The sequence below is a fragment of the Anaerotignum lactatifermentans DSM 14214 genome, from assembly GCF_900142265.1.
GTDB lineage: Bacteria > Bacillota > Clostridia > Lachnospirales > Anaerotignaceae > Anaerotignum > Anaerotignum lactatifermentans.
In genome coordinates this window covers 1-42,744 of sequence record NZ_FRAH01000028.1, presented here as the reverse complement: position 1 = coordinate 42,744, position 42,744 = coordinate 1, and the positions used below count along the sequence as shown (strand labels likewise).

At 38.6% G+C, this 42,744-nt stretch carries 31 protein-coding genes and 1 pseudogene; 31 read left to right on the top strand and 1 reads right to left on the bottom strand.

From position 1 onward, the window contains the following. From BUB35_RS09055 to BUB35_RS08905, 31 genes are all read left to right on the top strand, one after another. The coding region (locus tag BUB35_RS09055; RefSeq protein ID WP_072851050.1) for a transposase at positions 1-215 on the top strand (215 nt) is incomplete at its 5' end. A 425-nt stretch (positions 216-640) separates the two neighbouring features. After that, a complete protein-coding gene (locus BUB35_RS09050; protein WP_072851047.1) occupies positions 641-1,453 on the top strand; it encodes a LytTR family DNA-binding domain-containing protein in 813 nt (270 codons plus the stop codon). A 238-nt stretch (positions 1,454-1,691) separates the two neighbouring features. Continuing rightward, the gene (locus tag BUB35_RS19590; RefSeq protein ID WP_072851045.1) at positions 1,692-3,542 is read left to right on the top strand and encodes an ATP-binding protein; all 1,851 of its coding nucleotides are present in this window, start codon (positions 1,692-1,694) and stop codon (positions 3,540-3,542) included. Between the two features lie 25 nt (positions 3,543-3,567). After that, positions 3,568-4,182 carry a hypothetical protein gene (locus BUB35_RS09040; protein WP_072851043.1) on the top strand — a complete coding sequence of 205 codons (615 nt, stop codon included), beginning with the start codon at positions 3,568-3,570 and terminating at the stop codon, positions 4,180-4,182. Positions 4,183-4,343: 161 nt separating this feature from the next. Continuing rightward, the gene (locus BUB35_RS09035) at positions 4,344-6,074 is read left to right on the top strand and encodes a phage tail sheath family protein (protein ID WP_072851041.1); all 1,731 of its coding nucleotides are present in this window, start codon (positions 4,344-4,346) and stop codon (positions 6,072-6,074) included. A 33-nt stretch (positions 6,075-6,107) separates the two neighbouring features. Next, positions 6,108-6,536, top strand: a complete 429-nt coding sequence (locus tag BUB35_RS09030; RefSeq protein ID WP_072851039.1) for a phage tail protein — start codon at positions 6,108-6,110, stop codon at positions 6,534-6,536. A gap of 84 nt (positions 6,537-6,620) precedes the next feature. After that, positions 6,621-6,992: a hypothetical protein gene (locus BUB35_RS09025; RefSeq protein WP_072851037.1), complete on the top strand. Its 372-nt coding sequence runs from the start codon at positions 6,621-6,623 to the stop codon at positions 6,990-6,992. Continuing rightward, positions 6,989-7,168 (top strand): DUF6760 family protein, encoded by a 180-nt coding sequence (locus BUB35_RS19935; protein ID WP_072851036.1) that lies wholly within the window; start codon positions 6,989-6,991, stop codon positions 7,166-7,168. Before BUB35_RS09025 ends, BUB35_RS19935 begins: the two co-directional genes overlap by 4 nt. Positions 7,169-7,185: 17 nt before the next feature. After that, positions 7,186-7,599, top strand: a complete 414-nt coding sequence (locus BUB35_RS09015) for a phage tail protein (protein ID WP_072851034.1) — start codon at positions 7,186-7,188, stop codon at positions 7,597-7,599. A gap of 30 nt (positions 7,600-7,629) precedes the next feature. After that, positions 7,630-12,318 (top strand): hypothetical protein, encoded by a 4,689-nt coding sequence (locus BUB35_RS09010; RefSeq protein WP_072851032.1) that lies wholly within the window; start codon positions 7,630-7,632, stop codon positions 12,316-12,318. An 18-nt stretch (positions 12,319-12,336) separates the two neighbouring features. Next, positions 12,337-13,032 (top strand): CIS tube protein, encoded by a 696-nt coding sequence (locus BUB35_RS09005; protein WP_072851030.1) that lies wholly within the window; start codon positions 12,337-12,339, stop codon positions 13,030-13,032. 21 nt (positions 13,033-13,053) lie between these two features. Beyond that, positions 13,054-14,019, top strand: a complete 966-nt coding sequence (locus BUB35_RS09000; RefSeq protein WP_072851028.1) for a hypothetical protein — start codon at positions 13,054-13,056, stop codon at positions 14,017-14,019. Between the two features lie 112 nt (positions 14,020-14,131). After that, positions 14,132-14,896 (top strand): phage baseplate assembly protein V, encoded by a 765-nt coding sequence (locus BUB35_RS08995; protein WP_072851026.1) that lies wholly within the window; start codon positions 14,132-14,134, stop codon positions 14,894-14,896. Positions 14,897-14,906: 10 nt separating this feature from the next. Then, a complete protein-coding gene (locus BUB35_RS08990) occupies positions 14,907-15,329 on the top strand; it encodes a GPW/gp25 family protein (protein ID WP_072851024.1) in 423 nt (140 codons plus the stop codon). 21 nt (positions 15,330-15,350) lie between these two features. Beyond that, positions 15,351-18,347: a baseplate J/gp47 family protein gene (locus tag BUB35_RS08985; RefSeq protein ID WP_072851022.1), complete on the top strand. Its 2,997-nt coding sequence runs from the start codon at positions 15,351-15,353 to the stop codon at positions 18,345-18,347. A gap of 12 nt (positions 18,348-18,359) precedes the next feature. Beyond that, positions 18,360-20,351 (top strand): baseplate J/gp47 family protein, encoded by a 1,992-nt coding sequence (locus BUB35_RS08980; protein WP_072851020.1) that lies wholly within the window; start codon positions 18,360-18,362, stop codon positions 20,349-20,351. Positions 20,352-20,367: 16 nt separating this feature from the next. Beyond that, complete coding sequence (locus tag BUB35_RS08975) at positions 20,368-21,483, top strand: phage tail protein (RefSeq protein WP_072851018.1); 1,116 nt, start codon at positions 20,368-20,370, stop codon at positions 21,481-21,483. An 18-nt stretch (positions 21,484-21,501) separates the two neighbouring features. Further along, on the top strand, positions 21,502-23,232 hold the full coding sequence (locus BUB35_RS08970) for a hypothetical protein (protein WP_072851016.1): 1,731 nt from the start codon (positions 21,502-21,504) through the stop codon (positions 23,230-23,232). Positions 23,233-23,238: 6 nt separating this feature from the next. After that, positions 23,239-24,201: a hypothetical protein gene (locus BUB35_RS08965; RefSeq protein ID WP_072851014.1), complete on the top strand. Its 963-nt coding sequence runs from the start codon at positions 23,239-23,241 to the stop codon at positions 24,199-24,201. 78 nt (positions 24,202-24,279) lie between these two features. After that, a complete protein-coding gene (locus BUB35_RS08960; RefSeq protein WP_072851012.1) occupies positions 24,280-25,854 on the top strand; it encodes an MORN repeat-containing protein in 1,575 nt (524 codons plus the stop codon). Between the two features lie 27 nt (positions 25,855-25,881). Then, positions 25,882-26,457 carry a Pvc16 family protein gene (locus tag BUB35_RS08955; protein ID WP_072851010.1) on the top strand — a complete coding sequence of 192 codons (576 nt, stop codon included), beginning with the start codon at positions 25,882-25,884 and terminating at the stop codon, positions 26,455-26,457. Between the two features lie 4 nt (positions 26,458-26,461). Continuing rightward, the gene (locus BUB35_RS08950; RefSeq protein WP_072851008.1) at positions 26,462-27,151 is read left to right on the top strand and encodes a hypothetical protein; all 690 of its coding nucleotides are present in this window, start codon (positions 26,462-26,464) and stop codon (positions 27,149-27,151) included. A gap of 25 nt (positions 27,152-27,176) precedes the next feature. Further along, the gene (locus tag BUB35_RS08945) at positions 27,177-27,563 is read left to right on the top strand and encodes a DUF4280 domain-containing protein (protein WP_072851006.1); all 387 of its coding nucleotides are present in this window, start codon (positions 27,177-27,179) and stop codon (positions 27,561-27,563) included. A gap of 59 nt (positions 27,564-27,622) precedes the next feature. Then, positions 27,623-30,319, top strand: a complete 2,697-nt coding sequence (locus tag BUB35_RS08940; protein WP_072851004.1) for a HAMP domain-containing protein — start codon at positions 27,623-27,625, stop codon at positions 30,317-30,319. 15 nt (positions 30,320-30,334) lie between these two features. Further along, complete coding sequence (locus BUB35_RS08935; RefSeq protein WP_072851002.1) at positions 30,335-32,878, top strand: adenylate/guanylate cyclase domain-containing protein; 2,544 nt, start codon at positions 30,335-30,337, stop codon at positions 32,876-32,878. Beyond that, positions 32,871-34,955 carry an ATP-binding protein gene (locus BUB35_RS08930; protein WP_072851000.1) on the top strand — a complete coding sequence of 695 codons (2,085 nt, stop codon included), beginning with the start codon at positions 32,871-32,873 and terminating at the stop codon, positions 34,953-34,955. Before BUB35_RS08935 ends, BUB35_RS08930 begins: the two co-directional genes overlap by 8 nt. Before the next feature lie 18 nt (positions 34,956-34,973). Then, positions 34,974-39,680 carry a hypothetical protein gene (locus BUB35_RS08925; protein ID WP_072850998.1) on the top strand — a complete coding sequence of 1,569 codons (4,707 nt, stop codon included), beginning with the start codon at positions 34,974-34,976 and terminating at the stop codon, positions 39,678-39,680. Between the two features lie 24 nt (positions 39,681-39,704). Beyond that, on the top strand, positions 39,705-40,124 hold the full coding sequence (locus BUB35_RS08920; protein WP_072850996.1) for a type III secretion system chaperone family protein: 420 nt from the start codon (positions 39,705-39,707) through the stop codon (positions 40,122-40,124). Between the two features lie 142 nt (positions 40,125-40,266). Beyond that, a complete protein-coding gene (locus BUB35_RS08915) occupies positions 40,267-40,644 on the top strand; it encodes a BlaI/MecI/CopY family transcriptional regulator (RefSeq protein ID WP_159432880.1) in 378 nt (125 codons plus the stop codon). Then, on the top strand, positions 40,625-41,704 hold the full coding sequence (locus tag BUB35_RS08910; protein WP_072850992.1) for a M56 family metallopeptidase: 1,080 nt from the start codon (positions 40,625-40,627) through the stop codon (positions 41,702-41,704). Before BUB35_RS08915 ends, BUB35_RS08910 begins: the two co-directional genes overlap by 20 nt. Before the next feature lie 183 nt (positions 41,705-41,887). Beyond that, positions 41,888-42,355, top strand: coding sequence for a hypothetical protein (locus tag BUB35_RS08905; protein ID WP_072850989.1), 468 nt, complete (start codon positions 41,888-41,890; stop codon positions 42,353-42,355). 254 nt (positions 42,356-42,609) lie between these two features. Here the strand turns inward: BUB35_RS08905 and BUB35_RS20100 are convergent. Continuing rightward, positions 42,610-42,744, bottom strand: a pseudogene (locus tag BUB35_RS20100) (IS256 family transposase); the annotation flags it as partial.

Below are 42,744 nucleotides of genomic sequence, written 5' to 3'. Positions count from 1 at the left end.
AAGGAAAAAGTGCAATGATGATATTCAATCGTCATGCAAATCTGAAGTATAAATTTGGAAATAGGAATTTCTGGGCAACAGGATATTATGTAAGTACAGTCGGTTTAAATACAGCAACGATTCAAAAATATATCAGAGAACAGGAAAAACAAGATCAAATTGAAGATAAGTTGAATACAAAAGAGTATGAAGACCCTTTTAAGGGTAGCAGATAATCATACCACCAAGGCTTGAACGAAGTGAAAGCCAGCGTCATTTAGGCGCTGGCTCTTAATAAGCCCTTATAGGGCTAGTGCAAACCACGTCTTTTAGGCGTGGTTATGATTGCGCAAAATTGTAATGGTATATTTTTATTACAGAATTGATTTAACATTTTTATAACTTTACTTTCATAGTTTCCCAATATTATACTGATAACAGAAATCAATTTATGCATCAAAACATAGAAAGATGTCTGTATATGTCTGATTTTATATTGACATGAAAGCTTTATGTGGAGCAAGTGAATATCTTGTTATAAATATTGCTCGAGTTTTTTGCTTTCCCTAATAGTTTATTCTAAAAAAAACAGACTTTTATGCCTTTGCTATGCACTTTTCCCCATGCTATACTGATAAAAAATTTGTAGAGGAGAGAAAGAATGAATAAACAGCTGCTGCAGGAAATCATGGAATTGTCACAGGAATGTCTGGCTAGATTTTGGCAAATGGATCCAGAATTTGTAATAGAATATTTTGATAAAAATATTATCTGGATCGGTTCTGCCAAAAGCCAATATGCCGATACCTATGAAGATGCAGTAAATGATTTTCGGGAAATTGCAAAAGAATTAAAACCTTGTCATTTATCCCATCAGGAGTTCACAGTGGCGCAAAATGCTGGCAACGCATGTACCATTGTAGGTCGTTACATTACGACAACAGATGACAGTGTCGGTTATTTTCTCCAAGCGCAGCAACGATGTACATTTGTATGGGAAATAAAACAAGGTGAACCTAAAATCAAGCATTGTCATATATCCAATCCCATGGGAGAACTGAAATTAGCAGAAGGCGAAAAATTCGTTAATGCTCTAGGCGAAATGTCAAAAAAGTATTGGATTTCCAGAATCCAGTCTATACATAGCAGAAATAAAATTATCGTAACAGATCATAAGGATATTACACACTTTTTATCTCCTGCAGAAATTTTATATGTAAATGCTGTTGGAAGAAACTGTATGATTTATACAACCGATGGTAGCGAAATCTATAACAGAGGCAGCATTGCAGAATTTATTGAAAAAGCAGGAGATAGCTTCAGTTTTGTACATCGCAGCTATATTGTCAACAATATGCATATATCTTCTATACATCCATATGAAATCGTTTTATATGATGGAAGTCAGATTCCTGTGCCGAAAAAAAGATATGCTGAAATCAAAAATAAATTGATTGCATTTTATAAAAAATAGAACGATAGCGGCATACAGATTTTGACTTTTCATTACAGCGTGGCTACCATTCGTTACAAACCTATTGCGAAAAAAAATATTTTATGTATAATCAATAATGAAAAAAGATGTAATTTGTAGAAAAATTCAAAACTTTGTCGTTGATGGCGTTACTATTCTATAGAAACCCTTCTGAATATTCAGAAATTTCTTTCAAAAGTAGATGTAACAAGCGTTTTAAGCATTGCGAGGTTGAAAGATGTTTATCAAAGAAACTGGATATATCGAATTGATATGCTATGCAAAATATGCGGGTGTTGACCTTGATCCAGAAATATATCCGCAAATCCAGTATTCTGATGAGCAGATTCAGCAGATTATCAAGGAAAACTGGAATACAAAAGATGCAGAATATGACCGATTGATGAAAATAGGAAAATATTTTCAGTTGTATCCTTCGGAAATTTACGTTATTTTTCTCTCGGTGTTGCCTTTTTGGGACAGCCGTTTCGGAAATATTTTTTCTTTATTTGGCGGTATAGATGGACGGGCTACACTTGTACTGGCAAGAGATATGTGGGAGAAAAACCACAAACAACAAGCGATATGTCGTGAAAATGTTATGAATCGCTTTTTTCTGGAAGATGATATTGTGCTTCAACCAAAACCACATGTACTTTCCTATTTATGTGGTATTTTTCCAAAAAATGAAGATGTATCTATTTCAGACAAAGAAATTATTTCTCCTAGAGTAAATCATATTTTTCAACAAACCAGACATTTAAAAGAACCGCTTTTGTTTTACGGGCAAAAAGGAATGGGGAAAAAAACTTGTTTTTTGCAGCTAGCAAAATATAGGGGGCTTATGCCCATTTTTTTGGTTTCGGACAAAAACGCGGAACATCCGTTGTTTTTTGCAGTGGCTGAGCAGAGGGCAGTCGGGATTTGTGATATAGATTTGCTACCAATTGCGCAGAAATATTTGACATTTCTTCCTTTTTACATCTGGATATGTGAAGAACGTCCCAAAGAACTGAATGCGAGTCCTGTATTTTTTGCGCCATTATCTATGGAAGAAAGGTACGAATTTTGGACACATGCTGCCGAAAACTTTATCATCGAAGAAGATATTTCTTTTCGGGTTCTAGCAAACCAGTATGAACTAACTCCAGGTGAAATTTTAAAATGCTTATCTCTTGCAGAAAAAATGAGAAATGTCAGCGGCAAAAGTGTCATTGGTCGGGAGTTATTATATGATGCGGTTCATGATGTTTTATCTCATCAATTTGACAGTCGCGCCGAAAGAGTAGATTGCAAATATAATTGGGAGGACTTGGTGCTCCCTCTGCGTCAAAAAAGCAAAATTATGGAATGCTGTAATCAAGTGTCCCTTCGTCATGTTGTTTTGGAAAAGTGGAATATTCGTAAAAACAATATGCATGATGGTATTACTGTTTTATTTTATGGTCCGCCAGGAACAGGCAAAACCATGGCAGCACAGGTAATTGCTGCGCGTCTGGGAATGGAACTTTATAAAGCAGAACTTTCCACTGTTGTCAGCAAATATATAGGTGAAACAGAAAAAAATCTCAAACAGATATTTGAGGATGCGAAAAAGAGTCAAGCTATTTTGTTCTTTGACGAGGCAGATGCACTTTTTGGAAAAAGAACAGAAGTCAAAGATTCTCATGATAAATACAGTAATATGGAAGCCGCTTTTTTGTTGCAGGAAATGGAGCGATATAACGGTGTCGTCATTTTAGCCACAAATTTCGTAGAAAATATAGATGAGGCATTCAAACGCAGGATGAAATTTATCATTGAATTTCCATTTCCGTCGATGCAAGAACGAAAAGAAATTTGGCAAAAAGCCATTCCAAATGAAATGCCGTTGGATCATGACATAGACATAGATTTTTTGGCAGAAAAATTTGAATTAACAGGCAGCGGCATCAAAAATGCTGTTTATAGCGCTGCTTTTCTGGCAGCTTCCCATGAAAAACCGGTTGGGATGAAAGAGTTGATATTGGCTGTCAAAGGGGAGTATGAAAAAACAGGAAAGATATTTTCCGATACTGAAGCTGGTATCTATGCTGGATATCTTCATTAAAACATAGACAGGAAGGCTGATTTGCGTGGAAATGGAATTTTGGAAAACATCTGCTTCTTCACTGCGAGAAAAAGCGATTCCACAAAGTTCTGAAAAACAAGCATCACAGAAAAACAGAAAGATACTACAAAATAAAAAAGATTCCTTTCAAGCTATACGACAGTTAGAAAATGCTTATGGAAAATATGTTTTTGGTGCCAATGATAACAGATGTGTTATTAAAGTCAGCAGAAAAAGCGAGTATCAAGAAAATACATTTGATCAAAGCAGAGAAGCGTTGAATGAAAATCGATTATTTGAGAAAAAAACCAGTGGCGCCAGACTTTTCTCAGACAGTCATAAAAAAGAGGAAAGTGCTGTCATTTACGAAGAAACTGTTGGCAATATATCAGCAGAGCGGATGTTCAAAAATTTAAAATCTGCTGTGCAAAAGGAAAACAGACAAACACTGAAAGAAATGATGCCAGAAAAGGCAGAAGTCGAGAAAAAAGTATTTCAGAATATAAAAGCTTCTATTGAAGCCTTGAAAGAAGAAAAAAACACCTCAGAAACCGTGCCTTTTTTGCGGCGGATCATGAATCCTTTTGTGCCGGAAGATGTGGTGCCTGAAGATGATGACCAAGACAATACATACTCTTAATAAGAGAATACAATTTTTGTTCTGAAAAGGAAAACCACTTCTTTTAAACACAAGGGCAAGGGGTTTTCTCTTATTAGCGGTATTGTAAGAATACAACTATCAAAAATGAATGATGGAAAGGAGGAACCAATTTTTGCATACTTGCAGGAATTGGAAATGAGATGGCTGAATATTTATCACCCGGTGTATATGTTGAAGAATTTGAGTCCGGTTCCAAACCTATGGAGGGCGTAAGCACCAGCACTGCCGGTTTCATTGGTCTGGCAGAAAGAGGTCCTGTAGAAGGCGTACCTCAGCTGGTTACTAATCCAGCAGATTTCCACAGAATGTATGGTGGTTATCTTTCCGAAAATGAATTTGGAGAATATCGTTATCTGGCTTATGCTGTAGAACAGTTCTTCCTGAACGGCGGTTCCAGATGTTTCGTATGCAGAGTAGCTCCTCAGGATGCTGCTTGCGCAACTGCATTCGCACCTTCTAAAGAAAAACCCATTGTACAGCTGACAGCAAAAAACCCCGGTATGTGGGGCAACCATATCCGCGTTGTGATTACACCTTCTAGCAAAGCAAAAACCCAGATTTTGGAAGAAATTGAAACAAACGAAGGTAAAAAATACCTTGTAAAAAATGGTGCTGGCTTCTATGCTGGTGACATTGTTATGTTCACAGACGGAACAGAAACTGTTTACAACAAAGTTGTAAGCAGCCGTGACAACGTGATTTCCTTTGAAACAGAATTTACAGCAGATGTAGTGGACAAGTCTTTGGTTCCTACAAAAGTGATTTCTACCTGCGAATTTGCTATGGAAGTCAGCTACAATGAAATCGTAGAATTCTACGATCAGATGTCCTTCAACGTACAGGCACCTAACTATGTAGATAAGAAAATGGCAAAATCCGATCTGGTGGAAGTACACTACCTGGAAAACAACACAGAAATAGTAGCACCTTTTGAACAGCTTGTTGGCGAAGATGCTTCCGTAGGTTCTGTTGCTTTCGCAGGCGGCAGCAACGGCAGTGTTGCATCCATCAGTGCAGCAGACTTTATCGGTGAAGACAGAGGTGCCGGCAGACGTACAGGTATTCAGGCATTCTTGGATAACGATGTTGTTTCCCTGATGGCAATTCCCGGCGTAACAGATCCCAATGTACAGCTGATGCTGGTTGCTCATTGTGAAAACACAGGCAGCAGATTTGCAGTATTGGATATTCCCAGAGATGCTAGAAAAGTAGAAGATATCATTGCGCACAGAAATATCTTCGATACAAACTATGCAGCACTGTATCATCCTTGGCTGAACGTATTCGATCCACTGGACAAGAAAAACATCTCTATTCCTCCTTCTGGCTCCATTCTGGGTATCTACGCAAGAAGCGACAATGCAAGAGGCGTACACAAAGCTCCTGCAAATGAAGTGGTAAGAGGCTGTGTTGGTCTGGATTGCCAGTTCAATACAGGCGAACAGGATATTCTCAACCCTAAGGGTGTAAACCTTATCAGAGCATTTGCTGGTCAGGGCATCCGTGTATGGGGCGCAAGAACAGCTACAAGCAACAGCAGCTGGAAATACATCAACGTACGCAGACTGTTTATCTTCATCGAAGAATCCATCAAAGCCAATACAAACTGGGCTGTATTTGAACCCAACGATGAAGTTCTGTGGGTAAGAGTACAGAGAACCATCAGCGTATTCTTGACAAATCTGTGGAGAGGCGGCTCTCTGGCAGGCACATCTCCTGAAGAAGCATTCTTTGTACATATTGGCAGAGATACCATGAGTCAGGATGATATTGACAACGGCAGACTGATCTGCGTGATCGGTGTTGCACCTGTAAAACCTGCGGAATTTGTAATCTTCCGTATCTCTCAGAAAACAGCTGACGCTGAATAATCCATTTTTAAGAACGAAAGGAGTAAGTTTTAAATGGCAGGTTATCCTCAAGCAAAATTTAGATATAAAGTTGAGATCGATGGTCTGGAAGCTGGCGGCTTTTCTGAAGTTACCGGTTTTGATGCTACCATTGAACCCATCGAATACCGCGAAGGCGATATGACAGCAGAAACACCCATGAAAATCCCTGGTCTGAAGAAATATGGCAACATCACTCTGAAACAGGGTGTAACAGATTCCAGAGTTCTCTTCGACTGGATCACAACAGGCATCAACGGCGCAATCGAACGCAAAACACTGACAATCACACTGTTGAACGAAACACAGTCTCCTGCTGCTTCTTGGCAGATCATCAATGCTTGGCCCACAAAATACACAGCACCCGATTTTAATGCAACTGCTTCTGAAATTGCAATTGAAACACTTGAAATCGTGCATGAAGGTATGACCAGAGTATCTTAAAATCTTAATGATCTATAATAAAGACTGCACGAAAAGGCAATCCTTTTTGTGCGGTCTTGTTTTTCAAAATAAGGGGAAATGAATATGGCATTTCAAACAGAGTTTAATTTTACATTGCCGAGAGGCTATATCGACAAAGATGGGAATGTGCATAAAGAAGGCACCATGCGTCTTGCAAATGCAGCGGATGAAATCCTGCCTTTGAAAGATCCAAGAGTGCAGCAAAATCCCGGATATCTTACCATTATCCTGCTGGCTCGTGTAGTGACCAAACTGGGCTCTATGCCTGCCGTTGACACAAGGGTCATTGAAAACCTTTTCACCATGGATCTGGCATATTTACAGGATCTTTACCAGAGAATCAACACCATGGAATTTCCGGTTTATAAAACCATCTGCCCGCACTGTGGGAAGGAGATTGATGTCCCCATAAATTTTATGGAAGCCGGTCTATAAAAACTTATCCGGCAGATAAGATTTATGAGGAAGCGGCATTTATTGCCTATTATGTCCATTGGAGTCATGATGAAATCATGAGTATGAGCCATCTGGATCGGATTCGCTGGTGCAATGAGATTTCCGGCATCAATCGCAAGCTTAACGATGAACCGGAAAATATGTTTAAACTTTAAAAGGCGGTGGCGTTAAAATGGATGGCATACATGATTCTATTGTAGCGAATAATCAATTTGTTGTTGGGCTGAATCTGGATATATACAGCTTTGCAAAGGTAACCAATATTACAGGGAAGCTGGAATTGGAGACCATTGAGGAAGGTGGATACAATGATAGCCCAAGAATGTTTCGAAAAGCAAAAACGTCTCCAGACACTTTGATTTTAGAAAAAGGTGTACAGACGTCTGGATTGGATGATGCCCTGACTTTGGGTGCAATTGTGAATGCAGGCATGATTTTGGTTATGCGTGATGGTTCCATTGCAAAGCAATATACATTTGAGTATGGCATCATAACGAAATGGGAAACGGATGGGCTGGATGCCATGAGTTCTAGTCTTTTAATCAGGAGAATTGAAATTTCTCACACTGGTTTGGTTGAGGTTTAAGATACCATAGGGTGATAAGAAGGGGTTTCTATGAAAACATCTGCAAGAAGCATTGCACAAACAACAAAATATCGAACACCTTCTGTATGGAACCCGCTGGCGGCGGTGCGGCACAGAGAAGAAAGTTGGTTTTATTTTCCAGAACCTTCCATGGTTTTCAAAAAAGAAGAGGAAGGGGAAGAACAGGATAATCAAATGTTTTCCCTTCTTTTTCAGTTGCTCAATTATGATTTCAGCAGCAAAAACCAATATTTCTTAAAACTGGAGATGCAGCCTCTTCTTCAGGATTTAAAGGTCATGATAGCTCATGGACCTAGAGAAGAAAAAACCATATTAGAAAAAATGCATCAAATGCTGCAAGAGATACTGCGTCTAAAAGAAGTACGTGAAAATTCCACTATTTGGCTGAATTATGTTGAATCTTTGAAACAGGAAGCTAATGTCCTTTTGGAACAGTTGGTGCAAAAACAATCTGTTCAGCATTCTTCTGTTCATATGTCCCAGAATGCGGTGTATCAGCTCAGGAATTGGGATATTCAGCCTTTGACGCAGATACAGACAAATGTCAGCCAAAAGATAACGGCTTATGAAAATCGTCTGCATAAACCTCTTGATTCTTTTCAAAAACCATTGTTTTCAGAACACTGGAAAAATGATGTTCATCTACTTCATACGATTTACGAAAGTATGTCGATGGAAGAAAAAGAATCTTTTTTGCAGGAAATATCTGTAACAGAAACAGAATTTCTTTCTGTGCAAAATATGACAAGAGAACAGTGGGAAATGTTTTTGACCAAAACTTTACCGTTGATTTCTTCTTATGTAACGAAACAAGAAGAAAATAAAAGACTTGTTGAAACAAAAGATGTTTTGACATTTATGACGAATTTAACGGAAGTTCAGTGGAAACAACTAAAAATGACGTTGACACAAAATGTTCATGCTGAATATGAAAATCTGCATTCTTATTTCAACAAAGTTGAAAATCAAACACAGGCTACATCCTATGAAAACTGGATGCAGGAAAAACAGGATTTTGTTTCTTATATAAAAAATAATCAATATACTTCTCTTTTCAAAACATTCTTGTCTAGTACAGATATTTTGAATGATGAAGTTCTTTTGAAGGAACGAGAGAAAGTCCTGGAAATGCATGACACTCCTGCTGTAAAAGAAACTACAGAAAAACTTACAAACTGGATTTTCCAAATTACAAAAAATCAGCAGCAAGTAATAAAAAACATCTTTGAAGTTCCAGAGGAAAACTATGGAGTACCTCATTTGGATTCTGTGCAGATAAAACCTTCTGAAAAGCAGCAAATCTTGACTGAAGAAATTCAGAAGATACAGAAATATATACAAAATAATAATATTCCAGCTGTAGAATCTGTGGAACAAAAAACACAAAACAGATTTGCTTCAGAAAACCAGATGATAACACATCGTCAGCAAATAACTAGCAACATGTTATCTATGGGTCACTGGCGACAGGATATACAGCAGTTTTATCAAATGTATCGTTCTATGGAAACAGCTGAAAAAGAAACTTTCCTGCATGAGCTTTCTTTAACAGAAACAGAACTGGTTTCCGTTCAGGAAATGACACAAAAACAGTGGGAAGTATTTTTAACAAATACATTGCCTCTGATCACTACTTTTGTAAAAAAACAGAAGTCAATGCTGGAAACAAAGGAAAAGCTGAATGAAAAAGATGTACTGCGACAATTGGAAGTATTTGTAGAAACACAGCAACAGAAATCCGATTTCACATGGACTCAGAATCAATACACAAATCTTCGGAATCTGCGTACACTTTTCAATTTTGAAAGACAGGAAGTTAATTCTATTTTCCGTAATGAAAAAAAGAATGCATTTACTCTAAGTCAATACGGAAGAAAGTTGGAAGAGATTCTTTTAGAACCCATGGGGCTGCGCTTGAAAAATGGTAGTATTTTGGAAAATCGACAAATTTATCGTTTCGGCAAAACAATTGATACCTTGACAACAAGCAATTGGAAACAAAATGTGAAGCAATTTGCCAACGTCTATCAATCCATGGAAAAAGAAGAAAAAGAATCATTTCTTCAAGAACTTTCTATGACTGATTTGGAAATACGCTCTATTCAGACAATGTCAAAGGGACAGCGGGAAGTCTTCCTAACAAATACAATGCCTTTGGTTTCTTCTTTTATCGAAAAGCAAGAAGAATTGCAGGCAACAAAACAGACGATCCATCAAAAAGAGTTGCTGCATCAATTGAAGGAATTGAAAAATATTCAGGAGCAGAATTTGAAATTGATTTCCATGCAACAGGAACAATACAACACAAGAGATTTTCGCTCCTTCTCAATGACAACAAATGTGGCATCATCTAATCTTTTTCAAAAGCATAGGTCGGAAAATCATCAGATTTCTCTTTTGCAGAAAGTTTCCGGTACCGTTGCAACAGAACGGTGGCAACGGGAACTGCGAGCGTTTTATCATATTTACGAATCCATGGGAACAGAAGAAAAGAACCATTTCCTTGCGGAGCTATCTATGACGGAAACTGAAATGCTTTCTGTACGAAAAATGACAAAAGAACAATGGGAAGTATTTTTGACAAATACAAAGCCGTTGATTGCTTCTTATGTAAAAGAACAAGAAGAAATTCAGAAAATTCAGAATAAAAAGCAAGAAAGTGAGCTTTTGCGCTATGTGAAAGAATTGACTGAAACCCAATGGCAAGATCTCAAGTCACTTCTGTTGTCAGAGGAAGATATCCATGTACAAAATCTCCGTTCCTATTTCAAGGAAACCCAGCAAGAGAATCTGTTATCTGTTGAAAATTGGATACGGGAGAAACAGGCTTTTGTAGACTATGTACAAAATCATCAGTATATCACATTACTGCGGTCCGCCTTAACTGCAATTGAAAATAAGAAACAAGAGAAAATCTTCTTCCAAGGAAAAGAGGAAAAGACCTATTCTGAATCCGTACTTCATGAAACAACAGAAAGATTGGGTGAATGGATTTCTTATTTGACGGAAAATCAATGGCAAGAAATCAAAAATATTTTGGTTGAAAACAACGAAAATGTATTTATAAAGCCAATTTTAGAAGTCATGGAACAGCATAAGTCTGCCAATGCAGAGCCAGTATTTTCTGCGGAAAAACGAGGTCTTATTTCATATCTGACAGAACATACAGATTCCAGTGTCAAAATCATTCATTTGCTGCAAAGCAAAGAATCTCTTAAAAATTCCATGGAAGATTGGATCACACTTCCAATGGAAGAAAAAACCGAAGGCACCGATGTGATTGACCAAGAGAATCTGTATACCTTTACAGATGAACAAATACAGAATACCTCAGATAGCTTAACAGAATGGCTTTCTTATCTGACGGAGAACCAGTGGCAGGAAGTGAAATCTGTATTGACCATTCATCAAAATGAGGCATATATCTTACCGTTGTTGGAAATGGTGCGCCATCAAAAACCATTTGAAATGGAACCTGTTTTTTCTGCTGAAAAACGTGGTGCTATGACCTTTATCAATCAAAATAAACATGTAAGTACTGAACTTGTAAAAATTTTGATCCATCAGAAAGAAATCGAGAAAAATCTTTCGGAATGGATCGATTTGACACCATGGAAAAAGGCGCAGGAAAGTGCCTATAAAACATGGACAGAAATTCCTGTTTCGATGGAGGAAACTACAACAAACAGCATCCATCTGCTGACAAAATTCATATCTGTTTTGACAGAATCTCAATGGAAAGAGCTGCAGGAAACGGCTGCAACACATCAGCAATATCCACATCTCCAGCCAATTTTAACACTTTCTAAAACGCAGGAAACATATCATTCCTTCGAGGCAGAAAAGAAAATTTGGATTGACCACATTACAGAAAATCAATCTGCAACAGCCGAATTTTTGAATTTGGTTCAGGAAAATCAGAAAGTCAATATGATTTTCCAAAATCTTCAGCAAAAGGCTGGAGCTGCTAGTCATTCCGTTCAAGAAAAATCTTCTTCGACACAAATTTCTCTGCAAATACCAGAAGAAAAAAGAATGGTAGAGAACATAATTTTGCAGCGTATGACCCACTGGCTACAACAAACAATAGCGAAACAAGAAAGCAGCCCTGTTCAAAAACTGAAAACTGATGAAATCGGTCAGAACATGCCTATGGAGCATCAAACTGTTTTTCATCATTCTATGAGCATACTACAGAAAAGGAATCCTTCAGAAAGAAACATTGCTGCTGCTAATCAGACATCGAATTTGCAAAATTCTATTGTAAACAATGGTTCTTTACTACAGACAATACACCATTTTTCTGGCGTAATGAATCAAGACATACCGGAAAATGCACTTTTGCAGCCAGATTCTTATGGTATAGCCCAAATGGTGGTGGTGAAAAAAAACCAGGGCAATGCTATGGTGCAGACACCTCCCAAAATACCGGAAGTGGTATTGGAAGCCAAAAAAGCTATGCAGGCAGAAGTGCATGATATTATTACAAAGAAACGCAGTCAAAACGAAGAGCAAGCAGACAATAAAACTGTACTGGAGCTGATGAGACGTCTGGATGTGCAGCAAAAAGAAATTGATAAAATCCGCTCAACGCAGAAACAGATGCTAAATATCACAGACATTTCGATCGTTACAGAAAAAATCATGAATCAAATGCAGAGTCAACTTCGTTTGGAAAAAATGCGACGCGGACTTTAAAAAGGAGGGCAATTCTTTATGAGCACTTTAAAAAAAGCCATCATCAAAATATATAAAAATAACGGCAAAAGTGTCGAAGAAGTGGAATGTGCATTCAATCCCTCTCAATATACCATCAAAAGCTCCGCAAACTACAAAGAAGATCATTCCATCGGAACTGACGTATCTAGAATGATATTTTTATCTGGTGCGCAGAAGGAATTTACAACCACCTTATTCTTTGACAGTGAAGGAGAAGTAGGACGCGCAGCCAACCTTCGAGAGGCTCTGCGTAGTCCTTCTAAAGATAGCAGTTCTGTAAAACCTGTAACGGATACAATGAAAAAGATCACTTCAGCTGTACAGGTTTCCGGCAGTGACCATAAACCGCCGCTGGTAGCTTTTGTATGGGGCAATCTGAATTTCAAAGGCGTCATCACTTCCGTTACAGAAACTTTCACTATGTTTGATCCTTTTGGGAAGCCAATTCGTGGAAAGCTGGACTTGACCATCAAAGAAGCTCAGGAAGAGGGATTGACTAAAAAAACAGAGCCTTTCGAATCTCCTGACCGCACGAAATATAGAACTGTTTTAGAAGGTTCCAGTCTATGGAGTATGGCTTATGAGGAATACGGAGATTGTGAAAAATGGCGTGTGATTGCAAAGGCAAATGGACTGCTTAATCCATTGCAAATATATCCGGGACAAGTGCTGAAAATTCCGGCACTGCAATAAAGAGAAAAAGGTGACAGAACCATGGGATTAATGGACAGCAGTTATACTTACGCACAACTGCGGGAAAAATATCAGGATTTTACAACACCAAAGGTTGAATTAAATATTGGCGGACTTTCTCTGCTGGAACAGAAGGGGATTTCTGTTGAACAAGTGCAGATTAAATTGTCTACAGAAAATGCAGGCAGTGCTTCTTTTACCATCAACAGTGGATATGATTATGAAAAAAGCAGCTTTAACAGCATGTTAAAAGATAAAGTCATTCCAGGAAAAGTCGTTACCGTAAAAGTTGGCTATATGTCTGCAACTACTGAAGTGTTCAAGGGTTTTATTGCCTCTGTAGATATCCAGTTTGATGTGGAAAATGGTATTTTCTTTACCATTACCGCTATGGATGCCAGACGTTTGATGATGACAGATAACAAGCCCTATGCCCTTTACAGCAAACCGAATTATTCTGATATTGTAAAAACCATTATGACCAGATATACGGCTCTTTGTTCTTTAAAGTGTGACGATACCAATGATAAATTGACGGATGTGGTTTCTCAAAGGGAATCGGATTATGATTTTATCACCAAGAAACTGATCCAGGCAGGACGTGTGGATCGTGAATTTTTCATTGTAGCGGATAAAGCATATTTTCGTAAACCCAGAAGTGTGGCAGCACCTGTCATCACTTTAGGTATCAACAATGGATTGAAGAATTTCAGCCGCAGTCTGAACTATTTGAACAAAATTTATGAAGTTCATGGCTACAATCCAGATACGCAAACTCATCTGATTGGTTCCGCAGCAGCAAAAAGTGGAGATAAACAGTCAGATGTTATAAAAGCAGGGGTTGAGGTCGTTGCCCTTTCTGATTGCAAAACACAGTCTGATGTAGCAGATGCTGCAAAAAGTTTGGCAATGAAGCAAAAAACGAAAATAAAAAAGCATCCGGTACCTGCATTGGACTTCCTGAGATTGTGCCTGGAAGATTTTTGAAAATATCTGGTGTAGACAGTCTAATCAACAAGAAATTTTACATTACGGATGTCACTCACACAATCAATTACAATGGATTTTTGACAAACTTTACCACGGAAGGATGGGATTGATGGATTTTTTTGATGAACTGCTAAAAACCGAAAAGGAGCCTTCTAAGGCACCTGGATTGGTTTCAGGTATTGTTTTGGAAAATTATGATGAAAAATATCCTGGAATGGTAAAAGTAGAATATAGCGCAGGGGAAACAGGAAAAAACAAAAGTGGCTGGATTCCTGTAGCCTCTTTTTATGCTGGAAAAGAACACGGTGCATATTTCTTACCTGAAATTGGATCAGAAGTATTGGTGGCATTTATATTAGGCAATTGGGATAAGCCTGTTGTCATTGGTTCTTTGTGGAATAAACAAAGCCCTATTCCGAAAGGGATTCCTGAAAAAAAGAATTTCAATAAAACCGTTAAAACCAAAGGTGGAAGTCAGGTTCTTTTTTCCGATGAAGAGAAAAAACAATCTATCGAAATTACAACTCCTGCAGGGCTGAAAATCGGAATTTACGATGAAAAAAGCAAAGTAGTCATTCAAGATAAGGACAATAAGAACAGCATTACTTTGGATGCGAAAAATGGCTGTATTTCATTGGACGCAAGTAAAAAAATCGAGCTTAAAATCAATGGTTCAACACTTGTGACTTTAGACAGCAACAAAGAAACAGTAAATGTCGGTTCAGTGGATATCAAGGCAAAACAGAGTTTCAAAGTCAATGGTCAATCCGTTAGCATCAAGGGAACCACTGCAGAAGTTAATGCAAGCGGTTCTCTGAAAATCAATGCAAGCGGCATTACAGAAGTAAAAGGCAGTATGGTCAAAATAAATTAAGGAGGCGGAAATGATGGAGGATGAAAAATACGGCAAGGAGTTCCTGGGAACAGGATTGGGGTTTCCAGTCATGGCAGATCCTGCGACGGGAAGATTTCGCACTTCCTCCTACGAAGACGATATCAAAGAAGCCATTTATATTATTTTGATGACCAAAAAAGGGGAACGTCTTATGCGTCCAGAATTCGGGTGCGGTATTCATGACTTTGCTTTTGCAACACTGGATTACACAACAATATCACAGATGGAAAAGGCAGTAAAGGAAGCGCTGATCCAGTGGGAACCTAGAATCCGGGAGATTTCTGTAGAAGTTTCCCAAAGCATGACAGAAACAGGGAAAGCGATTATTTCCATTTCTTATGTCGTTCGTTCAACAAATAATCCATACAATCTGGTATTCCCATTCTTTATGAACGAAGGCATTGAATTATAACAGCAGAAAGGAGGTATGCAGATGGATAAAATACCAATGATACATAATCTGGGCAAAGAGGATTTGATTCGTTCCATTAAGGAATTATCTGTGTCTTATACACCTCATTGGAGATTTGACCCCGATAATCCCGATATTGGCACTGCTTTAGGTATGATATTTGCAGATATGCAGGCGGATACTTTGCGTAGATACAGTGAACTGCCTTTGAAATGGCGTACGGATTATTTTAACAATCTGCATGCTTCTTTAGAACCAGAACAGCCTGCTTATGGTTATGTATCCTTTCGGGTAGTAAACGATGAAGTTCAGGGAACAGAACTTCCAGCAGGTACACGTTTGACAACGGATGTCACAGATAATGCAGGGGATATTATTCCTGTTGAAACACGTGAAGATGTTTTTGTTGCTCCATCTACACTTCAGGCAGTCTATGAAAGCAATGACAAACTGGACTACATCGGGAAACTCTGGGATGAAACAGAAGAAAAACCGTTTTGTCTTTTTGGCTTCGATGGGGAAAATTTGCAGCATCATGTTTTTATGATTGGACACGATTCTCTGTTTGATATTTCCCAAGGCGGCGAGGTAGAAGCAGTGCTTTGTACAGTAGACGGACATACTGTTTCCGAAGGAATATTGCGTTTATTGATTTCCAGTGGGAAATTTTACTATTCCACTGAAGAAGGCTATGAACCTTTTGCACAATATCGTGTGGAAGAAGGAAAGCTCATTTTTGTAAAGGCGAATGGACAGGTGCCATGGTGCGAAAAAGAAATTGATGGCATCCATCAATTCTGGATTCGATATGAAACTGAAAATGGCAGATCCTTTGAGCGTATGTCCATTGGTGAAATTAGGCTAAAAAGCAGAGCTGCAATGATTGCACCACAAGCCATTTATGCAGCAGGAACAGACGTAGACACCCATGGATACTATTCTCCATTTGGAGAAGAACTTTCCATTTATGAGGAAGTATACTTTTCCTGTGATGATGTATTCAGCAAAAAAGGTTCAGAAGTTACCATGTCTTTTCTAATGGATTTTACCAAAATTCCTTTAAACCTGACAGATAAAATGGAGATCGATTGGCGGCTCATTATGCCAAGAAGTGCTGTACGTGTCGATCCCGAATATGATATTTCCATTACCAAAGTTCTTTGGGAGTACTTTAACGGAACAGGCTGGGTGCGTCTTTTTGACGATAACCGATACGATGAAGTATTTAGCCTCATTGCTGGAACGGGGCGCCAGAAAAAAACACTGCGTTTTATTTGTCCACTAGATATGGCACCAGTGATTGTCAATTCTGTAGAAAGCAGATGTATTAGAGCCAGAATTGTAAATCTGGATAATAGATTTAAAACAAAAGGTCAGTATATTGTACCTATGCTTTCGGAAACATATTTTTTATATGAATATCAGGGCAAAGGGTTGCCTCCGCAATATTTATATGAAGAAAATAATGGCATACATCAGTTAAACACAGCCAAAAACTGTTTCCAATCTTTACGCGGATACAGTCCCATCCGTTTGGCAGGAGACCAAGTCCCTGCTGTATATTGCTGTTTTAGCAATTCTCTTGAGCAAGGACCGATTCGAATTTTAGCGCTTTTAGGTGCGGCAGCATTACGTGAAAGACCGCGTTTGAAGTGGCAATACTTTGGCAACGGAAAGTGGCGTGATCTAAATGTAGCTGATGAAACAAAGGGATTCCAAAATAGTGGGTTGATCAGTTTTAATGGCAAACCTGATTTCGAAAAAACATCTTGTTTTGGTAAAGAGGGCTATTGGATTCGTATACAAGATATTTTCAGTGGCTATGACCATATACCAAAAAAAGATTTACCTTTGGCTGAAGGATTTTTAATAAACAGTGTAAAGGCATGGACTCTGCGTACAGATGTAGAAGAATCCCTTACATACGAGGATTTTGCTGCGGTACCAGAATTTCAGCTTTTGCACCGTCCTATATTCGATGCGCAGATTTGGGTAAACGAAACAGGCAATTTATCAAAAGCAGAACAAAACAGTCTTCAAAAAGATGGACGCATCCGTTTCATCAATGTAAACCCGAATAATACAGAAACCTGGGTTCTTTGGCAACAGACAGAAAGTTTCTATGAAAATCCAGAAGATGGCAGGAAATATACTTTAGATAAGGCAAATGGAATTCTGCGATTTTCTGCTGGTACGAATTATCGTTTGCCGCCACCAGGTGTTGCCAATGGTATTTATGTAAATATGCGGATTGGCGGCGGAGAAGAAGGGAATTTGCAGAAAGGTGCCATAACAGGTACAGAATTGAATTACGGTTTCATTAATCAGGTATGGAATCCCATTGGTTTCTCTGGCGGATGCAATAAAGAAACACCGGATGAAGCTATGGAAAGAACTGCTGCTGCCTATAAACATCATCATCGCGCAGTCACAGCCGCAGATTATGAAAAATTGGCAAAAGAAGCATCCAGAATGGTTTATCGCGCATTTTGCTTTACTGGAAGAATGGCAGATGGAAGCAGAAAAAGCGGATATATTACACTGGTAATTCTGCAAAAAGATTATGAAAAAAGTCATTATTACTTTCATTCATTGAGAGATATCATTATGGAATACATGAAAGATAAAGTCTTTGAAAAGCTGCTGACACAGAATCGTTTACAGATTGTATCGCCTGACTTTATCGAAATACAAGTGGGAGCGGAAGTAAAAGTGCAGGATTTTAACGAAATCTTCCAGTGTAAACGTCAAATTATACAAAAACTGCACACGTTTTTCAATCCCATTTCCGGTAATTTCACCGGCAACGGCTTCTCTGTGGGTGTTCTGCCAAACAGAAGCCAAATAGAAACTGTCATCAAATCTATTCTGTCCGTGAAAGAGATCAGCAACCTGGTCATTTCCGGGAATCTTTATCGCGGCGGTGAGGTGATCGAACTGAACATGGAGGAAATGCGGAAATATCCTTTTGCACTTCCTGTAGATGGGAAACACCGAATTTTTGTAAGTACAGAATAAGGAGGCTTTGGTATGCTGCCTGAAATCAGTTTGGATACGATTGGCTTTGAAGAGATTGTCAAAAAAGCCAGAAGTCAGATAGCAGAAATCTATCCTCAATGGACAGATTACAACTATCATGATCCAGGTATCACCATTTTGGAATTATTTGCTTTCTTGAAAGAAGCACAACAATTTTATATCGACCAAACCAATGACAGCATGCGCAAAAAGTTTCTGCAACTGATTGGTGTTGTTCCTATGAGCAGACATGCTGCCCAAACAACTATAAAACTCCTATCAGAACAGCCTATCACCATTCCCGTAGGTACCAAGTTTACCATAAATGGATTATGTTATGAAAATAAGGAGCTTGCGCATATTCCTGGGGATATTTTGCAGGATGCCATTGTTAAGCCAAAACATGGTGATGTTTTCTGTTTTCACTTTGACCACACAGAAAAACATGGAAATATGGTTCTCTATCCTTTTGGGAAAAACACTGAAAGCGGTAACCAGTTTTTCCTTGCTCTAAAAAAGCCTCTGGAAAAAGAAAAAAACTATCGGCTGTCCATTGCGTTAGATGATCATTACGGTGTGGAAAGAAATCCTATAACGGATCCTTCCAGTTTTGTACCGCTTTCACATGTTCAAATAACCTATTTTGATGGAACAAAAGATGTAGAAATATTGGCTAAAGACGAGACATTGGGCTTTATTCGCAGTGGTGGTATAACTTTTTCCATTTCAAATGATATGGCGTATACGTCAGAAGAAAAAATTGACGGGTATTTTCTAAAATTTACGCTTACACGTGATGAATTTGATGTTTCACCAGCTATTATAGAAATTAGTTTTCAGGACATTCCTTTGGTGCAAAAAGATACAAAAGCTACTTTTGGGGATATGAAACAGGCAAAAATATGGAAAAAAGATAATATTCTATCAGATTATTATGCTTGGAATCAAGAAAATGGCTGCTACATAGAATCAACACCTGAAGCAGCAACCAAAGTAGCATTTTATGAACGAGATTTTTATGGACAGCGCATACTTGCCTACGGGAACGGATTGCCAAATCAGCGTTATGAAATAAAGCAAAAAGGACTTCTTGCAGATTCCTTTGAAATTCTTGTTAGCAGCATGCGTAATGAGGGATATTTTCGTCAATGGATAAAAGTAGCAGATTTTGATGCTTCTGGTCCTGATGACTGGCATTATGTGGTAGATGAAAAAAACAACTGCATTCTTTTTGGCGACGGCATCAGAGGGAGAATGCCGGAGTCAGAAATTCGAATTGTTTCCTGTAGTTTTTCTGCTGGAAATGATGGAAACATTAAAGCAGGGCAGAAAATAGAGATTATTGATGATCTGCCAGCAGTTGATGCAGAACATATTCAAGACGCATGGGGCGGAAGAGAACCGGAAGAACTGGCAGAATCCTTTGCAAGAGCACGTAAAATTCTGCACAACGATGAACGTGCAATCAGTGCAGGTGATTATGAAAGACTGGTTATGGAAACTCCTGGTCTGCGAATTTGGGACTGCAAAGTATTGGACGCATCTGGTTTTCACGATGTTCAATATGGCAATGAAGTACGTATTGTCGTAAGACCTTTTTCAGAAAATGGATATGCACCTTTATCCGATGCATACCAGAAAAATATTTATCATCGGCTTATGGAGCGGCGCTTGATCGGTACAAGCATAAAGCTCTATTCTCCCGTCTATATCGAAGCAGCGGTTTATACGGAACTTCGCATCAAACCACAATATCTTCACGCAGAAAAAAGTGTAGAAAACGCTGTTAGACAGTTTTTCGCAAACCTCAAAGGCTTTGGACCAACAATCAGCTACAGTGCCTTGTTTGCTTGTATTGATGGATTGGAAGAAGTTTTGGAGATCTACATGCTTTATGTGGATGCCAGAGGCGGCAGAATTAGCAGAAACAAAAACGGGGATGTAATGCTTCCACCACTAGGCGTATTGTTGCTGAAAAAAGTCGATTGTATTGTAATTCGTTAACAGGACAGGTGACAAAATGAAATATTTTGTTTTTAATAAACCTATGGACTATCAAAGAGGATATCTGGAGAACCTTGTTTGCACAGAGCATGGAATTCAGCTTTTGAAGGGCGGACAGAAAGGGGTATTCTTTTCAAGAGTCTTGGACAGCGGCGAAAAAGAAATGGCATGGCATAGAATGACCTGTGCAATACCAGTATTTAGAACAGGTGTCCATTTTTGGATCTATTCAGCTGAAACGAATGAAATGATGTGGAATGGAGCTATTACATCCATCGAACGAATTTTACAGGAGCAGCTGACTGCCGCAGAAAAAAGAAAGATATTAAGCCCTTTTTTAAAAAAAGAGTTTCTTAATGAAACAGATGTACTGCTGCATGATATCAAAGGCAGATATATCTGGTTTTGCATAGAAATTTATTCCGGTCAGGAAGAAAACGTTGGAATAGAGAATATGTTTCTGTATTTCCCCGCAAAAAACTGGCTTCATTATCTTCCTTCCGTTTATGAAAAAAATAGAGAAAGTGCAACTTTTCTGGATCAATACTTAAGTATTTTTCAGTCCATATACGATGATTTTAATCAAAGATTTGAAAATAGTTCGGCACTTTTGGAACCGGCTGTAACAGAAATGGATTTTCTGCAATTCATGGCGGAATGGCTGAATATTGTCAATACAAATATCTGGAGCGAGGATAAACTGAGAAACCTTATCCGAATGGCACCTGCTGTGTTTCGCAAGCGTGGCACACGCCAGGGATTGCTTGATGTAATTGAACTTTTTACAGGGGAACCGCCTCTGATCATAGAACAGTGGCAAATCCGCGAATATCGGAAATATAGCGATAAAAAAGAATTTTTAGATCAATTGTATGGCACAGATGAAAATACTTTTTTGATTCTGGTAAAAGAAAAATATTGTTCCGGCAAGAGAGAACAAGAAGCATTATTAAATTTGATACAAGAAGTTTCTCCGGCACATATGGAAGCACGTCTGGTAGCGTTGCGTCAATATATGATTTTGGGAGAGCATACATACTTGGGTGTGAATAGTGGACTGGGGTATTATAAGCCAACACGTTTGGATGGACTGTCTTTGGTATCTCTCACATCCATTGGAAAGCAGGAATAAAAGGAGGCATTTTCCATTATGAACAATCTAAAATATTATCCTTTTGAGAGAAACCGTTATTATTACGGTAAACTTTTGACAGAACAGGATTTTATACAGGATCAGCAGTATTACAACGATAAAAGACGTCTCCATAACCGCTTTCTGCATGGAGCAGGTATTGCAGCAGGTCTGCGCGTTGTTATGGTAGATGAAAAGAGTATTTCCGTAGAGGATGGTGTTGCCTTTGACTTTTCCGGCAGAGAAATCATGGTTGACGTACCTTCTGTATATCGTCTTTCTACCATTGATGGGTTTGATGCCATTATGGAACAGGGGCGTGGCGATTATGCATATCTCTGCATTGCTTACGAGGAACACGGTGAAGTACCTGCCTATAATGTTGCATCTGGTGAGCAGAAACAAGAAGATGTTTTTGATAAGACAAGAGATAACTATCACCTCTATCTGACTGATCAGGAACCCGATAACTATGACCTGACACTGGATGGGCTATTTGAAAAGAAAGAAATTCTCTATGAGGATTATCAGATTCGCATTACACAAACAATTCCTCTCAGCGTAAAAGCTGGCGAACAGCTGGAAACTACTATTTCTTTGGAAAACATCAGCAATGCTGTACAGATTTCAGCAGAACTGGAAGAAACCATTGAAAGCGCATTTTGTGGTAAAGAAACCTATTTGCAGGCTAAATGGGATAAAGTTATTCTGGAAAGAGGAGAAAAGCTAAGCAAAACTTTCGTATTACAGGCAATGGAACTGGAGCATGGTAGTATTGTCATTCATGTTCAGCCGGAAAATGTCCTCATTCAGGAAGGCAGGGATGTTCTGCATCCAACAGAAAAGAAAACCATTCAGATTCCTTTGACAAAAACAGATAACATTCAATCAATGGTGGATAGATATTTTGAAACAGTTATGGAAAAAACTGTCCGCAATAACTATCCTCAAGGAATTTATCTGGCAAAGATCTCTTTGATGAAACTGGATCAAACATACATGATTGAACATGTTTCTACTGTTCCTTTTCATCAGTATCTTTATAGTACATTTCTGCTGATGGGAATCACACACGGAATGCAGCAGGAATTGAAAGCTTTGAAAGATAGAAAGCAATGTACACCACCAATGGAACACATGCAATATAGAGGCGTTCCGCAGGTGACACATCCCGAAAGAAAAGCCAGCGGTGTTGTTCAGATTTCACTGGGCATTGGCGGTAAAAGAGATCAGATCTTTTTCTCCCAGGAAATCGTTCATGGTCTTGGGCTAGGCCCTGTACATTTAGACCTTTCTATACAGCAGGATCAAATGCTGTATTATGGTGTAGGGGATATGTTTTATGACATGGAAGTAAAAGCAGAGTTGGCAGCTAGAGTTGACACTTCAAAGGGCACTTTCACCATTGGTGTCAGAATGATCGAACCTACCAGCAAACAGTTTATCAATGTTCATTGGCGGGCTGTTGCAGATGCTTTGCCTGAATTAGAAGATGATCAGGAAAGATATCTGTACATTGTTCCCAATAAACTGGAACTGCGGGTGCGGGAGTCTTATTCCTTAAAGGCAGTATGCGAAAATATGCCTTACGCAACCATTATTTGGACAACAAATGGTCCCGAAAGCGGCAGTATTGCATCTGATGGCACATATACTGCACCAGGAATTCCAGGAATTTATGAAGTAACGGCATACTGCCAGGAAGTGCCGGAACTGAAATCTTCGATTTTTATTGTTGTAAGGGAGTAATCATCAATGATTCTTAGAAATCTCAACAAAAAATATGTCGTGATACAGGAATATATGGCAGGCAATGATGTGTGCCAATACATCTGCTATGAAATGGGCGCACCTGAAAACGTACTGTATAGTGCTGTTTGTCAGAAACTTTCTTCTATGAGAAATGAAGAAATTGGCTTTCTCACAGAGGAGATGAAGCATGAAAATTTTTCTGATCTCCTTGATTTTTTCATTCATGGGGAGCAGTTAGTCGTTTTATTTCAGTACCCAAAAGGCGTTTCATTGAAACAAAAAATCTCTTCCGAGGAATGTGGTATACAGGAACGTCTGGAAATTGTGAAAAGCCTGTTGGAACAGATATTGTTCCTGAACTTGTCTGATTATTTTTTTCAAGCAACCATGGATATAGACCTGATTCATGTTTCATCAGATGGAGAGATTTCTTTTCTGTATGACTGCAGGCATTTAAATGACTTCGATGATGTAAATTTTCAAAATGGCGCCAAATCCCTAGGGGAAGTCATTGTGTTTATTTTCTCTGAGGAGATGAAGCAACGTTCGATTCCAGAATTATATTCTTTGGTTTATGACTTGAAACATGAAACAATCGATTCATATATTGGAATCTATGAAAAGTTCTGGCAGATTTATCAGATTTATATTGAAAAAAGTAAAGAAGATCTGGAGCCATATAGCCTAAGTTTTCGAATCTGGGATCGTATCAAAGACATTGGACGTTTTTTAAAGAAATTGGTACAACCTGCTTTGGTACTTTTAGCTTTGGCTTATCTGGTGGTATCCATCATTGGCTTATTTGCAGAGCCAGGCATTCATGAGAATTTTAAATCCATCGGTACTGTAAAAATTGAAAATACAACAACAGAAGATGCATCTTCTGCGGACGATACACAACAAGAAGAAACTGGCACAACTGAGGAAGCCAAAACAGAGGAAACACAAGCGAGCGGAGTGGAATAACGTATGAAATCATTCAATTCATCTAACTTCAAAGATAGCATGGATATATACTTGAGGCGCATGGGCAGGACACTCTCCATGCCTGCTTCAAATTTGTACCGCAAAGTAAAAACGCTTGTGCAGCCCAGTTCTATAGCAAGACGAGCAACCAATGATGTCCTGCAGGAAGTTAAAACACTGAAGAAGCCACCGCAGACTTTGAAAGCATATGTTTTGATTGGTGAACATTATATTGCAAAACGACTTCTATTTATACTCCTATTGTTTGCAATCGTTCTGCCAGCATTGTTCATCAATTATGCATATCCTGTCATTGAGCAGAAGTTTCTGGTAAATACTATGCCCATTGATTCAGATGAAATTCCGGGATACACTGGAAAAGTACGACTGATTGACCGAAATACTGGCACATTGCTTTTTGCAGGTCGGCTGGATAATGGACGTATCAACGGAGAGGGCACGCTCTATGATACATCTGGAAATTTGATTTACACTGGAAATTTCCAAATGGATGCGTTTGATGGATTTGGAGAGTTGTATTATGCAAATGGTGCAATACAGTATATGGGCAATTTTTCTATGAATGCTTACGAAGGCAGTGGTTCATTGTTCTATAAAAGCGGTGAAAAAAAATATGTTGGCAATTTTGCTGCCGGCGTATATGAAGGAAAAGGAACCAGATATTACGGCAATGGCGAGAAAATGTATGAAGGTGAATTTGCCAATGGCGTATACGAAGGAAAAGGTGACCTTTATGATATGGACGGTGTTCTGGTGTATAGCGGCGAATTTGCAAAAGGCGTTTTCTCCGGTACAGGTATCTTATATAAAGACGGTGAAAAGTACTATGAAGGCGGATTTGCAGAAGGAAACTATAACGGAACCGGTACACTGTACGAAAATGGCGAGGTCGTATATCAAGGGGAATTCGATAATGTTGCCCCTGATATTACATTCAATTATGATGAAAACGGCATGATTGATTTGTCTCAGGAAGAAATCATCAATGGCTTTACCGGAGGCAATATCACACTGAGATATGAAGACGGCACCATTCGTTATGAAGGCGGCTACGAAAATGGCAAATATACCGGAGAGGGAAAACTCTATGACGAAGAAGGCAATCTGGTATACGATGGCAATTTTGAAAATGGTCTGCAAAACGGCAGTGGAAAAGCTTACGAAAACGAAGTGCTGATCTATGACGGCGAATGGAAAGATGGATTCTATGAAGGTGAAGGGAAACAGTATCATGCAGATAGTGGAACATTGGAATACAAAGGTGCTTTCGTAAGTGGCTTATATGATGGTGAGGGGATTTTGTATGATACCCGTACTGGCTATAAGAAATATGAAGGCAGTTTCCATTTGGGTATGTATGACGGCAGCGGAACCCTTTACGATGCAAACGGAGCAGTAAAATATAAAGGCGAATTTTTGCTTGGACAGTATCATGGCGCAGGCACACTGTATGATTCCGCTACAGGACAGGTAGTGGAAGAAGGAGAGTTCCGCGAGGGCGTCCTTGTTACACCAAGTCAGGAACCAGAAGAAGAAACAGCTCAGGAAGAAAAATCTTCTGAGGAGGTTTCTGAAGAAAGCCAATCTGATACCCAGCAAGGCAGTGCAGAAGAGAAAACAAATGACGGTTAAAATCATACAGCATAAAAGGAGAAAATTATGGGAAGGTATACAGTAATTTCAGAAGTTAGCCAAAAAATCGTCGATCTGCTTTCTGACGGGATGGTTCCGGATCTGATTGCAGACAAAAATAGTATTGGTCTTTGCGGACCAGATGAGAAAGGTGATTTTTCTGTTGGCATTTACTTATATGATATTGAAGAAAACCATGATTTGAGAAGAAGCGGTATGGTAAATTACAGCTATACTGGACAAAAATTTCCTCCTTTGATTTTGAGCCTATATTATATGATCACGGCATATTCTTCCAGTGATATCAAATTCAGAGCTGTACAGGAGCAACGGATATTAGGACGAGTCATGCAGATATTGGCAGATCATTCCATGATCAGCGGGGAATCTTTCGGCAATGATACAACAGAAGCAGATATTCGAATTGAGCTGCTGGATTTGACTACAGAAGAAAAAATGAAGCTATGGAATGATACAACAAAACCCTACAAGACTTCTCTCTGCTATCGCGTTACTCCAGTAGAATTGGAATCCACAAAGGAAAAACGCATCAGCAGAGTTACAGAATTTACTGTGGAAATGCAGGATACAGCGGAGGAATAAGACTATGGCAAAGGATAGGTTTTCTATTTATGTACAGCTTATATTCAGGATTTTTGACAGTCTGACCTTTCGTGCGGCAAAGAAAGAATATTTTCGTTTTTCCTGTGACAACCATGCCAAGATACTTCCAAAGGAAGATGGATTTTTCGTGGTTGTTGGCAATGAAAAACCAAAAACCATTCTTATCCAGAGCGGAATTTACGGAACAATGGAAATTGACACCACAGATATTTCTTCAGAAACCGTTTTGAATCTTTGGGCAGAACCGAAAAAGGGATATCATCTAACAGCTGATATCCACTGGCTGCGTGTTTCCTGCACTCCTCACGAAAGGATATTCGCTTTAGAGAAGGAACAGGAACCTGCAATTCGACTGTTGGAAAAGGGCGAAAAAGGATCCACTTCCATAAAAATATACAAAGATAGAAAATGGCAGTTGGATGGTGCTGCTATGGTTTTATGTGCAAAAGACAATCCAGATGATTTTGAAATCGTTTATGTGCAAAATATGGAGCATGATATCTGTACCTTGTCAGCGCCTTTAAAAAAGGAACACAAAAAAATTAAAACAGGTCTCTATCCATTGATGCATGGAACAGCTGATGCACAAGGTATTTGTGAGATAGCTGTTAGAAAGCAAACAGAGTATCTTCTGTTAAAAGCTGATGGACAAATAGTAGAAAACAATCACTAATTTTAGTTAGAAGGAGTTGTTGAAAATGGGATATGGTGTACTAGGAGGTGCAATTTTGCAGTGCAGTTTTGGTATGGCGCCTTCTGTATTTAATGTGTTGCCAACGGCAAGGGTCATGTCTTCTATGCCTATGGCAAGCATTGCTGATTGCGTTCCGCTGGTGAATATCATGCCTTTTGGCATGTGTTCCAGTATGGCAAATCCTACAGTAGCTGCTGCAACCGCCGCAGCTATGGGTGCATTGACTCCTATGCCTTGTATTCCGGTCATAGCCGGAACATGGATGCCTGGTTCTCCCACAGTTTTGGTTGGCGGAAAACCTGCGCTGAATCAAAACTGTAAACTGACCTGCGCTTACGGCGGAATTATTGAGATCAAAAGCCCTGGTACATTTAATATTCAAGTCAAATAAAACATCTAGTGATAAGCATTTTATAAAATATAAGAATTTCTGTTGTTAGGATGGTGGATATGGGTAAAAAAATGGCAATCATATTTACAATATGTATTTGGATTATGCTTTCAGCATTTTCCTGCTGTTTTGTTGCGCAAAAATCCGTACACGAAATTCAAAACGCTTATACAGCTAATTATCGGAATGATTATCTTTATGGCATCGAGATTTATGACAATAAATACTATATTTTTTGTGTAAATACAGAAACCAATGAACAACAGTATTTCACTTATCCTATCATAGATGAGAACGGGGTCGTTTCTTTAATGGATCTTGTTATGGGAAAAGATGGTCAATTATATGTATATTACAGTTTACTAAGACGTGATACATCCGATGCAAATGATATTAAAACAATTGCTCACTGTGATTTTGACAAGAAAACCATTATACCGAAATGGGATCTCAAAGATATTGTGGATGACAATTATTTTCAGCTTCGATCTCAGAAAGACGGTCAGTTGATATTGGAAACATTCGATTCAACAACTTCTACATTAAAGCAATTCTATTTGAATGAAGATGGAACAGCTTCTTCGAAGGCGACTATACAGCTGCATGAAACGGTTCATTCCCTTATGAGTCAGGATGACGTCATTTGGGAAAAGACAAATACCGGCGATATCATCAAGATTGAACCTGATGGATCCACAAAAAATATCTTTATCAACGATGGTTCAAAAATCAGCAGGCAAAATACGCATTTTACTTTCCAGAAAGATGAACTTCATTTTTACAATGTGGATACGGAACAGAACTACAAAGTTACAAAAGCCACGGATTATAAAGAATTAGAACTTTGTCCTGGACATCAATCTATAACAGCAGAATCTTTCGATGTTTCAGACGTATATATCATTGCAGAAGAAGACGATATCTATGTAGGAACATTGACTCTGGATGATGGGCGAAGTGTTCCTGTGATTTACGGTGAAAAAGAATATGTTCTGGACCAGCTTACTTGGCCAATTGGTAAGTCTATTATCACAGCTTTTCTGGCGATTCTCGGCACTACAGCTGTTTTCTTGTTATACATTTATATTTTCAGCAGAATGCTACGAAGAAAAGACGGAGCGCCTGTTTTAGGTATTGCTGTTATGGTAATGATTCCCATTATTGGCTTGAGTATGACCAATCTATTTTATGTAATGGATCGACAGCTGCCTGATGAAAAAGAACAGAAAATACAGCAGCTTGCTGCTGTAAATGATATTTTGCAGGGAAAAATCGATATTGAGCAATTGGAAAAAGTCCGAATGGAAGAAGAAAATACGTATGCGGAAGCGTCCTACTATTCTTATGAATTAATAGAACCGCAAACTATCGAAAATTTGGAAACAGGCAGTGAAGAGGCAGTTAACAACGCTATGGCCTCACATTTATATCATTATAAAGATGGCGAATTATTTTCTCTTTCGCTTTCTTATCAGCAGAATTTATCTATGGAATACCAGATGCCTGCGACCAATTATTTGTCTTTGAAAGAAGCAGCAGAAACAGGCAAAACTGTATATACAGAGTATAGCAACTATTTAGGCAGTTATCTGACTGTTTTTGCTCCAATCAAAAATAACAACGGAGAAGTAATTGGTGTTTTGGAAACCAGTGCAAGCAGCCTTTTACTTGAAATGAATATTCTATCCAACAGTCAAACAATCAAAAAATTATTTTTCAGTGCAGGTACACTGTTATTTTTGCTGATTCTGCTTGTATTTTGGATTAATACTAGGGATTTAAAAATATTAAGACAGGCAATGACCCGAATGGCGGAAGGAGATCTCCATGCCAGAGCGAATATTCAAGGGAATCATGAGGTTGCAGTAATTGCAAAAAGGTTTGACCATATGGCAGCCTTAATTGAAAACAGGGTTGCGGAAATGGAATCTTATCAAAACAAATATGAAGCATTCGTTCCCTCAAAGCCATTTTACCTTTTGCGGAAAAACGGTATTCGAGGTGCTTTATCTGGTGATGGGAAAGACTTCATTGCTTCTGTTCTGACCATCAATACGTATGACGAATACGAAACAGATAACCTTTATGAAAAGGGATTTTGTGCATATAATGCATATTTGAGCAAACAAATTCCAGTAATCCATACATACGGCGGTGTTGTCAATAAGATTTTCCGCTATGGGGAAAACGTCGTATTTACAAAAGAAGTACAACAACATGCAGTGGAATGTGCCATTGCCGTTTTGGAGCGGCTAAAAGAAACGGAAGAAGTCTTTTTTGCAGGAATCGCAGAAGAAGAACTCCGTTTTGGTGTCATTGGTCTGCCCAAGAGACGGGTAACTACCATGATTTCTGAACATGGCAGTTTATCTCTGTTTTTGCAGCAAATGGCTGGAAGATTGGGAACCCCCATATTAATTACAGGCAGAGCCGCTAGCCGCATACCCAATTTTTCAACATATTATCGCACACGCGTGATTGGTTATTTGCATATGACATCTTCAAACAAGTTAGAAGCTATATATGAAATTTTAACTGGCGATAGTCAAGAACGCCAAAGATTGAAAATGGATACGAAATCCGAATTGGAAGATGGTATCAGGCTATTTATGTCAAAATCTTATGCATATGCCAGAAGGAGATTTATTCATGTATTGCAGCAAGATCCAAAGGATGGCGTGGCAAAAGAATACATATTGTTATGCGAAAGACTCATTCACAGCGACAAAGAAGAACCTTGGCTTGATCAATTTTAGAATGGAGGAAAAATTGTGTTTGACAGACTGCACTTGAAAAAAAATATATTGTTCTGGATATTGCCAGTCCTTGTGCTGTCTACTATACTGACATTTTTCAGTCCTTTCTGGTATATCGCATCGGTAAAAGAAGTCGTATGGGAAAATGGGGTTCTTTATGGTGTAGATGAATGGGATGGAAAACTTCGTTTGTTTGGCTGTGATGCAAATGGACACAATGCATGGATAGATACCATCTATACCATGGATGATGTCAATACAATATTTTACAGCGTTTCAGACATTGAAATTGATGAAAATGGTATTTGTAATTTGCTTTTACAGCCTCAGGAAGTTACAGACATCAACAACTTTCTATATTTGCAATATGATATAAATGAGAAGCAAATCATTCACTCAGAAACCATCGGAAATAACCAGCAGGCAGATGTGTACGCAGAAAAGAAATTATCTGATGGCATCTGGACCGTCACAGCAGATGGTTCTGTTTGGCTTTCCCCAAATAATGGTGAAAAAACTTTGGTCTTTTCCAATAATGGTGAAATGGTTTCTCAAAATAATACAGTATACACATTTGGAAACGATGGATTATACTTCTATAATGCTGATGACGATAAATGTTATGTGATTGATTACACTAGCAAGCAGGTATCTCCCGCAGAAAATATTCCTTTTGCAAAATCTATCAGCTCCTATGGTGATCTGTATTCAATGAATCAGATGGAAGACGGCACATGGACTGCTACTTTCTATACCACAGATGGTAAATTATCTCCTATGGTAGTAGGTAAAAGTCAAAATGTTCTGGTTTGGTTGAGCAGTCCTCCTGTACAAACACTGAAAAAAATCTGCATGACAGCTGGTATATTGCTCATCGCTATATTTTCTATCAAATTAATTGTGAGGAAAATACGCAGAACATTCCCAACTGCCTTAAAAATCATATGCTTCTCCATTCCTATGCTTTTGGTATTTTGTTTTGGATTTGAAATGTATATTCAAAACTTTCTGAAAGATGATGTTGAAAATCGACTGTATACGCAAATGTATTACACCGCTAGCAGTCTGAAGCAGCAAATCAGTACGCAAATGGATTTTTCTTCCAAAGGAAATGTTGATTCCCATAATATCTTATATGCACAATATATGCTCAACGGTATTTATGATCGGAATGGAACAATTATGTATAATACAGAAGATATTGTTGGAAATGTATCTGTTTTTGGATATGAAAACAACTCCTTTTATTCTAGGGACGCAGGCAGCCTGTCCTGCGCTTCATCCACCACTTACGGATACCCCACAGAAGAAGCTGTTCTGCGAGATATTGTGGAAAAGAAAACACCTGCAAAATCCATAGAACGCTATTATAATTTCGGACGATGCTTGTCTGTATATTATCCGATTTTGGAAAATCAGGAAGTTGTTGGTGTCATTCGTGTGATTTATCCAGAAATCAATATTACATATGAAATGATGGATGAGCTGATCAATGTGGTACAGAACATCTTTGTTTTTCTCTTAGTTATGATCGTTTTCCTGACAATCATATGTTTTTTGCTTCTACGTCCACTCAAAAAAATCAAACATGCATTAACTGATTTTTCTGTCGGCATTGATCTGGATGAACCACCCAAAGAAGGAAATGGAACAGAAATAAAGGAAATGACAAATCTGTTTTACCATATGACCATAAACATACGGGAACATTTGCAGCATATCGATCAATTGGAGCGCGCATACGAACCATATATTCCCCAAAGTCTAATCAGTCTTTTGAGGGAAAATGATATACGCGATGTAACACCGGCAGACGAAACCACAATGAATGACGCAGCTATTTTAATTATTGACGCTCAAGATTTTTCAAAAGCTGTTTCCAAAGCTGGACCACAAGAAATGTTCCAGTTCGTCAATCGTGTTTTGCAGGAACTGACTGCCTCTGTTGAAGATGCAGGGGGAACAGTAATCCAATTTACAGATACTGGTTTATACGCCTTCTTTCCAAACAATCCCGATCAAGCATTACAGGCAGCCATCGCAGCGCAAAAAGCTTTGCAATCCATTTCTCTTACATTGGCTGGAAAAGAGATTTCATTCGGCAGCGGTATTGTTTGCGGCGATCTTCGCATTGGTATCATTGGCGATGAGGAAAGAATGGAAATACGTGCTGTATCATCAGAAATGATGTTTGCACAGTCTTTGCAGAAAATCAGCAGTACCTATCATCTAGGAGTTCTGATTGATGAGGATACCATGGAACGACTGGATCAAGTCATGGAAAATATAAGACTGTTTGGGTTTATAAATGACGCAAAAAAACAAATTTACGAAGTTTTTGATGGTCAGAAGTCTGATATCGTTATGCTCAAATCCATTACAAAAGCAGATTTTGAGGCAGGTGTTCGTTATTTCCAAGCGGGTGCTTATACAATGGCAAAAGACTGTTTTATACGTGTACTGCGCAAAAATAAAGATGATTTGGCTGCCGGCAGATATTTACTGCTGTGTGGCGAACAAGCAGAAATGAAGGAAAAAGGAAGGAATCTCTTTGAATAACATCGATTGTGGCATCAACAAAGAAAAAAGAATACCTTATCTGAATGACAGCGAAGTGTGGCTGGATTTTGCGTCAGTTATGGAATTTCTTCTCTGGGCAGTACTTCAGAAAGAAGAACTAGAGCGAAATGGGGAAGATTCTGCAGAGCTGCTTTTGAATGTAAAAGAGGAAATGGAGGAAGCAGAAGCAACCATTCAAAGGCGTTTTGAATTGGCAGCAATCAGCGGTTTCGAACTTCATACAGCAAGATTTTTCTCTTTGTATCACTTTACACAGATTGAAAAATTTGCGCTGGTGTTGGCAGGTGTGGTCGGTATGAAAGAAACGCTTATTCCCATTTTTGCCGCTGCTGAAACAGGAAAAAATGTGCAGACACCTACGGTTGAAATGGCTCTGCGCCTTTATGCTATCCTATCAAAATCTGACTTGAAAGAAACTGCACACTTGATTAACAAAACAGATGCTTTAGCAAACTGCTTGGAAGGAAATAACAGTTCCAATAAAACATGGCATCAGGAAACGTTGACATTGCGGAAATCATTATTGTCTTATTTATTGGGGCAGCCTTTTGTAATTACATACAGAAAATATCAAGTGAAAGAGCCTTTACCAAAGCTTTTGGTATATGAAGAAATTTTGAAAAAAGCAATTTCTATTTCTGAACATCAGGGATTGTCTGCTGAACCTCTTGTCCTGTATCTCTACGGCAGAAAAAAATCTGGCAAGAAATTACTGGTTTCCTATCTTTCACAGTGTCTCCAGCAACCAGCATCTTTTTTATGCTGGCAGGATATTTTCGCAATGTCTGAAGAAAAACGGGAGAATCTCTTTCAGGAACTGAAACTGAAAACAAAATTGGAAAATGGATTCCTTTGCCTTTATGACATTCCAAACTGGGAAGAAGATCAAGAAAACGCATCTTACAATTCTCTGTTTTCCAAGATTATGGATATATGTCCCCTTACTGTCGTTTTGGGAGAAGGAAAACATGATTTTCCTGTATGGATAACAGAAAAGTTTGTGTCTTTTCATTTATGGGATATGTCTGCAACAGAAAAAATTGCTGTATGGTCTTATTTCAGTCGGCTGTACCATGCAGAAAATCAGATTGATGCTGCATTAAATGGGAACAAATACGTTATGAGCGTTGGCGAGATTGAAAATACATTTGCAACGGCATATTTTACATCCATATCTAATGGAACATCTTTAGAAGCAAAGCATGTTGAAGAAGCTGTTAAGCAGCGTGGACGCGGTAATCTTGGAAATTATGCCACATTGATCAATGGTAGATTTGTCTGGGATGATTTGATCGTTGATCCAACAGTGAAACGTCAGATGCAGTATATTTGTGCACAGGTAAAATATCGAAATATTGTAGGGGAAGAATGGGGCTTTTTTGAAAAAACGCCCTATGGGCGTGGCATCAGTGTGCTTTTTTATGGACCTCCAGGAACCGGCAAAACCATGGCGGTACAAGTCATTGCGGCGGAACTAGGCTTAGAATTATATCGCATTGATTTGTCAAAGATGGTAAGCAAATACATCGGTGAAACAGAAAAAAATATTTCTGCTCTGTTTGAACGGGCAAAGCAAATGAATGTAATCCTGTTTTTTGATGAAGCAGATTCTCTTTTTGCAAAACGCAGTGAAGTAAAAGACTCCAATGACCGTAATGCGAATGCGGAAACAGCTCACTTGCTACAGAAAATGGAAGAATATGAAGGTATGGTCATTCTTGCAACTAATTTGGTGGACCAGATTGACGATGCTTTCCGACGCAGAATCAAATTTATGATTCCATTCCGCTTCCCAGATGTTGAAACCAGGAAAAAATTATGGCATTCTTTGATTCCTGACAAAACACCATTGGAAGATGGCATTGATCTGGATTTTTTTGCGGAAACTTTTGAACTTTCCGGCAGCCAGATCAAAGAGATATTGTGGAATGCAGCATATATCGCTGTTGCTGATCAAAAACCGTTGGGGAATGAACAGCTCAAAGAAGCCACTATGTGGAACTATATGAAATACGGAAAACAATTGACAAAAGAGGATTTTGGATATCTGGCTTGAGAAAAAGGTGGTGAAAGTATGCCAAAAGAAATGCTGGAAGAAAAAATAAATGGGCGTGCGCCTACGGCAATTGATTATGCGCTTGCAAATCATAAGGCAGAAACAGGGGACGCACAGCTGGAATTTGAATCGGACGCGGAATTGATGAGCGTAGAATTTGATCGTATGCGCGCTTTTTTGGAACAAAGAAGCAAACAAAAACGTTCAAACTCTGTTTTTTTCAGAGTCAATAATCAACCTATTTTAGGTGCAAAAGGTCAGCTTTTACAAGCTGGTGCCATTCCACTTTTTTCAGGTGCTGCTCTTGATCTGACCAGTGCAGAATTGAAAGGTGAAAAGAAGTTTATGAAACCGCCGGAAGCGCAAGGGACTGGTGGTATTCTGGTTTTGGCACCACAGAAATTCAATCAGGGGCTTACACTGCCCATCAGCAGTCTAAAACTGAAGGAAAACTTTGTGGAAGGGGAAATTTCTCTGAACAATCGAAGTGGTTTCCATGGAAATCATGTCCGATTAACAGCAGAAAAAATCCATATCACCAATGAAAAAGCAGAGTTTGTAAATCCCCAGATGATATATAAAACGGAAGAGGCAGAAAGCGCTGTTCCCATTCCAGAAAAGGTAACTGTAACAGAAAGTGGACTTGCTCCCGATTTCCTTACGAAGAACCTTCGTATCAATGTACCGGCTGCTTCAACTACTGCTTTGAATGATACTACCGATGTTTCTGATACTGCTACTGTTTCTGATACAACTAATACAGCCGATATCAGCAATGTAATTGATACCACCAATGTAACGGATGTTACCGATGCCAACGATGTGACGGATGTAACTAATGTTACCGAGGAAACCAATTCACCTGCAGAAGAAACAACTGAGCCAACTGAAGAAGTGGCTCAAATGGAACCGGATCGCCTTGTTTTCGTTGGTGGACCTGGTAAATTTACTACGAAAAAGGGTATACGCCCTCAAATGCGTTTGACATCGTATAATGGATTTTCTGTTCAGTGGAAAGACGGAAATCTGATTGCATATGTACATGTTGATGCCAATGAATACGAAATTAATTTGCAGCCAGGTAATGAAAAACATACATATTATTCTGCTGATGGTGTTACCATTGTAGCCTCAGATTCTTGGGGGCTGATCAACGGTATCTTATCTGATTTTGGTGTTTCCGATGCGGAAGTGGATGATAGCTCACTTTGTTATGAAGGACTTGAAATAACTGAGGAAGGCATTTTCTTTTCATCCATGAAAAATTCTATTTTGAAGACCAATATCGGTGATGACTGGAATGTTAAGATCGGCAATTCCCCAGGTTTTTCACTTTCTGGTGATTTATTAGGCAGTGATGAGGACGACGACGATGGTAGTTATTATGATCTAGCGAAAAACGTCCTGCAGTTTTTAGGTATTATCAAAGGAGATGAGACAGAAGGGGAGAGTGAAGAAGAAGCAGAAAATGATGGGAATCAGTTCCAGTTAAGCGTTCCTTTTATTACATTCCCGCTGATTCCGGGTTTGGCATCCATAGATGCGGTATTTGCGGCAGGGGCATCAATTGGATACAAATTTGGTGGCTCGGTGGATAATATTCTTTCATTGTTGAACAACACGGACACAGGAGATTTGGGATTAAATTTATATGCTGCTCTCAAAGGAAATGCTTATGCCGGATTTCAGGTGGGTCTTACGGTAGGTCCGAGCTTTTTGATGAATGTTAATGGTAGAATTGGTGCAAAAATTGCTTTAACCGGCGACGAAGACGGAGGCAACATCCTTTCTACAAATCTTTATCTAGGATTCAAAAAAAACAGATATGGACGTGTTTCTTTCCAAAAGGCAGTTATTGATGCTAGTGGTGAACTACGCTTGCGCGCGATCATTGATGCCTCTTTGAATACACAAATCTTAGGATGGGAAAAAACACTCTGCAGTTATACCTTCGCAGATTGGGAACTTGCCGCAATTGCAGCTGCAATTAAGGCATCCAGAGAAAATGGAAAATGGGTAGCCCAAGCTAGTGCAAACTATCGTGCGCTTGGCGGTACAGTCAACAAAATGTTAGACAACAAAGATGAGTTGGAAAAAATGATCAGCAAAAAAGAGGAGTCTTATGGTAAGGCTGCTTTTGATGCCAGCCAATCTTCCTTTGAAGACGCAAAGCGTATGCTCTATCAATACCAGAACAAAGATATTCCAATGTTTGTAAGTATGGATGAATCAAATTCCGGATTTTTGGATATGAATAAAGTCATTCAGGAAATCCAGCATAAATTCTATGTGCAGCTTCGCGATACACAAGAAACCATTGCTCTGGGACGAGAGGAAATAGAAGCTTTGAAGAATGATAAGAGCTACCAAAAATCGGGGAGAACCATCCAAGAAAACCTGAAAAAACATTCAAACAATTTGCAAAATATCGCCAAGGCGTCGGCAGACAACAGCAAAACAAGTGCATCACCTAGAGGGGCAAGAACGGCTGCTGTTCCAACGCCAAGCCAGAAAATTATGGATGCTTATGCTGCTGGTGGCGGGAATAAAAAAGATTTTTATTCATACCTACAGAACAAATCCAAACAGGAAGCTGTTACAGTTGATTCCCTCATTGCTTACGAGGAAAATCGAAGAAAAGAACTGACACAAAAATCCGAAAATAGAATCCAGAAAATGAAAGAATTTGCAGCAGCTCAGAATATTGCTGAAACAGATAAAACCAAAGGAAGTGTTCTGTTGAAGAAGTATAGAGAGCTGGGAGGAAAAGCAGTCAACAAAGCGTTGTTTACAGATATTTCCACTTTACTGCAATATGAACAAAGCAGACTTTTGGAAAATCGTTCCCAATGGTTCAGCGGAGCAGCTGCACAATATCATGAACGCAAAGAACGCATAGATGAGCTTGCAAAAAAATTCCCTGATATTGTACAAAATGGTTCGGACGCTCCCAATGCAGATTTCTTTAGGTACTACACGAAAACCCTTGGTGCGCGTGAGCTTTTCAACAGATTGGACATTTATTCCAATAGAGAACGCTTATTGGCTTATGAACGCAGGGCTGTCCAAAATAAACTCCGTGGTAATAAAAAAGGCAGGACTGCAATGCAAAATAGAGAGGAACTTCGAAAACTGCTTTCTAAGGAATCTAGAGATGCCAATGAGGTACAGAAGTGGCAGGAAACGATTCAAGGTGAAAAGCAGCTCAAGGGAGAAGAAGGAATCTACATGACTGCTACGAAAGAGGATTTTGTTCAGGCATTGGAAAAGAAACAAAAAGCCATGGCTTTGAAACAATCTGTTATGCAAGCGCGGAAGAAAGGTGGCAACTGGTTTTACGAATCAGTCAAAATGGATATCACCATTGATGATCTCATTGCATATGAAAAGCAATGTTTATCAATAAGCACGGATGAAAACTGGCGTAATCTGCATGCTGCGAGGATAAGACTCCTTTCACAGAAAAAATCGGATGCAGAAAAAACAAGAAAAACAAATCCGCAGGATGCAGAAAAAAAGCTCTACGACACCATTCAGGCTTATTTCCAGAGTAATAAGGTGGCGTCAGACAAAGGTGAAGGGTTCAAGAATCACATTATGCGACGCGTTGAAAATGAAGATGCTTCTGTGCAAAAATTGTTCAAAAGTAAGAAATGGACATCTGAAGAAACAGAAGACATGCGGAAGCTAAAAGAAGATCCGTCATCCATATATACTTTGGTACGCAGATATGGACTGAGAACAAAAGATTCGAATGTTGATAGTGATGTAAATAAAAAGCTCCTAACTGCTTATATCCAAGAACAAGGACCAAAAGAATATTCACTGGAAGACTTGGAAAGATTTTATACTTATCAGATACATCGGGCAACCAAGGCAAAAAGTGTTTTAGGTGAAAGAGCAGACCATATCACAATTTTGGAGGTATTGGAGAGTATGACTGATTACCCTGCAATGCTGAGGAAATACAAGGAAATGGGTCGTGGTAAAAATTTTCTTAGCCATGAACAGGATGATGCGCCCAATTGGGTAACACCCAATATGATTTTGGAATATGAAAGAAGTTTTATGCGTTCTCTGGACCAGAAACATTTGGATCGCATAGAGGCTTTGCGGACTGCAGAAAGCGGAACTGAGGAAGAACAGAAACAAGCAATCAAAGAGTATGCAGAAAATTCCAAACGCTTTAACGCAAAAGTCAGTGATGAAAGTGTAAAAATTTCTTTGCTGGATATTATCAACTCAGAAATTGCTCGACAGGCAATGAAAATGTCTGTTCATGACCAAAGAATTGCACAGCTTCGTTCAACAGATCCTGAAATGACAGATGAAATAAAGATTAGTGCTTATGATGGCAGTCGTTTCGAGCCTGCGAAAGAAGATGTCGACCGTATTTACAGCCAGTACATACAAAAGATTGAATCGAATCCTGCTTCTATGGCAGAAGAACTGACTGCGTTTGAAACACAGGAAAAAGAAAAGGAAGAAGAACGTCAGAAACAGTGGAAGAAATTGGAGACTGATATTTCTGACAGGATAATTATATTAGTGGAACAGGCTGAACAGTGTATGAAAGTTGTTCAGGACACAGAAAATGCCATCAAAAATCCTGACGCTATTTTTGCAAGCGAAGCCAATACAAATAATTATGTTACAAACGTATTGGATAAAACAAAAACAGACATGCAGCAAGTACCTGAAATTCTCAAGAACAATGGTCAATGATGAATGCATATAGGAGGAAGAAACATGACGATACGAGATAGTTTTCTTGCATTTGCCGATAAAAATCATCTGCCGGTGAAGGAAAAACAGGAAAATGGTACAAGTATTTTTTCTTTCCAAATCAGCGGAGAAAAGGGCAAATATGGCGCTTATGCCATGTGCTTGGAAGATGAACGGATGCTGACATTCTTTGTGGATTGCAACATTCGCGTAGAAGAATCCCAAAGAAAGATCATTAATACATATTTGATGGAACTGAATTATCAGCTGAAGATGGGTACATTCCAATTAGATCCGACCACTGGTGATATCACTGTTCGCGCATGTCAGTATATCTTCGGTAATGAAGCGGAACAGAAGTTTTTGGTTGAACGTGTCGTATTGCTTTGTGGTTTAATTGCAGACCACTATTGTCATGACATTATAAAACATCTACCCGAATAATTTCATAATCAGTACAGGCATATTGAATTTTCCGATAAAATAGGAGATTCGATATGCCTGTTTTTTTACAATATGAATCACCTTGACAATAAACGACATTATGTAGTACAATAATAACGACAAAATGTCGTTAAGGGGGTGCGTGAAAATAAGTATCAGTGATTCTGAAATGAAAGTCATGGAAAAACTTTGGGCGTGTGGGCATATGATTTCTGTTGCTGATGTGGTTGCAGCATTAAATAAAGACGGGGAAAACTGGACACATCAAACAGTGGGAACATTTTTAAAAAGATTGGAAACAAAGGGGATTGTTTCTGCATCGAAAAAAGGGAAGAGCCTATACTATTTTCCTTTGCTAAGCAAAGAACAGTTTTATGCAAAAGAAGCTGATCATTTTTTGCAGTCAAAATTTAAGGGGTCTTTGAAGAATTTTTTGGCTGCCTTTTCAAGTGAAAAAGAATTGAGTGAAGATGAGATCCAGGATTTAAAGGACTGGTTTGATGGAATTAATCATAAATAGGGCATTCGTATGTGTTTTATTGCTTTCTGTCAGCGGATTTATTGCCAGCAGTATCTATTTGCTCTTAGAAAAGTTCATATATCGGATCACTTCAGCGCGGTTTATGGTGCTGATCAACACTGTCGTTTTGCTTGCATTTGTCATTCCGTTTTATTTTCCAGTATCTATATTGGATAAGAGCGAATATTATTTCATGCATTATGATCTTGTGATCATGAAAGGAGCAGATAGATGCAGTAATTTTGCCGCTTATTGGAGAAGCGCCTTTCCATATATGCATTACATAGATATGATATGGTTTGCTGTTGCAGTTCTATTTCTTGTCACAAAAGCCATGTTATATGTATACACAATTTCGAGCATAAAACGGAAGTGTTTTACCATCGAAAGCGACAATTGGCTGGATGCCTTTGAAAAAATCAGTATGGAACAACCAAAACAAAATGTTGTGTTGGTAGCAAGCAATGATACGCGAAGCCCTTTTGCTGTCGGCATCATGCAAAAATATATCGTAATACCAGCTATTATGATAAATACATTGGACGAAGAAGAAATTGATTTCATTCTAAGGCATGAGTATTGCCATGCTTTACGAAATGATGTAGCCAGGAAAGTCATTATTGTAATTTTCAGTTGCCTAAACTGGTTTAATCCTTTGTATTTTCTTTTAAAAGCAAATCTTTCTGCATGGATAGAAATCGCATGCGATGAGATGGTAACCAAAAGTTTTGATGAGAGACAGCGAAAAAAATATGCAGGTTTGATTATCAAAGTATTATCATTGCAAAATGTGCCAAAAGAAAAGCATTTTTATTGCATCTGTTATAGTGGTGATGGTATCAAAAGTTACAAACGGAGAATATTGGAAGTTTTACAGGAAAAAAAGAGAAAAGGGATATTGGGAAAAACTATTGTATCCGTTCTTACTATATTTTTGCTGATTTTTGGCAATATGATTGCTAAGGAGGCAGACATACCTGTAAACATGCTTTTTTCTGATAATGTTGTGGTGTATGACTTAAACGATCCAAATTTAACGATTGAGATAATAGAAAAATAATTTTGTTTTTATATATATACTGGATACACAGAAAAAGTAGAAATTTGTATAATGCTGTATTTCTATGGGGGAAAAGTGTCATATAGCATAGTAGGCATAAAGAGATGTAAATGATATAGTGTATCCAGTATTTTTTATTATGTGTTCTTGCTTGCCATTTCATGAATTGAAAGGGGTGTCTTTATGAAGGGAATTTACAGAAATAAGATTATACTTGCAGTATTGGTAATAGGCAGTATCGGAACCGCAATTTACGTTGCATCGGAGAAAAACGCTGCAACAGACAATAATTCTGCAATGACAGGCAGTCCTACAATGGAAAGTCTACAAAATGACCTGCTTGATTATCTGAAAGAAAATCATCCTGAAATCAGATTCGGCAGTCAAAAATATATAGACTATGTTTCAGATGTTTGTATACTTGCTGAAGCAGATCCTGAATTGGCGAAGTTATCAAATTATGAAGATATTCAATTTTACTGTGCGGAATACTTGCATGAATTGGATGAACAGCAGGTCAAAGGAATCATTCCTTTCTTCGGTTTCAAACCATCTGAAGATTTTTTGTCAAAAACAATAGAAGAAATCCAATTGGAAGTGATTGCGAAAGAAAGGCAGAATGAAACAGAATTTCAACAAGAAAGAGATTAGAAATACTAGAAGGTAAAGTAACCTGAAAGTGAAAAAGAATAGAGATAAAAATATACATAGTAAAAATAGTAAAGAACGCTATTTACATACACTAGAGGGTATGAAGAAAAGTCTGTAAATAAGATTCTTCTATGATAAGACTGGGTGGAATGCTTTGAAATGAAGCACTCCACCTTTGTTTTATATATACCATCCAAAAGATGGCATGTCAATAACAGGCGGCTTTTCCGCCTGTTTTAACCAATCTGTTCTTTTTATTCTGGAAGCCGTCCTTCATACATAATACTTAATTCTCCGTAGACCTGACCCCAGTTCCGGATGGTGGTTGTCCATTTTTTTGTGGCTTCAAAGGTAGCCAGATACAGGGCTTTCAGCAATGCTGTATCGCT

Excerpts from the sequence above, each read along its gene's own strand:
- BUB35_RS08940 (WP_072851004.1), top strand. The coding sequence starts at position 27,623 with ATGGGTAAAAAAATGGCAATCATATTTACAATATGTATTTGGATTATG.
- BUB35_RS08975 (WP_072851018.1), top strand. The coding sequence starts at position 20,368 with ATGAAATATTTTGTTTTTAATAAACCTATGGACTATCAAAGAGGATAT.
- BUB35_RS08985 (WP_072851022.1), top strand. The coding sequence starts at position 15,351 with ATGGATAAAATACCAATGATACATAATCTGGGCAAAGAGGATTTGATT.
- BUB35_RS08955 (WP_072851010.1), top strand. The coding sequence starts at position 25,882 with ATGGGAAGGTATACAGTAATTTCAGAAGTTAGCCAAAAAATCGTCGAT.
- BUB35_RS08945 (WP_072851006.1), top strand. The coding sequence starts at position 27,177 with ATGGGATATGGTGTACTAGGAGGTGCAATTTTGCAGTGCAGTTTTGGT.
- BUB35_RS08960 (WP_072851012.1), top strand. The coding sequence starts at position 24,280 with ATGCCTGCTTCAAATTTGTACCGCAAAGTAAAAACGCTTGTGCAGCCC.
- BUB35_RS08910 (WP_072850992.1), top strand. The coding sequence starts at position 40,625 with ATGGAATTAATCATAAATAGGGCATTCGTATGTGTTTTATTGCTTTCT.
- BUB35_RS08905 (WP_072850989.1), top strand. The coding sequence starts at position 41,888 with ATGAAGGGAATTTACAGAAATAAGATTATACTTGCAGTATTGGTAATA.
- BUB35_RS08990 (WP_072851024.1), top strand. The coding sequence starts at position 14,907 with ATGATGGAGGATGAAAAATACGGCAAGGAGTTCCTGGGAACAGGATTG.
- BUB35_RS09015 (WP_072851034.1), top strand. The coding sequence starts at position 7,186 with ATGGATGGCATACATGATTCTATTGTAGCGAATAATCAATTTGTTGTT.
- BUB35_RS09005 (WP_072851030.1), top strand. The coding sequence starts at position 12,337 with ATGAGCACTTTAAAAAAAGCCATCATCAAAATATATAAAAATAACGGC.
- BUB35_RS08950 (WP_072851008.1), top strand. The coding sequence starts at position 26,462 with ATGGCAAAGGATAGGTTTTCTATTTATGTACAGCTTATATTCAGGATT.
- BUB35_RS08995 (WP_072851026.1), top strand. The coding sequence starts at position 14,132 with ATGGATTTTTTTGATGAACTGCTAAAAACCGAAAAGGAGCCTTCTAAG.
- BUB35_RS08965 (WP_072851014.1), top strand. The coding sequence starts at position 23,239 with ATGATTCTTAGAAATCTCAACAAAAAATATGTCGTGATACAGGAATAT.
- BUB35_RS08980 (WP_072851020.1), top strand. The coding sequence starts at position 18,360 with ATGCTGCCTGAAATCAGTTTGGATACGATTGGCTTTGAAGAGATTGTC.
- BUB35_RS09000 (WP_072851028.1), top strand. The coding sequence starts at position 13,054 with ATGGGATTAATGGACAGCAGTTATACTTACGCACAACTGCGGGAAAAA.
- BUB35_RS09025 (WP_072851037.1), top strand. The coding sequence starts at position 6,621 with ATGGCATTTCAAACAGAGTTTAATTTTACATTGCCGAGAGGCTATATC.
- BUB35_RS08925 (WP_072850998.1), top strand. The coding sequence starts at position 34,974 with ATGCCAAAAGAAATGCTGGAAGAAAAAATAAATGGGCGTGCGCCTACG.
- BUB35_RS09035 (WP_072851041.1), top strand. The coding sequence starts at position 4,344 with ATGGCTGAATATTTATCACCCGGTGTATATGTTGAAGAATTTGAGTCC.
- BUB35_RS19590 (WP_072851045.1), top strand. The coding sequence starts at position 1,692 with ATGTTTATCAAAGAAACTGGATATATCGAATTGATATGCTATGCAAAA.
- BUB35_RS08970 (WP_072851016.1), top strand. The coding sequence starts at position 21,502 with ATGAACAATCTAAAATATTATCCTTTTGAGAGAAACCGTTATTATTAC.
- BUB35_RS08920 (WP_072850996.1), top strand. The coding sequence starts at position 39,705 with ATGACGATACGAGATAGTTTTCTTGCATTTGCCGATAAAAATCATCTG.
- BUB35_RS09050 (WP_072851047.1), top strand. The coding sequence starts at position 641 with ATGAATAAACAGCTGCTGCAGGAAATCATGGAATTGTCACAGGAATGT.
- BUB35_RS09010 (WP_072851032.1), top strand. The coding sequence starts at position 7,630 with ATGAAAACATCTGCAAGAAGCATTGCACAAACAACAAAATATCGAACA.
- BUB35_RS09030 (WP_072851039.1), top strand. The coding sequence starts at position 6,108 with ATGGCAGGTTATCCTCAAGCAAAATTTAGATATAAAGTTGAGATCGAT.